This window comes from Pseudomonas cerasi (assembly GCF_027983475.1).
Classification (GTDB): domain Bacteria; phylum Pseudomonadota; class Gammaproteobacteria; order Pseudomonadales; family Pseudomonadaceae; genus Aquipseudomonas; species Aquipseudomonas cerasi.
On the sequence record NZ_JAQJVM010000001.1, the window covers coordinates 802,355 to 860,025 of the forward strand.

The window sequence follows — 57,671 nt, forward strand, 5'->3', positions numbered from 1 at the left end:
ATCACAGCCCTGGTCTGCCTGCATCACCCGGTCTACGTACAGTTGACGATAGCCACCGAGCAACAGCTGCTGCGGTGCCTGCCAATCGGCGAGGCGCGCCGCCAGTTCGGCTTCCGGGATGTCCAGATGCAGACGTCCGCCAGCGCAGTCCAGCTCGATCCAGTCGCCTTCCTTGACCACCGCCAGCGGACCGCCGGCTGCGGCTTCCGGCGCCACATGCAGAACCACTGTGCCGTAAGCCGTGCCGCTCATGCGCGCATCGGAAATACGCACCATATCAGTCACGCCCTGTGCCAGCAGCTTGGCTGGCAAGCCCATGTTGCCGACCTCGGCCATGCCCGGATAACCTTTGGGGCCGCAGTTCTTGAGCACCATGACCGAGTTGGCATCGATGTCCAGATCCGGATCGTTGATCCGTGACTTGTACATCTCGAAATTCTCGAACACTACTGCGCGGCCACGGTGCTGCATCAGTGCCGGTGTCGCGGCCGAGGGCTTGAGCACCGCACCCAGCGGCGCGAGGTTGCCGCGCAGCACGCAAATCCCGCCGTCGGCGCGGATCGGGTTATCCAGCGCGCGGATCACCTGATCTTCACCATAGATCGGTGAGTTGCAGGTGTTTTCGCCGATGCTCTTGCCATTGACGGTCAGGGCATCCGGGTTGGGCAGCAGCTTGGCCTCGTTCATGCGGCGCAACACGGCGGGCAGGCCGCCAGCGTAATAGAATTCTTCCATCAGGAAACGCCCCGACGGTTGCAGGTCGACGATGGTCGGCATGCCACGGCCCATGCGCGACCAGTCATCCAGGTCCAGATCGACGCCGATGCGTCCGGCGATGGCTTTCAAGTGGATGACGGCGTTGGTCGAGCCACCGATGGCCGCGTTGACCCGGATGGCGTTTTCGAACGCAGCCTTGGTGAGAATCTTCGACAGGCGCAGGTCTTCGCGGACCATGTCGACGGCACGCATGCCGGACATGTGCGCCAGCACGTAACGCCGCGAATCCACCGCCGGAATGGCCGCGTTGTGCGGCAGCGAAGTGCCCAGCGCTTCGGCCATGCAGGCCATGGTCGACGCCGTGCCCATGGTGTTGCAGGTGCCAGCCGAACGCGACATGCCGGCTTCGGCGGACAGGAATTCATCAAGGCTGATGGTCCCGGCCTTGTAGGACTCGTGCATCTGCCAGACGATGGTTCCGGCGCCGATGTCCTTGCCTTCATGCTTGCCGTTGAGCATCGGTCCGCCGGTGACAACGATGGCGGGGATGTCGCAACTGGCAGCGCCCATCAACAGGGCAGGGGTGGTCTTGTCACAACCGGTCAACAGCACGACCCCGTCGATGGGGTTGCCGCGAATCGCTTCCTCAACGTCCATGCTCGCCAGGTTGCGGGTGAACATTGCGGTAGGGCGCAGGTTGGATTCGCCGTTGGAAAACACCGGAAACTCCACCGGCCAGCCGCCTGCTTCGATCACGCCACGTTTGACATGCTCGGCGATCTGCCGGAAATGCGCGTTGCAGGGGGTCAACTCCGACCAGGTATTGCAGATGCCGATGATCGGCTTGCCCTGAAACTGGTGGTCGGCAATGCCCTGATTCTTCATCCAGCTGCGGTACATGAAGCCATTCTTGTCGGCGGTGCCAAACCACTGGGCAGAACGGAGGGTCGGTTTTTTATCGGAGTCAGACATGATCGGCTCTCTTATTGTAAGACTTAATGGCGATACTGCTGGCTAAGGTAAGCCTAAAAAACGCGTATTGGAAGAGTTGTCAGTTTAAATAGTATTACTATATAGTCGGTTGTAGACGAGGGATCATCCTGGCGCATGTGCTGCGTTATTCAGCCCCCAGGCACAGAGGCGATCCCCGCAGGTTCCATAACAAAAACAATGGGAGACCGCCTACATGAGCCAGGAACTGCGGCTTATACGCCGCATTACGTTCAAACTGATTCCTTTCCTTATCCTGCTGTACCTGATCGCTTATGTAGATCGCTCTGCCGTGGGCTTTGCCAAGCTGCACATGGGCGCGGACATCGGTATCGGCGACGCCGCCTACGGGCTGGGTGCCGGACTGTTCTTCATCGGTTACTTCCTGCTGGAGATCCCCAGCAACCTGATGCTTGAGCGCTTCGGCGCACGCCGCTGGTTCGCGCGGATCATGATCACCTGGGGCGCGATCACCATCGGCATGGCCTTCGTCAAGGGGCCGCACAGCTTCTACGTGATGCGGTTTCTGCTGGGCGCTGCCGAGGCGGGCTTCTTTCCCGGTGTGCTGTACTACATCACCCAGTGGTTTCCGGTGCGCCATCGCGGCAAGATCCTTGGCCTTTTCATCCTCTCGCAACCCATCGCCATGATGATCACCGGGCCCGTTTCCGGCGGTTTGCTGGGCATGGACGGCATACTCGGTCTGCATGGCTGGCAATGGCTGTTCATCGTCATCGGCACGCCAGCGATTCTGCTGACCTGGCCGGTGCTGCGCTGGTTGCCGGATGGTCCGCAGCAGGTCAAATGGATGGACCAGGCCGAGAAGGACTGGCTGACCGGTGAGCTGAAAAAGGACTTGGAAGAATACGGCCAGACCCGCCACGGCAATCCGTTGCACGCCTTGAAAGACAAGCGTGTGTTGCTTCTCGCGCTGTTCTATCTGCCGGTGACCTTGAGCATCTACGGTCTGGGCCTGTGGCTGCCGACGCTGATCAAACAGTTCGGTGGCAGTGACCTGACCACCGGCTTCGTGTCATCGGTGCCTTACATTTTCGGCATCATTGGCCTGCTGATCGTGCCGCGCAGTTCCGACCGCCTCAATGACCGTTACGGGCATCTGGCCGTGCTCTATGTGCTGGGTGCCATCGGCCTGTTCTGCAGCGCCTGGCTGACCATGCCGGTGGCGCAGCTGGCTGCATTGTGCGTCGTGGCGTTCGCGCTGTTTTCCTGCACTGCGGTGTTCTGGACCTTGCCGGGGCGGTTCTTCGCGGGTGCCAGTGCCGCAGCCGGTATCGCGCTGATCAATTCGGTCGGCAACCTGGGCGGTTACATCGGGCCGTTCGTGATCGGTGCGTTGAAGGAAATCACCGGCAGCCTGGCATCGGGCCTCTATTTTCTGTCGGGTGTCATGGTCTTCGGGCTGCTGCTGACCGGCATCGTCTATCACGTGCTGGAGCGCAAGCATGTGCTGCCAGTGTCCGACTTCGCGGCGAGTGCCAAGGCGAGATAGGTTTTCAGCGGCCCATTATCTGGAAGGAGAATTTCATGCGGTTAGTACAGTTTGAATTGAGCGACGGTCAGCGCCGGGTCGGTCTGGTCGACGGTGATCAGGTACGTGAGGTCCAGGGTGTCGAAAGTGTTCGCGAGCTGGCGCTGGCGGCAATCGAGGCGGGTTCGGCTCTGGCGCACCAGGTCGAGCAGCGTGGCGTTGGCGAGACGCACGACTATTCGCAGTTGCTTGAGGCGTTGCGGATCCTGCCGCCGCTCGACCATCCTGATCCGGCGCACCTGCTGGTCAGCGGCACCGGGCTGACCCATCTGGGCAGTGCGTCGGCACGCGACAAGATGCACCAGCAGTCCGGCGACGAAGCCTCGATGACCGACACCATGCGTATCTTCAAATGGGGCGTCGAAGGCGGCAAGCCGGCAGCGGGGCAGGCCGGTGTTCAGCCAGAGTGGTTCTACAAGGGGGATGGCAGCATTGTCGTGCGCCCCGGACATTCGTTTTCGCTGCCGCCCTTTGCCGAAGATGGCGGGGAAGAGCCCGAGCTGAGCGGCCTGTATGTGATCGGTCATGACCGCAAGCCTTATCGCCTGGGCTTCGCCATCGGTAACGAATACTCCGATCACGTCATGGAGCGTCGCAACTACCTGTATCTGGCGCATTCGAAACTGCGCGCCTGTTCGTTCGGTCCGGAGTTGCGCGTGGGCGACTTGCCGCAAAGCTTGTCGGGCACCAGCCGGGTCTGGCGCGACGGCAAGGTGCTGTGGGAAAAAGAGTTCCTCAGTGGCGAAGCGAACATGTGCCACAGCCTGGAAAACCTTGAATACCATCACTTCAAGTACGCACAGTTCCTCAGGCCCGGTGACGTGCATGTGCATTTCTTCGGCACCGCGACCCTGTCGTTTGCCGATGGCGTGCGCACCCAGCCGGGCGATCGTTTCGAGATCAGTCAGGCCGAGTTCGGCAAGCCGCTGGTCAACGGTTTGGCACCGAGCGAGTCGGTGTTTCAGCCGGGCGGCATCGGCAAGCTGTAAGCGCAGTCCCTGTTTGATTGCTCACCGTGCCAGCGCTCGGCGCTGGTACGGCTCTACTTGCGCTCCGACTGTATCTACGCCTGCCTTTTGCCCTATCATTCGCGCTTTTGCTGGCCGGATGAATTTCATGACTACCACACCCACCACACTGCTCGCCGCACTCGAAGCCACCACCATGCTGGAAATCGACGGTCTGCACGCCTGGGACTTCTCTCTGGGCGAGGAACTGAACGTCGAATGCATGGACGGCCGCGAGCGCAAGGTATGGCGCTTCACCAAGGCGCAAGTCGATGCTGCGACCTTCGATGAATCCCTGCAAAGCTGGGTGATCAACGACGGCAACGCCGATCACCGGATCATCTGCCTGGATGCCTTCACCCCTTCCGATGAAGATGATTCTGCGCAGGATTGAGTAAATGCGGGCTGGCGCTGTCATAGACCCCGACAGTGCCGTAACAGGCATCAATAACTTCGATAACAAGGGATGCCCCCATGCCCCATAAACTTCTGCCGTGGCTGGCGATTGCCAGTGCCATGAGCGCATTTACCCTGCAGGCCCAAGCCATGCCCGATACTGAATTGCTGATAGGTTCCTACACGCAAGGCAAGAGTGAAGGGATCTATCGTTTTGCCTTCGACAGCAAAACCGGGATGATCGGCGCCAAGCCGCTGCAAGTGGTCAAAGCCGAAAACCCGTCGTGGTTGACCGTCTCCAGAGACCAGCGCTACCTGTTCGCGGTCAATGAAAATGGCCCCGGACAAAAAGACGTGGTCGGTAAGGTCAGCAGCTTTGCGATCGACCCGAAAACCCGTCAGATCACGCCGATCAATCAGGTTCAAAGCCGTGGTGAAGAACCGACGCACTCCAGCCTGAGCTACGATGGCCGTTACCTGTTCGTGGCCAACTACGCCGTAAACCCCGACCCGGGCGGTGCGCTGACCGTGGTACCGGTGGGCAAGGACGGTAAGTTGAGCGAAGCCGTTCAGGTGCTGCCGCTGGGTCCTGGAAGCAAGGTCAACAGTGAGCGGCAGATGTCGTCGCATGTGCACCTGGCCGTGCCGACCCCGGATGACAAGTACGTGGTGACCGCCGACCTGGGCGCTGACAAGCTGTTTGTCTATCAGTACGACGCCAGCCAGGCCAAGCCATTGCAGCCAGCCAAGGTGCCGTTCGTGCAGTTGCCGGGCGGCTCCGGACCCCGGCATACCCTTTTCAGTGGGGATGGCAAGCATGCCTGGCTGGTGCTGGAAATGACCGCCCAGGTCGCAGTGTTCGACTACCATGACGGCGGCTTCAAGCAGACCCAACTGGTCGACATGAAGAACAAGGGCGTGGAAGAGAAAAACGGTGGTGGCGCCTTGCACACTTCACCGGATGGCAAGTTTCTGTACGTGACCAATCGGGGTGACGCGAATCAGGTCGTGGTGTTCCGCATCGATCAGGCCAGCGGCAAGCTTGAAGAAATTCAGCGTCGCTCCCTGGAAGGCAAGGAGCCACGTGAGTTCGCTTTCGATCCGACCGGCAAGTTCATGCTGTTCGCCAATCAGAAAAGCAACCAGATCGTGACCGTACGCCGTGATCCGCAGAGCGGGAAGATCGGTGAAACGGTGCAGAAATTCGATGCCGATGCACCTTCGTACCTGCGTTTTCTGAACGACAAGTAAGCTGCCCCCGGCTCCAGCCCCCAAGATACAAGGGCTGGAGCCGTTATCATTCTTGATGATATGGGTTAGTGCTACAAAAGATTTCTGCTGAACCACCCTCGGGCGTAAGTTTGAGTCACGGCCATAACGGTCAGGACTTCAAACCAGCGTACAGACAGACAAGAGGGGTGACCGACATGAATTTCAATCTTTTCTCCATCATCGCTGCATCTGCTATCTCGGCAAGCGTCGCTCTTCCGGCCAGCGCCAGTGTCGAAGTGAACGACAAGAAAGCCCATGCGACTCAGACGTACACAACCAAATACCTGCAGCAGAGCGCTAATTTCTACGCAGCGCTGGACCACAAATCTGCCCAGTGATTGATCAGCCGTCACGCTTTCGCGAGCATGTTTGCCCACACAGGTCCCTGCGACTTACTGCCCAATGCGTGGCAGACCATGCACGGAATGTCAGGCGAGCCTGTTCGCGAAAGCGCTGGTGGCACAACATTCAGGAGGCGGACGCAGAGCGTCCAGAACGGCATTCCCACGCGCAGCGTGAGGAACGATAGTCAACTGCCGTGCCTCACGTTCCGCGTCGCAGGTCCCTCAGTTGCCCACCTCGATTGTGCTCAATCCATTGCCCTGACGACGTACCTTGATCTGCACCGGGATTCGTTCGTGCATTTCCTGGACGTGGGAAATCACGCCGACCTTGCGGCCCTGCGCCTGCAAGCCGTCGAGGGCGTCCATCGCCAGTTGCAGCGATTCCGGATCGAGGCTGCCGAAACCTTCATCGATGAACAGTGACTCGATGCGCAAGGTGCTGGATGCCATCGAGGCGAGGCCCAGCGCCAGTGCCAGCGAGACGAGGAAGGTTTCCCCGCCGGACAGCGAATGAACCGAGCGTAGTTCGTCGCCCATTTCCGTGTCCATGACCAGCAGACCGAGCATGCTGCCGCCGCGTTTCAGGCGGTAGCGGCGCACCAGTTGCCTGAGCTGCGCATTGGCATGGTGGACCAGCAGGTCAAGGTTGTAGGCCTGGGCGATTTTGCGAAACCTGTCGCCTTCTGCCGAGCCGATCAACGAAGCCAGACGTGCCCAGCGCAGGTATTCGCTGTTGGCGTCGGCGATGCGCGTCTGCAGTTCGCTGCTGGCGTTGCGGCGGCGCTGATCTTCACTGAGCTCGGCACGCAGGTCGGCGCAGTGCTGCTCACTGAGCGCCGACTGTTCATGGGCCTGTTGCAGCGATGCTTCCAGTTGCGCACTGTCGGTCAGATCACTGTGTTGCGCCTGATGCTGTTGCAGGCGCTGATCGCGTTCCTGCAGCAATACTTTTGCCTGCTCCAGCGCCTTGTCGGTGCTACTCAATTGCACACGCAGTTGCTCGATATGTGCGTCGTCGTAGGTCAGCAGGGTGTCCAGCGCGCTATCGTCCAGTTGCGGATGCTGAGCGCGCCATTCGCTGATCTGCACATCAAGTTCAGCCAGTTCCTGTTGCAGGGCCTGCTGCTGTTGCTGTTCGGACTTTAGCTCGGCAGCCAGTTGAATCAGTTGATTGTGGATATCCTGCAGCGCCTGCGCCGCCAGACTTTCTGCCTGTCTGGCCTGTTCGATAGTCTGCTCCAGCGCCTGTTGCCATTGCTCTGCGCTGGCGTGGTCGCCCAGCAGACCGGCAAGTGTCTGCTGACTGTTATGCCGTTGCTCGCCGAGCCGGGTGACGTCCTGCGCCAGTTCGGTCTGGCGGTGCACGCGAGTCTGCTGCTCGACCTGCTGCTTCTCGATCTTCTGCTGACGCTCGGTTTGCTCCTGCTGCTCTTCGTGTTGCTGCTCCAGCTGATCGAGACGCTGTGTCACCTGCTGTTCTAGCTGCAGCACGGTCGCCGATGCATCGCTGCGCAGACCTTCAAGCACCTGGGGCGATACCAGCGGCGTGAATGCCGTCAGTTCTTCTTCCAGCCGCTGCCCGTCGACCTCCAGTTGCTTGAGCTGCTCGGCAACATGGCCCGCAGCGCTCTGGCTGGCTTCGCTCGCCGCCTGCAGCTGCTGCTGCAGGCGTGCAGCGTCTTTTTGCAGGGTCAGCAAGGCTTGCTGACGTTGCTCGTCACGGCTGATGACTTCGCTCAGTTGACTCAATTGCTGGCTCAACCAGCTGTCGCGCTTCTCGGCGTCGCGGTCGAGTAACTGGGCGGCGAGGGGATGTGACTCCAGGTCCGGTGCCAGGGCCTGATGGCGCGCGTTGAGCTGTTCGTGCTGACGCAGCAGCTCTTTCTGCCGGGCGATCACGCCACCGACCTGCTCACGCAATTGATTGCGTTGCTCGGTCAGCAGGTCCACGGCTTTCTGCGCGCTGGCCTGCTCGTTGTCGTCGTGTTGCGTGAGGCTTTCGAGCAGCGCCTCCGGCTGATGCCAAGGGTGTTCGATGCTGCCGCAGACCGGGCAGGGCTGGTCGTCCTGCAACTGCACGCGCAACTCCTCGACACTGGCGCTGCGGGCGAGGCGCTGGCGCTCCAGCAGTTGCCGGGTAACGGTCAGGGTCTGCTCGGCGACGGTCAGTTCATCACGAACGCGAAGGCCTTCGCTGTTGAGCTGTTCGCGTTGCTGCTGGGCGCTCTGCTGTTGCTGGGTCAGCTCGGCAAGTTGCCGGTCGACGTCCTGCTGACTGGCCCACAGACGGGCCAGCTCCTCGAAGGCACGCTGCTGTTTGCGGTTGTCCTGCAACAGGCTGCCGAGGATCTGCACCTGTTCGGTCACTGCCTCCACTTCGCAATCGGCTTCGCGGTACAGCAACTCCAGCGCGCTGCGTTGCTCGGTCAGCTGCTGATCGGCAGTGTTGGCACGTTGCTGCAGGGCAGGCAGCTCGCTGTGCCCGTGCTTGAGGCGATTGGCGATCAGCGTGAGGGATTTCAGGCGGTCACGCCACGCGTTCCAGGCCTGAGCCAGTGGCGCCAGTTCGCTGCTGTGCTGCAGTTGCCCGGCAATGCGCTCCAGACGTTGAGCCACCTGCTGTTGCTGATCGAGCAGGGTTTGCAGGCTGGTCTGGCCCTGGATGCAGAGCTGCTCGCTCTGCTGGTGCAGGTCGGACGCCTTGGCCATTTCCTGGGCCAGGTGATTCAGGGTGTTCTGGGCTTCGAAAGCCTGCAGCAACAGCGGTTTGGCGCTGCTGTGGGCTCGCTGGGCTTCCAGCAAACTGGCCTGCGCCTGAGTACGGTGGCTTTCCAGCTGTTGCTGCTGGTCGTGCAGCGAGGTCTGCTGTTGCTGATGCTGGCGAATCTGTTCAGCCAGCGGATCAAGCTGAGCATTCAGCGTGATCCGACGCGCGAAGCGATGACGCTGCGGGCCCAGACGTTCCAGCTGGCCGAGGGTCTGGCGTGCTCCGCTGTGGTCGTCCCAGACCTGTTGCGCACTGTGCAGGGCTTCCTGGGCAGCGAGCTGTTCGTCACGCAGACGGTGCAGCTCGGTGAGCCACTGCTGTTTGATTTCCAGTTGCCGTTGCTGTGTCTGATGGGCCTTGAGCTGCTGCTGCGCGTCGCTCAGGCGTTGTTCCAGTTCAGCCAGCAGTTCCGGGGCCAGCGGGATGATGTTGCTGGCCTGCGCAGTCAGGGTTTTCAGGGCGTCTTCGGCTTCCTTGCTTTTGCTGTACGCGCGCCGACCGAGCTGGCTGTAGATCGCAGTGTTGGTGAGCTTTTCCAGCAGCTCGCTGCGTTCCTTGTCATCCGCCTTGAGGAACGCGCTGAACTCGCTCTGGGCAAGCATCACGGCGCGGGTGAACTGCTCGAAGTTCAGGCCCAGGCGATTTTCGATCAATTGCTCGAATTCGCGTTTGCTCTGGTTGCTGAGGATTTGCTCGCTGTCCAGATCGGTGAGGGTCTGGCGGCTGGCCTGCAGTTTTTTGGTCGCATTGTCGCGCGCGCGATTGGTTTCCCAGCGCGCGCGATAACGCCGCTGATCGATGCCGATGAAGTCCACCTCGGCGTAACCGCTGCCCGTGCCGCGGCGCAGCAGGGTACGTGGGTCGCTGGTGGTGATGTCGCCATCGATGTCCGGGACTTTGGACTGGCCGATATTGCTCAGCCGCGGAATCGCCCCGAACAGCGCCAAACACAAGGCATCGAGCAGGGTGCTTTTGCCCGCGCCGGTAGGACCGGTGATGGCAAACAGTCCGGCGCTGGCCAGCGGCTCGGCAGTGAAGTCGATTTCAAAGGGGCCGGCCAGCGAGGCCAGGTTTTTCAGGCGAATGGCGAGGATTTTCATGGCAGCTCGCTCTCCTGCTGGACTTCGCGCAGCAGCGTGGCGAAATCGGTCAGCGTCTGCTCGTCGACCTCGCTGCCGAAGTTGTCCTGCCAGGCACGGCTGAACAGTTCCTGAGGCGTGAGCTGGTCCAGTTCGATCAGCGTGGCGTCACCCTCGCTGCCGTCCGCGCTGCCTTTGCCGGCATATTCGGCACCGATACGTACCAGCCGCACGGCCTTGCCCTGTAGGGCGTTTTCGATCTGGTTGCGCAGGTCCGGCTGGGGTTCATCCAGGCGCACGCGTACTTCCAGCCACGGCTGGCGGTCCGGATCGGCGAGCAGGTCGATGTCCGGCAGCGCCTTGAGCTGTACCCGCAGATCGGCCAGTGGCGCAGGCCCGAGGCGTTGCAGGTTGACGGCGCGAGGGATGAGCAACGGCTCGACACTGGTCAGCGTCTCGCCGTCGCAATTGATCTCCAGAATCTGGTGCTGATAGCTGATTTCCGAAAAGGACAGCGGGATCGGCGAGCCGCTGTAGCGAATGCGCTCCTCGCCGTTGACCCGCTGCGGTTTGTGCAGATGGCCCAACGCAACATAGGTGATGCTCGGCCCGAACAGGCTGGCCGGCAGGGCTTCGGCGTTGCCGATGATCAGGCTGCGTTCGGAGTCTTCCGAGACCGAGCCGCCTGCCATGTGGGCGTGGCTGATGGCTATCAATGCCTGACCGGGCTGGCGCTTGAGGTCAGCCGCCGCGATCAGCAGCTCATGCACCCGGCCGATGCCACGCAGGTAGTCATCGCCCAGGGTCGGACCGGTGACTTCGGCGGGACGCAGGAACGGCAGCGCCAGGCACCAGGCCTTGATGTCGCCATTGGCGTCCGGCAACGGCAACAGCAGGCGTTCGGCATCCAGCACGCCATCGTCCAGCCACATTACCCTGCCCAGCGCGTGGGTACGCAAGCGGCGCATCAGCGGGGCGGGAAGTTCGATACGCGAGCCGGAGTCGTGGTTACCGGCGATCATCACGATGGTCAGCAGCGGCTGCTGCTCGTGGGCGTTGACGATGAAGTCGTACAGGCGTTCCTGCGCTTTGACCGGCGGGTTGACGGTGTCGAAGATGTCGCCCGCGATCAACAGTACATCCGGTTTACGGTCGGCCAGACGGGCCAGTAGCCAGTTCAGGAAGCAGGCGTGTTCGAAATCCCGCTCCTGGCCGTGCAGGTTCTGACCCAGGTGCCAGTCAGAGGTGTGAAACAGACGCATTGGTTTACCTTGTCGTATAGGGGTGTTGCCTGAGCTGCATCCTTATTTGGGATACAGCGGCGGCAACCCGGCATCACCTGCCGGGTCCTGAATATGTTCGGCGGCGGGCAGCTTGCGCACCGCGCGCCAGAGGTCCCCGCCCAGCCACAATTTGCCGGTTTCGCTGTACAGCGCACCGTTGAGACCGTCCAGGGCATCGGACAGCGGCACGAAACGCGCGGCCATTTCGGCCAGGGTTTCCGGTTGCTGGCGTGCCCAGGCGTCGAGCGCCTGACGGGTGCCCTGCGGATCATTGGCCAGGCAGGCGCGTTTGAGGTCATCGAGTACGGTACGCGGGCTGGGCCCGGTCTGCACGGCCCGGGCGATTGCCGGCTGTCCACGGGCGCGCCACCACAGGCCGAAACCGAGCAGTGTGGTGCAAAGCAGCAGCAATGTGCTCATCTGCCACGGCCAGACTGGCGGACCGATCACGGTCACGCCGCTCATGTCGTTGTTCACCGGGGTGTCCACCGCCAGACCGGGGTTGCTGCTGATCTGCAGGGTGCGCGCGGGCAGGCTGGTGTGCTCCAGATGATCTTCGCGGGTATTCCACCAGGTCACTTCAACCGCAGGCAGGTCGATTGCCCCGGCGCGGGCTGGCACCAGGGCCTCGCGTTCTTCGCGCGTGCCGATCAGGCCGCGTTCGCTGGGCAGGTTGCGCAGTTGTGGCTGATCCGGGTAACGCCGCAGGCCAGGTACTTCTGTGGGCGGCAGAGGTGGCAGCTGCGCGCCGGCCAGCCCTTCGGCCTTGAGCGTCAGGGTGCGGGTCAGCGAATCGCCGACCTGCGTAGTGCCGGGCTCCGGGCTCCAGCTTTCTTCCAGGTTGATACTGCGTGCCGGCAACCAGGCGACATCGGCCGGGTAGTCGGCAGGCTTGGGCTTGACGGTCAACGGCACTTCGGCGGACTTGACCCGCACCGATCGGCCCGGCTGCGGACCGAACGGATTGCTGTCCTGGGCTTGCGAACCCTCGGCAGGCGTCTGCACCAGCGTGGCGCTGAACACTTGCGCCGGTATCTTCAGCACGCCGCTCTGCTGCGGGTAGATCGCGTAGCGTGTCTCGATGACCCCGTGGCGCACACCGTTGATCAGCTTTTCGTAAGTGCGCGAGTCACCGAGTTTTTCGACCCGTGCGTCCGGCACTTGCAAGGGGCTCAGGCTGCTGTCGTCGAACAGCGAAACCGAGTGGTAGACGCGCAGGGTCAGCACGGCCTGGGCCTGAACATACACGCTGTCCTGATCCAGGCTCGCTTCAATAAAGATCGATGCCAGATGGTTGCCTTGCTCCTGGGGCTCGCTCTGCAGGACCTGCAAGGTCAGCGGCTGGCTTTTCAGCTCGCCCAGTTGCAGCGACGGAATCAACACGCTTCCCGTCTCGCGAGGCAGCAGGGTGACGATCCAGCGCGTCGTTGCCTGGCTGCTGCCATCCAGGGTTTTCAGGCTGTTGAGCTGGCGCGTGTCGCGCACCTCGAAACTGCTTTCCAAGGCGCTCATGTCCGGCTTGCCGAACTGCGTCACATCGTCGGTTTCCAGCGTCAACTCGACGGTTTCTCCGGCGTTTAGGCGCGTGCGGTCAACGCTGGCGGTCAGTTGCGCAGCCTGCAGCGACAAGGTGATCAGGCTCAGCAGCAGGCCGATCAATAAGGTGTAAACGCGACTCATCGGGTCTTTTCCTGATGTTGCTGTTCGTAGCGAAATTTGCGCCGCAACAGTTCGCCCGGATCATCCGGAATCTGCCTCAGCCACTGCTCCAGCTCCTGACGCCGCTCGCCGGTCATGGGGCTGTCGGCGGACTGAAGCGGCGGGCGGGTGGTCTGTTCGTCGTCTGCCGACTCGCCCGAGGTGGCCTGGCCGCTGCTGTCCGGCGGCAGGCTTTCGCTGGTGCCGGGTTGATCCGATCGGGACGGGTTCTGCTCGGCGGGTGAAGCGCTGCTATTGGGATCTTGCGACGCCTGCTGACCTTCTTCGCCTTGATCGGCCTTGTTCTGTTCGTCCTGGGCAGGCTTCTGCTCTTCGGTCTGATCCAGCAGACTTTGCACCAGTGCCCGATTGGTTTGTGCCGCAGGGAAGTCGGGCTGCCGGTCCAGGGCCTGCTCGTAGGCATCCAGTGCCGCTGCCAGCTCGCCGTTACGGGCCAGCGCATTGCCACGATTGTAGTGGTCGGCGGCGCTGTTGCCTTCGGCAAACTGCCGGGCGGCGCTGGCGTAGTCTTGCGCCTGGTAAAACGCCACGCCTTTCCAGCGCGAGTCTTCGAAGCGTTGCGCAGCTTCGGCTGGCCGGTGCTGTTCCAGCAACCGCTGGCCCTGTTGATCGGGACGCAGCCACAGGTCCTGAAACTCGAACGCCTGGCTGTTCTGCGGAAACATGAATATCAGCGGCAGGCAGAACAGCCAGCCGCGCCGACCGGCCAGTGCCGCGATAAGCAGCAGGGGCAGCAGCAACCAGTGGCCCTGGTCAGCCCAGGTGTCGAGTTGCACGAACTGGCCGTCGCGGCTCATGTGTCGAGGGCTGGCCAACAGACCAAGGCTGCGCAAGTCCTCTTCATCGCCGCGTGCCTGGCGATAGCTGCCACCGACCTGATCGGCGAATTCGTTGAGGCTGGTGCTGTCCAGGCGCGGGACCAGAATCGCACCCTGATCGTCCTTGAGCAGGCTGCCGTTTTCCTGTGTGACCGGCGCGCCTTCGGGCGTGCCGACCCCGAGGATGAGCAGTGGCGGCGATTGCCCGCGCAACGCGGCACGGATGCCCTGACGTTCCTGTTCGCTCAGCGACGAGGTGATCAACAGAATCCGCCCCTGACCCAATGCGCCCTGTTTGAGCAGGTGCAGCGCTTTCTGCACGGCCAGATCGGCGCGCTGGCCGGTCACCGGCATGATCGACGGTCTGATGGCTTCCAGCAGGTTGTGGCTGGTGACCAGATCATCGGACAGCGGCACCAGGGTGTGTGCGCTGCCTGCGTAGACAACGACGGCGGTCTGCGCATCGCTGCGCTTTTGCAACAGGTCCAGCAGCTTGCGTCTTGCCTGTTCCAGACGGGTAGGGGGCGTGTCGGTGGCGAGCATCTGTGGGGTGAGTTCGAGAATCACCACCAATGGATCGACCGGCTTCTGGCTGATCTGTTCGACGCGCTGCCAACTGGGGCCCAGCAAGGCGAAAAGGGCCAGCAACCAGGCGAGCCCCAGCGCGACCCATGGCAGTTTGCTGTTGCTGCCGCGCCCACCGTTGAGCAACACCTCGTGAAAGTGAGTGGGCAGCAGCATTTGCCAGCGTCCGGCGCGTTTCTGCCGGTGCCAGAGCCGCCAGATCAGCAGCGCCAGCAGTGGCGTGATCAGCAGCCATTCCGGGCGAAACCAGTGCGGCCAGAGCCCGCTGATCATCGCGACCTCCACAGGCTTTTGCAGCGCTCACGCCAGTTGATGGAACGCACCGCCGTCAGTAGGCGTTGCAGGGCGTTGTTCGGCCACAACTCACGCAGCACCAGCAGCACACTCAGCAGCAGGGCTGTCGCCAGTGGCCATTGATAAAGCGCTTGCGCCGGACGCGCCTGGGTGGGCTGCTGTGTCACCGGCTCCAGGGCATCGAGGGTGGCGCGGATTTTTTCCAGTTGGTCGCCATCGCGCGCGCGGAAATACTGGCCACCGCTTAGGCTGGCGATTTCCTTGAGTGTCGGTTCGTCCAGATCAAGACTGGGGTTGAGGCCAAGTACGCTCTGCAGCGCGTCCTTGTCAGGGTCCGAGCCGATGCCGATCGGGTAGATTTTCACCCCTTCTTCGGCAGCCAGGCGTGCGGCGGTGATCGGATCGATCTGACCGGCGTTGTTGGCGCCGTCGGTGACCAGCACCAGCGCACGACTGGTGGCCGGACGCATACGCAGACGTTTCAGGGCCAGCCCGATGGCATCGCCCAGTGCGGTGTTCTTGCCTGCAATGCCTATCCTCGCCTCGTCGAGCCAGACCCGCACAGTGCGGCGGTCATAGGTCAGTGGCGCCTGAACAAACGCCTGGGTGCCGAACAGGATCAGGCCGACCCTGTCGCCCTTGCGGCCTTCGAGAAAGTCACCGAGCAGTTGTTGCACCAGCACCAGCCGGCTGACTTCATCGCTTTTCCATTGCATGTCCGGGTAGTCCATCGAGCCAGACACGTCGACCGCCACCAGCAGATCGCGGCCGCTGGCAGCCACCGGCAGCGGCTCGCCCAGCCACTGCGGTCGCGCCGTGGCGATCAGCAGCAACAGCCAGATCAGCAAGAACGGCGCACGCTGTCTCCACACCGGCAGATTGGCTTTGGCGCGGCGACCGCTCAGGCCTTCGAGTTCACTGAGAAAGCTGACCTTGAGCGCGGGCTCGCCGCTGTCGGCCATGGGCAGCAGGGCGCGCATCAGCCACGGCAATGGCAGCAGGGCGAAGACCCACGGCCAGGCGAACTCAAACATGTTTGCGGATCCAGGTATCGACTGCCTGAGTCAGGCCGGTGATGGCCTTGTCGTCCAGTTTGCACTCGGGCTTGTAAGCGCCTTCAACCAGAATCATCCAGCGCGTCAGGCCGGCCGCCGGGCAGCGATTGTCGAGGAACGCCAGCCATTTGCGGCCGTTAAGGGTATGGCTCTGGCTGTGTGGGTAGTGGTTACGGCACAGGCGCTTGAGCAGGCCGTTGATCTGCTGCAGCCAGGCACCGGCCGGCGCGCCGTCGTAGGGTTTCGGCAGGCTGGCCAGTTCCGCCAGCGCGGCGAGGCGAACCGGGTCCAGCGGCTGTTCGCTGCGCACGTTGCGGGCCTTGGCCGGCAGCAGTTTGCGCAAGCGCCACAGACCCCAGCCCGCCACGGGGATCAGCAACAGCAGCAGCCACCAGCCCGGCGCAAGCGGCCAGAAGCCGACGGCTTCGGGCGCAATCAGCGGCTCCAGCTGATCGAGGGGATTCATTTGCGCTTCACCGGACGTCGCGCGTTGAGGTATTCGCGCAGTTGTTCGACGAGCTCCGCCTGGGTACTCAATGGCATGAGCAATACCCGCAGCTTCTGCGCCAGCAACTCCCAGCGCGCCGTGCGCTCCTCGCCCTGTTGTCGGTAGGCGCGGCGCAGTTCGGGGTTGAGGGTGTCGATTTCGAGTTGCGCGCCGCGTTCGGCAAAGCGCAGCAAACCGGCAGCGGGCAGGGCGCGGTCCAGTGGGTCGGAAAGCGGCAGCAACAGCAGGTCGCTGTGCCGTGACAGCAGGCTCAGTTGTTGTTCGGCGGCATCGGACAGGGCGCGCTCGTCGCAGAGGACGATGACCAGACTGCCGGGGCGCAGCACTTCCCGTGCGCGACGCAGCGCAGTGCCGAACGCATCGCGGTCTGGCGGAATCTCGGTATGCAGCGACTGATTGACCCGCACCAGCCGGTTGAGCAACTGCAGCAGGCTTTGTTTGCTGCGTCGCGGCTTGATCTCGTAGTGTTCGTTATCGCCGAACACCAACCCGCCGACTCGGTCGTTGTGTTCCAGCGCCGCCCAGCCGATCAGCGCGGCCGCCTGAGCCGCGAGTACCGACTTGAACATCAGGCCGGAGCCGAAGAACAGCCGTCGGCTCTGTTCCACCAGAATGAAAATGGGCCGCTCGCGTTCCTCATGGAACAGCTTGGTGTGCGGCTCCTGCGTGCGTGCCGTGACGCGCCAGTCGATGCTGCGCACATCGTCACCGGCCTGATAGACCCGCACCTGATCGAAATCCACACCACGCCCGCGCAACTTGGAATGGTGCAGGCCGATCAGCGGGCTGCGTTGGCTCGGGGTGGAAAACAGCTGCACTTCCCGCACCCGATGACGCATCTCGATCAGCTCGCTGAGGCTGACGCGGATGCCCGGCTGGGGGATCAGGTAGGGTTGCATGGGGTCAGGCGACGGCCACGACGTCGAGGATGCGCTGAATCACGCGATCCTGATCGATACCGGCCGCTTCGGCCTCGAACGACAGGATGACCCGGTGGCGCAAGACATCGAACAGCACCGCCTGAATGTCTTCGGGGCTGACGAAGTCGCGTCCGGCCAGCCAGGCATGTGCACGGGCACAGCGGTCCAGCGAGATGGAACCCCGCGGGCTGGCACCGTAGGCAATCCATTCGGCCAGTTCCGGGTCGAACTTGGCCGGGGTACGGGTGGCCATGACCAGTTGTACCAGGTATTCCTCGACCGCATCGGCCATGTACAGGCCAAGGATTTCCTTGCGTGCGGCAAAGATCGCCTGCTGGCTGACGCGACGCTCCGGCTTGGTTTCGCCGTTCAGGGCTTCGCCACGCGCCTGTTGAAGGATCTTGCGTTCGACGGCGGCATCCGGGAAGCCGATCTTGACGTGCATCAGAAAACGGTCGAGCTGGGCTTCGGGCAGCGGGTAGGTGCCTTCCTGCTCGATGGGGTTCTGGGTCGCCATGACCAGAAACAGCGGCGACAGGTCGTAGGTGCTGCGCCCGACACTGACCTGCCGTTCGGCCATGGCTTCGAGCAACGCCGACTGGACCTTGGCCGGCGCACGGTTGATTTCGTCGGCCAGCACCAGGTTGTGGAAGATCGGCCCTTGCTGGAACACGAAGCTGCCGGTTTCCGGGCGATAGATCTCCGTACCGGTGATGTCGGCAGGCAGCAGGTCGGGGGTGAATTGAATGCGGTGAAACTGGGCTTCGATGCCTTCTGCCAGCTCCTTGATGGCTTTGGTCTTGGCCAGGCCGGGAGCGCCTTCGACCAGCATGTGGCCGTCGGCAAGCAGAGCGATGAGCAGGCGTTCGATCAGCTTTTCCTGGCCAAGGATCTGCGTTGAAAGAAAAGTTCGCAGCGCAATCAGCGCTTCACGATGTTCCATCGGTGACGGTTCCTGGCAGGGCGAACAGCGGTGTCTGGTGACTGCTGAGCTGGGGGCGATACTTTAATCCATCCAGGCAGGTATCGACTAACGACTACCGCGTTTTTTATTGCATTTAGAGAAGTGCCTGTCATTTATGCAGGTATTGTCCTACATGATACATAGGTATCCATGTAGGAAGGCTGGCTATGGCTCTCGGAACCACGGCGTCAGAGTCGATAGAAGTCCGCCGCGTTTTCCCACAGCGCCTGACGGGCGCCGCTTTCGCCCAGTGCGTCGATCAACAGTTCGATATCGTCAGGCCTGAAGCGGCGGGGTGCGCGGGTCGACGGCAGGTCGGTGCCGAACATCAGGGCATTCGGGTTGGCGGCGTGGATATCCCTGAGCGCCTCGCGCACCGGAAAGTCAACACGCCCGAAACCACAGGCCTTGACCCGAACACCGTGCTCGGCAAGGCGCAGGAGCACGGGCAGCCCTTCGGCACTCAACCCCAGGTGATCGATGCTGATGGCAGGTAGTTTGCGCAGGCGTGTTTCGATGGGCGCCAGTTCTCGCGAGTCGATATACAGCTCGGAGTGCCAGCCTGCGTGTTCATGGACACGCAAGGCCAGTGCCTCCAGCTGGTCGAGCTGCTCCGAGCCGCCGCGCTTGAGGTTGAAGCGCAAGGCGCGCACGCCTGCCGCGTTCAGGTTGTCCAGCTCTGCATCGGTGACGCTGGCGGGCAATTGCGTGACACCGACGAAACCCGGTCCCAGCAGGCGCAGGGCCTGAAGAAGATATCCCTGATCAAAGCCCTGAAAGGAACCGGACACCACCGCGCCGCCCTGAACGCCCAGCTGCTGGACCGTCGCAAGGTAGTCAGCGACACCGAACGGCTCCGGTAGATAGCCGTTATTGGCGATCAGCGGGAAATGCGGGTCGATGATGTGGCAGTGGGCGTCGAAAATGCGGTTCATGACACACTCCTGTTCGGCGAAGTACTCACTCTAGCGCTTTTTTGATCATCAGCTGATTGTGCTGGTGTACTCACCGACGTTTTCGAGAATGACCTGTAACGTTTGGTGAACGTCCTGCAACTCGCCTGCATCGGTGGCGTGGAGAATTTCGTACTGATGGTGGCCATCGAGCTGCTTGGCGTCCTGCGTGTCGATTTCCACCAGCAGGCGCTCGGCACTGAAGGTGACTTTCAGGCTGGACACACTCAGGGACTTGTCGTCGCTGACGGTGATTTCCACTTCGTTCTCGTCCGGGAAGCGGGTCAGGGAAAACAGCATGCCGTTTTCTGCGTGGCAGCAGAGCAGCGCCATATCGTCATATTCGTCGTCGCACGGGTTGGCGATGAGGCTGGCGGTCTTGATTTGCATGGGTGGCTCCGGGTCTGTCCAGGTAAGGCGTGAGTGAATTTTGCCAGTCCCGGGCAAATAATGTCGGGCGATATTGGCACCATCGTGCGCAGTGTATCGCGACCTGATGACCGAATATGTCGCAGCCTCGTAAGCAGTGTGCGCTCAGCTCTCGTTAAGCTGCGTGACGGACAAGTGGTGTACGGTGTCGGGTGCGCGTAGCGTTTTTTCACTCCAATGTACAAATGTGACTACCCTGACACGGCGCGCGTTACTACTTTAGCTTTACACTCGATCAGGTGATGCCCACGCGATTGGATGCAAGGGCACCCCGGTTTCAACACCTTCTTCAAGCCTCCCCAATAAAAGCCAAAGCGGAGTACCACAGATGGCGTTCTTCACCGCAGCCAGCAAGGCCGACTTCCAGCATCAACTGCAAGCGGCACTGGCTCAGCACATCAGCGAACAGGCACTGCCACAAGTGGCGCTGTTCGCCGAGCAATTCTTCGGCATTATTTCCCTCGACGAACTCACCCAGCGGCGGCTTTCCGACCTGGCAGGCTGCACCTTGTCCGCATGGCGCCTGCTGGAGCGTTTCGAACATGCTCACCCGCAGGTCCGGGTCTACAACCCCGATTACGAGCGCCACGGCTGGCAATCGACTCACACTGCCGTTGAAGTGCTGCATCATGACCTGCCGTTTCTGGTCGACTCCGTCCGCACCGAGCTGAACCGCCGCGGCTACAGCATCCACACCCTGCAGACCACCGTGCTGAGCGTGCGTCGCGGCGCTGCTGGCGAATTGCTCGAGCTGCTGCCCAAAGGCACCGCCGGCGACGACGTGCTGCAGGAATCGCTGATGTACCTGGAGATCGACCGCTGCGCCAACGTCAGCGAGTTGAACGTGCTGGCGCGCGAGCTGGAGCAGGTGCTGGGCGAAGTACGCGCTGCCGTCGAAGATTTCGGGCCGATGAAAGCGCGTCTGCACGAGCTGCTGGCCAGTATCGATGCCAACGAGTCCAACACCGACGTCGAGGAAAAAGCCGAGATCAAGGTCTTCTTGCAATGGCTGGTGGACAACCACTTCACCTTCCTAGGCTACGAAGAGTTCGAAGTGCGTAACGACGCCGAAGGCGGCCAGTTGGTCTACGACGAGTCGTCCTTCCTGGGGCTGACCCGACTGCTGCGCCCTGGTCTGACCCGCGAAGAGCTGCACATCGAAGACTACGCGGTGAAATACCTGCAGGAACCGGTGCTGCTGTCGTTTGCCAAGGCGGCGCATCCAAGCCGCGTGCACCGTCCGGCGTACCCGGATTACGTTTCGATCCGGCAGATCGACGCGTCGGGCAAGGTCATCAAGGAATGTCGTTTCATGGGCCTGTACACCTCGTCGGTGTATGGCGAGAGCGTGCGACAGATTCCGTACATCCGTCGCAAGGTCGCCGAGGTCGAGCGTCGCTCCGGTTTCGACGCCAAGGCGCACCTGGGCAAGGAACTGGCGCAGGTGGTCGAAGTGCTGCCACGTGACGACCTGTTCCAGACGCCGGTGGACGAATTGTTCACCACGGTCATGTCGATCGTGCAGATTCAGGAGCGCAACAAGATTCGCGTGTTCCTGCGCAAGGACCCGTACGGGCGTTTCTGCTACTGCCTGGCCTATGTGCCGCGCGACGTGTACTCCACCGAAGTGCGCCAGAAGATCCAGCAGGTCTTGATGGATCGCCTCAAGGCCAGCGATTGCGAGTTCTGGACGTTCTTCTCTGAATCGGTGCTGGCGCGGGTGCAGTTGATTCTGCGCGTAGACCCGAAGATCAATCTGGAGATCGACGTCGCCCAGCTGGAAAACGAAGTCATTCAGGCGTGCCGTTCGTGGAAGGACGACTACGCCAGTCTGGTGGTTGAAAGCTTCGGTGAAGCGCACGGCACCAATGTGCTGGCAGACTTCCCGAAAGGCTTCCCGGCTGGCTACCGCGAGCGTTTTGCGGCGCATTCGGCAGTCGTCGACATGCAGCACGTACTGAGCCTCAGCGAAGCCAATCCGCTGGTGATGAGCTTCTACCAGCCACTGGCCGGTGGCCGCCAGCAATTGCATTGCAAGCTGTATCACGCCGATACACCGCTGGCCCTGTCCGACGTGTTGCCGATTCTGGAAAACCTCGGCCTGCGGGTGCTGGGCGAGTTCCCGTACCGCCTGCATCATGCCAACGGTCGCGAGTTCTGGATTCATGATTTCGCCTTTACTTACGGCGAAGGTCTGAACCTCGATATCCAGCAGCTCAACGACACCCTGCAGGATGCGTTCGTGCACATCGTGCGCGGCGATGCCGAAAACGATGCGTTCAACCGTCTGGTACTCACCGCCGGCCTGCCGTGGCGCGACGTGGCACTGCTGCGTGCCTATGCGCGCTATCTGAAGCAGATTCGTCTGGGCTTTGACCTGGGTTACATCGCCACCACGCTGAACAACCACACCGACATCGCCCGTGAGCTGACGCGTCTGTTCAAGACCCGGTTCTATCTGGCGCGCAAGCTGGGTTCCGACGATCTTGACGACAAGCAGCTGCGTCTCGAACAGGCGATTCTGACTGCGCTGGACGACGTGCAGGTGCTCAACGAAGACCGCATCCTGCGTCGTTATCTGGACCTGATCAAGGCAACCCTGCGGACCAACTTCTATCAGGCCGATGCCAACGGGCAGAGCAAGGGCTACTTCAGCTTCAAGTTCAACCCGCGCCTGATTCCCGAGTTGCCCAAGCCGGTGCCCAAGTTTGAAATCTTCGTTTATTCGCCGCGTGTCGAAGGCGTGCATCTGCGCTTCGGCAACGTGGCGCGTGGCGGCCTGCGCTGGTCGGACCGCGAGGAAGACTTCCGTACCGAAGTGCTGGGCCTGGTAAAAGCCCAGCAGGTGAAGAACTCGGTCATTGTGCCGGTAGGTGCCAAGGGCGGCTTCGTGCCGCGTCGCCTGCCGACCACCGGCAACCGCGACGAAGTGCAGGCCGAGGCAATCGCCTGCTACCGCATCTTCATCTCCGGGCTGCTGGACATTACCGACAACCTCAAGGAAGGCGCGCTGGTGCCGCCGGTCAACGTCGTGCGGCATGACGACGATGACCCGTATCTGGTGGTGGCCGCCGACAAGGGCACGGCGACGTTCTCCGACATCGCCAACGGCATTGCCATCGATTACGGCTTCTGGCTGGGTGACGCCTTCGCTTCCGGTGGTTCTGCCGGTTATGACCACAAGAAGATGGGCATCACCGCCAAGGGTGCCTGGGTGGGCGTACAGCGTCACTTCCGTGAACGTGACATCAATGTGCAGCAGGACAGCATCAGCGTGATCGGTATCGGCGACATGGCCGGTGACGTGTTCGGCAACGGCCTGCTGATGTCTGACAAGCTGCAACTGGTCGCAGCGTTCAACCACCTGCACATCTTCATCGATCCGAATCCGGACCCGGCCAGCAGCTTTGCAGAGCGTCAGCGCCTGTTCAATCTGCCGCGCTCGTCCTGGACCGACTACGACACCAGCATCATGTCCGCTGGCGGCGGGATCTTCCCGCGCAGCCTGAAGAGTATCGCCATAACCGAACAGATGAAGGCGCGCTTCGATATCAAGGCCGACAAGCTGACCCCGACCGAACTGCTGCATGCGCTGCTCAAGGCGCCGGTCGATCTGTTGTGGAACGGCGGTATCGGCACGTACGTGAAGTCCAGCGAAGAATCGCATGCCGATGTGGGCGACAAGGCCAACGATGCGCTGCGCGTCGACGGCAACGAGCTGCGCTGCAAGGTGGTGGGCGAGGGCGGCAACCTGGGCATGACCCAGCTGGGCCGTGTCGAGTTCGGCCTCAATGGCGGCGCGACCAACACCGACTTCATCGACAATGCGGGCGGTGTGGACTGCTCCGACCACGAAGTGAACATCAAGATCCTGCTCAACGAAGTGGTGCAGGCCGGTGACATGACCGAGAAGCAGCGCAATCAGTTGCTCGAAAGCATGACCGATGAAGTAGGCCACCTGGTGTTGGGCAACAACTACAAGCAGACCCAGGCGTTGTCGCTGGCAGCCCGTCGCGCTTACGAGCGGATTGCCGAATACAAGCGTCTGATGAGTGACCTGGAGGCGCGTGGCAAGCTTGATCGTGCCATCGAATTCCTGCCTGCCGAAGAGCAGATTGCCGAGCGGATTGCAGCCAAGCAGGGCTTGAGTCGTGCCGAGCTGTCGGTGTTGATCTCGTACAGCAAGATCGACCTCAAGGAAGCGTTGCTGGAATCCCGTGTGCCGGATGACGACTATCTGGCGCGTGATATGGAAACCGCGTTCCCGCCTTCGCTTGGCGCCAGGTTTTCCACAGCCATGCGCGGCCATCGTCTGAAGCGCGAAATCGTCAGCACGCAGATCGCCAACGATCTGGTCAACCACATGGGCATCACCTTCGTGCAGCGGCTCAAAGAGTCGACCGGCATGAGCGCTGCTGCGGTGGCCGGTGCCTACGTGATCGTGCGTGACATCTTCCACCTGCCGCACTGGTTCCGTCAGATCGAGGCGCTGGACTACAAGGTTTCGGCGGAAATCCAGCTGGCGCTGATGGATGAGCTGATGCGTCTGGGGCGTCGAGCCACGCGCTGGTTCCTGCGCAGTCGTCGCAATGAACTGGACGCTGGCCGTGACGTGGCGCACTTCGGTCCGCACCTCGCTGCACTGGGCCTCAAGCTTGACGAGCTGCTGGAAGGGCCTACCCGCGAGATGTGGCAGACCCGTTATCAGGCGTATGTCGAAGCCGGTGTGCCGGAACTGCTGGCGCGCATGGTCGCCGGTACGACACATCTGTACACGCTGTTGCCGATCATCGAAGCCTCCGACGTGACCGGGCAGAACGCTGCCGATGTCGCCAAGGCGTACTTTGCCGTTGGCAGCGCGCTGGACATAACCTGGTACTTGCAACAGATCAGCAGCCTGCCGGTGGAAAACAACTGGCAGGCGCTGGCGCGTGAAGCGTTCCGTGACGATGTCGACTGGCAACAGCGGGCAATCACCGTGTCTGTTCTGCAGATGGCCGACGGTCCTTCGGAAATCGACGCGCGTCTGGCCCTGTGGCTGGAACAGCATGCTCTGATGGTCGAGCGCTGGCGTGCCATGCTGGTCGAACTCCGTGCGGCAAGCGGTACGGATTACGCGATGTACGCGGTTGCCAACCGCGAGCTGCTGGACCTGGCCATGAGCGGGCAGGGCATCACCGTGTAATCGGGCTGTAAAAGTTGTACCCATAAAAAACCCGCATCGAAAGATGCGGGTTTTTTTGTCTGCTCGACGCGTTCTGTAAGTCGATTACAGCGCCGACAGATGCTCGTAAAGAATCGTTGCACCGACCACGATCAGTACGATACCGCCAACGATTTCAGCGCGTTTGCCGACCATGGTGCCCAGTACCCGGCCCAGCATCACGCCGATGGTGACCATGACGGTAGTCGCCAGGCCGATGGCCAGGGCGGCAACCACGATATTGACGTCGACAAATGCCAGGCCTACGCCGACCGCCAGTGCATCGATACTGGTGGCGAATGCGGTGACGGCAAGAATCCAGAAAGAATGCTGCCCCGGCTTTTCCTGCTCTTCGTCATCGTCTTGCTTGATGCCGTTGTAGATCATGTGCAGGCCGAGCACCAGCAGCAGAGTGAAAGCGATCCAATGGTCCCAGCTCTCGGCGAAGCGCGCAGCCACCTGGCCGATACCCCAGCCTATGACTGGCGTGATGGTTTCGATGGCGCCGAATATGAGGCCCGTGCGCAATGCTTCGAGAAAGCGCGGTTTATGCAGGCTTGCTCCTTTACCAAGGGCCGCAGCAAAGGCGTCCGTGGACATGGCAAGCGCGAGAAAGAGGAGGGAAATCGGATTCACGGTTATATCCAGTCGGGCTATGAGTCAACGACGCAACCACACGCCCGACTTTAGGCATGGATGCATCGTTGGTCTCGCCAACCAGAAGGTGTTCGCACCACGGCATGCTGCCGAGAATGTTGATGCGAACGCTCTGTGACCGGAGTCAAGAGCAGGCTACTCCCCAACAAGGGCCGCCACTATAGCCATGTGAATGTGAAAAATATATGTACGTGTTCGATTGAGGGCAAAAAAAACCCCATCGCGAGGATGGGGTTCTTATGGTGCCTGCTTTCGTGCTTACACTTGAACGGCCGGGATGTTGGCGTTCGCAGCGGCTTCACGGAACTCGGCGATCTGATCGAAGCTCAGGTAGCGGTACACGTCCGCTGCCATGGTATCGATCTGGTTGGCGTAGCTCATGTACTCTTCGACCGTCGGCAGACGACCCAGAATAGACGCAACGGACGCCAGCTCGGCCGAGGCCAGGTAGACGTTCGCGCCGTCACCCAGTCGGTTCGGGAAGTTACGGGTCGACGTCGACACTACGGTCGAGTTCGGTTCCACGCGCGCCTGGTTACCCATGCACAGCGAGCAGCCCGGCATTTCCATGCGCGCGCCAGCCTTGCCGTAGATGCCGTAGTAGCCTTCTTCGGTCAGCTGGTGAGCATCCATCTTGGTCGGCGGCGACAGCCACAGACGCGTCGGCAGCTGGCCCTTGACCTGATCCAGCAACTTGCCCGCAGCGCGGAAGTGGCCGATGTTGGTCATGCAGGAGCCGATGAACACTTCATCGATCTTCTCGCCCTGTACCGAAGACAGCAGGCGGGCATCGTCCGGGTCGTTCGGCGCGCAGAGCACAGGCTCCTTGACGTCGGCCAGATCGATTTCGATGATTTCGGCGTACTCGGCGTCCTTGTCGGCTTCCAGCAGCTCCGGGTTGGCAACCCAGGCTTCCATCGCCTGAGCACGACGCTCCAGAGTGCGCGGATCACCGTAGCCCTGTTCGATCATCCAGCGCAGCAGGGTGATGTTCGAATTCAGGTATTCGATGATCGGCTCTTTGGCCAGCTTGATGGTGCAACCGGCAGCCGAACGCTCGGCAGAGGCGTCGGACAGCTCGAAAGCCTGTTCGATGCTCAGGTTGTCGAGGCCTTCGATCTCCAGGATGCGACCGGAGAATGCGTTCTTCTTGCCTTTCTTCTCTACGGTCAGCAGGCCAGCCTGAATCGCGTAGTAAGGAATGGCGTGAACCAGGTCGCGCAGGGTGATGCCAGGTTGCATCTTGCCCTTGAAGCGAACCAGGATCGATTCAGGCATGTCCAGCGGCATGACGCCCGTTGCAGCGGCGAACGCCACCAGGCCGGAGCCGGCCGGGAAGGAGATACCGATCGGGAAGCGGGTGTGCGAGTCGCCACCGGTACCGACGGTGTCCGGCAGCAGCATGCGGTTCAGCCAGCTGTGGATGATGCCGTCGCCCGGACGCAGGGAAACGCCGCCGCGGGTCATGATGAAGTCAGGCAGCGTGTGGTGCGTCTTGACGTCGATCGGCTTCGGATAAGCTGCGGTGTGGCAGAACGACTGCATGACCAGGTCGGTCGAGAAGCCCAGGCACGCCAGGTCTTTCAGTTCGTCGCGGGTCATCGGGCCAGTGGTGTCCTGGGAGCCGACGGTGGTCATCTTCGGTTCGCAGTAGGTGCCCGGACGAACGCCCGCTACGCCGCATGCCTTGCCGACCATCTTCTGCGCCAGGGTGTAACCCTTGGTGCTTTCGGCTGGCTGGTCAGGGGTCTTGAACAGGTCGAACTCCGGCAGGCCCAGTTCGGCGCGCGCCTTGCTGGTCAGGCCGCGGCCGATGATCAGCGGAATACGGCCGCCAGCGCGGACTTCGTCGAGCAGCACCGGGGTCTTCATTTCGAAGGTGGTGATGACTTCGTCGCTGTCGTGCTTGCAGACCTTGCCAGCGTAGGGGTAGACGTCGATCACGTCACCCATGTTGATGTTCGAGACATCGAATTCGATTGGCAGAGCGCCAGCATCTTCCATGGTGTTGTAGAAGATCGGAGCAATTTTGCTGCCGAAGCAGAAACCGCCGGCACGCTTGTTCGGGACGTAAGGGACGTCGTCGCCGAAGAACCAAAGTACCGAGTTGGTTGCCGATTTACGCGAGGAACCGGTACCGACCACGTCACCGACGTAGGCAATCGGGAAGCCCTGACCGCGCATTTCTTCGATCTGCTTCATCGGGCCGATGGCGCCCTGGACGTCAGGGACGATCCCGTCACGGGCCATTTTCAGCATGGCCAGTGCGTGCAGCGGGATGTCTGGACGCGACCAGGCATCAGGGGCAGGGGACAGGTCATCGGTGTTGGTTTCGCCGGTGACCTTGAAGACGCGCAGGCTGATCTTGTCGGCCAGCGTCGGACGCTTCTTGAACCACTCGCCGTCGGCCCAGGACTGCAGGACAGCCTTGGCGTGGGCATTGCCGTTCTTGGCTTTTTCGGCCACGTCGTGGAAGGCGTCGAACATCAGCAGGGTGTGCTTGAGTTGTTCGGCAGCGACTGGCGCGAGGGTGGCGTCGTCGAGCAGTTCAACCAGGGTGACGATGTTGTAGCCACCTTGCATGGTGCCGAGCAGTTCGGTAGCGCGTTTTTTGTCGATCAGGGGAGAAGTGGCTTCGCCCTTGGCCAGGGCAGACAGGAAACCGGCCTTGACGTAGGCAGCTTCGTCAACGCCTGGCGGAACGCGATTGGTGATCAGGTCGACAAGGAAAGCTTCTTCGCCAGCCGGGGGATTCTTCAGCAGCTCGACCAGGCCTGCAGTTTGTTCGGCGTTAAGCGGCTGGGGCACGATGCCCTGGGCGGCACGCTCTTCGATATGTTTACGGTAGGCTTCAAGCACAGTATTAACCCTCATCAGTGGTCCCAAATGGGTGTCCGGGACGCTCATCCAGAAATCGCCCGTACCCACGCAAGGCTTATTGAGCCTTGTTGGCAGGGTAGCGGTGATTCCTAACAGAAGCTGTTTTCAAAGTTTTACGCCTGCAGGGCGGGGGGGAGTGGCGGTCGACACGGCCATTCGTGATGAGGGAATGGCCTGTCGACGCCGCACTGCGGGATTAACTTGACTGTGCTCGTGACGCTTTGAAAACAGCTTCCAACGGACATTGGCGCCTTAAAAGGCTCGCTGATTCTACGCCAAAACTTTGCCGAAGGTAAGTTAGCCCCTACATCTTCGGGGGTGAACTTGCTTAGACAAAGGGCTAACATGAGCCCCTGTTTCGCCTTCCCCAGTCCTGCCTGACATGCCCGATTACATTATCAAAACCCCCTGCGTCGGCCTTTGCTCCACTGTTTACGGGGATCTGGTGTGCCGTGGCTGCAAGCGCTTCCACCACGAGGTCATCCACTGGAACGGCTATAACGAGGATGAAAAAAGAGCGGTCTGGCTGCGTCTGGAGCAACTGCTGGTCCAGGTGATGACTGCCAAGCTCGAAGTCTTCGATGCCGACAAGCTGCGTGCGCAGCTGACCCAGCGCAAGATCCGCTTTGTGCCACACCAGTCCGAATACTGCTGGGCTTACCAGTTGATCGCCCGTGGCGCACGGGTCATCAGCCAGGTCGAGGCCTACGGTTTCGTGTTGTTGCCGGAGTTTCGCGACTGGACGCTGCCGGAACTGCGCGATGCCATCGACCGCGAGTTTTTCCTGCTCTCCGAGGCGCACTATCAGCGCTATATCGCGCCGGGCTTTCTGCGCGACGCATTCGGCGCCTGACAAAACCGGCATGCTTTTGTGTCGCGAGGTACCGTGGCTCCTCGTATAATGCGCGGCCGTGCCTCTCCGTCATTCTGTGAGCCTATGTACCCGATCCCTGAAATCGAAGCCTTTCTGCTTTGCCGCACCCCCGACAGCTGGGTCCAGGCCGCGCTGCGCAATCTGGACATCCTGCTGATCGACCATGCGAACAACGAGAAGAAGGCCGCCGGGGCTGCGTTCCAGTTCATGTTTCAGTACAACGACAAGTTCGACCTGTTGAGCAAGATGTCGCGTCTGGCCCGGGAAGAGCTGCGCCACTTCGAGCAAGTCATCAGCATTATCAGAAAGCGCCAGATCCCCATGGCCAACATCAGCTCGGCCCGTTATGCCGGAGCGCTGCGCAAGCTGGTGCGTAATCACAACCCCTACCGGCTGACCGATGCGCTGATCGTCGGTGCCATCGTCGAGGCTCGTTCCTGTGAGCGATTCGCCGCGCTGGTGCCGCATCTTGACGAAGAGCTGGCCAAATTCTATGGCGGTCTGCTGAAGTCCGAAGCGCGGCACTTTCAGGACTACCTCAAGCTGGCTTACAGCTATGGCGACAAGGCTGATGTCGATGCCAAGATCGAGGAGATCCGTCTGGCCGAGCGTGAGCTGATCGAAAGTCCTGACGAAGAGTTCCGCTTTCACAGTGGCGTCCCTGTCGCCGCCTGATTCCTCTCGCACGTCCGCCCCCCAAAACGACCGCCTTGCCAGCGGTCGTTTTTTTATGGGGATTTAGTAAGCACGCTAATAAATGCTTTGACAACGGCTGCCTAGGCAGTAATATTTTGCAATCACTGCCTAGGCAGCTATCTGGGTCAATCCGTGAAACATTTCAGCCCCGACAATTTCGAATCCAGCCTCATCGGGCTGCTGGTCGGTCGTACCAATGCGCTCAAAGACCGCATGCTCGACAAGTACCTGCTGCCCTATGACGTGACGTTCGCGCAGTTCAAGGTGCTGATCATCATTGCCCAGTTTTCTACCGATACCCCCGTGGAATTGTGTCGGCACCTGTCACTGGACAGCGGTTCGATGACCCGCATGCTCGATCGTCTGGAACAGAAAGGGCTGGTGGTGCGCAAGCGCTCCGCGACCGATCGTCGTCAGGTGCGTCTGGCGCTGACCGAGCAGGGACAGGCGCTTTCCGATCTGTTGCCGCAGATTGGCGCCGACGCGATGAATGACACGTTCGCCGCGCTCGACAGTGAAGAGGTCGAGAGCCTGAAAAGAATTCTCACCAAGGTGCTGGTGGCTGCCGATGACCACATCACCCTGACTCGTTTGAGCTTCAACCCCAAAGCTAAAAGCTGAGCAGCCGACGTGTTGGCAGGCGTGAGCCTGATCGCCGTCGTTCCGTCGCTTCGCTGATTAAAGGTAACTGCCATGGCCACTGCTGCCGCTGAAAACACATCTGCCCAGGCTCCTCAACAGGAGCCGAAGTCTGGCAAGCGCAAGTTCCTGCTGATCGGGCTTGCCATTGTCGTGGTGATCCTCGCACTGGGCATCTGGGCCTGGTACGAGATCTACGGCCAATGGAGCGAAGAGACCGACGACGCCTATGTCAATGGCAACGTGGTCGAAATCACCCCGCTGGTCACCGGAACCGTCATCAGTATTGGTGCCGACGATGGTGATCTGGTGCACGAAGGGCAGGTCCTGCTCAAGTTTGACCCGAGCGATGCCGAAGTCTCGTTGCAGAGCGCCGAGGCCAATCTGGGCAAGGTTGTGCGCCAGGTGCGCGGCCTTTACAGCAACGTCGATGGCATGAAAGCGCAACTGGCCGCGCAGCGTGCTGCGGTGCAGACCGCTCAGGACAACTATAACCGTCGTCGCAGCCTCGCAGCCGGCGGGGCGATTTCCCAGGAAGAGCTGTCGCACGCAAGAGACAGCCTGACCAGCGCGCAGAGCGCCCTGAACAATATTCAGCAGCAACTCAGCACCAGCGTGGCGTTGGTCGATGACACCGTGGTGTCATCACACCCGGACGTCAAGGCTGCGGCCGCACAGTTGCGTCAGGCCTACCTGGCCAATGCACGTTCGACGCTGGTGGCACCGGTCACCGGCTACGTCGCCAAGCGCACCGTGCAACTGGGGCAACGCATTCAGCCGGGCACTGCAACCATGGCGGTCATTCCGCTGGATCAGTTGTGGATCGATGCCAACTTCAAGGAAACCCAACTGGGCAAGATGCGCATCGGTCAGCCAGTGGAGATCAGCTCCGACCTGTATGGCAGCGATGTGAAGTACAGCGGCACCATCGACAGCCTGGGGGCCGGTACCGGCAGTGCCTTTGCGTTGTTGCCTGCGCAGAATGCCACTGGCAACTGGATCAAGATTGTCCAGCGTGTGCCGGTGCGGGTGCACATCAACCCTGAAGAACTGGCGAAGTCCCCGTTGCGTATCGGCCTGTCGACCACGGTTGAAGTCAATCTGCATGACCAGAGCGGTCCGGTCCTGGCGCAACAGCCGCGCAAACAGGCGGCCTTCAGCACTCAGGTGTACACCGAGCAACTGGCTGACGCCGACGCGCTGATCGCCCGCCTGATTCACGAGAACAGTGCGCCCGGTGGCAAGACTGCCGTTCAGCGCTGAACCGCCAATCCGTGAGCCCCGGCCTGCTGGCCGGGGTGTCGCATTCGTCTTCAGGGATTCGCGATGAGCAACAACGCCCCCGCTTCTTTTACCCCGCCAAGCCTGTTGCTGTGCACCATCGGTCTGTCGCTGGCGACCTTCATGCAGGTGCTCGATACCACGATTGCCAACGTGGCGCTGCCGACCATCGCCGGCAATCTGGGTGTCAGCTCGGAGCAGAGCACCTGGGTGATCACCTCGTTTGCGGTCAGCAACGCGATTGCCTTGCCACTGACCGGCTGGCTCAGTCGCCGCTTCGGTGAGGTCAAGCTGTTCCTGTGGGCCACCATTCTGTTCGTGATGGCTTCGTTCCTGTGCGGTATTTCCCAGTCCATGCCGGAACTGGTGGGCTTTCGCGCGCTGCAGGGCATGGTCGCCGGTCCGCTGTATCCGATGAGTCAGACCCTGCTGATTGCGGTGTACCCACCCGCCAAAAGAGGCATGGCCCTGGCATTGCTGGCGATGGTGACGGTGGTGGCGCCCATTGCCGGTCCGATCCTCGGTGGTTGGATCACCGACAGCTATAGCTGGCCCTGGATCTTCTTCATCAACATTCCCATCGGCTTGTTCGCCGTGCTGGTGGTGCGTACCCAGATGGCCAAAAGGCCGGTCACGACTGCTCGTCAGCCGTTGGACTATATTGGCCTGATAGCGCTGATCGTCGGTGTGGGCGCGCTGCAGATAGTGCTCGACAAGGGTAATGATCTGGATTGGTTCGAGTCGAACTTCATCATCTTTGGCTCGCTGATTTCGCTGGTCGCGTTGACCTTCTTCGTGATCTGGGAAATGACCGACAAGCATCCGATCGTCAACCTGCGCCTGTTTGCCTACCGCAATTTCCGCATCGGCACACTGGTCATGATCGGCGGCTATTCCGGCTTCTTCGGCATCAACCTGATATTGCCGCAGTGGTTGCAGACCCAGATGGGCTACACCGCGACCTGGGCTGGGCTGGCCGTCGCGCCGATTGGCATCCTGCCGGTACTGATGTCGCCCTTTGTCGGCAAGTACGCGCACAAATTCGATCTGCGTCTATTGGCCGGGCTGGCATTCCTGGCGATGGGGTTGAGTTGCTTCATGCGTGCAGGCTTCAACACCGACGTGGATTTCGAGCATGTGGCGATGGTGCAGTTGTTCATGGGCATTGGCGTGGCACTGTTCTTCATGCCGACTCTGAGTATTCTGCTGTCTGACCTGCCGCCCAATCAGATCGCCGATGGTTCAGGGCTGGCAACCTTCCTGCGCACCCTGGGTGGCAGCTTCGCAGCCTCGCTCACCACCTGGATCTGGATTCGCCGCGCCAACCAGCATCATGCCTACCTGAGTGAAAACATCAGCACCTTCGACCCAGCCACCCGCCACGCCCTTGACAGCCTGGGCGGCGCCAGCCCGCAGGCCTACGCGCAACTGGAGCAGACCCTCAACGCCCAGGCCTACATGATGTCCACCGTGGATTACTTCTACCTGCTGGGCTGGATATTCGCAGGACTGATCCTGCTCGTCTGGCTGGCCAAACCTCCATTCGCCGCCAAGGCCGGGCCTGCGGCAGGGGGCGGGCACTAGTTTCTTATGCGCCTATCTGAACCGTGCCTTTGGCCAAACTGCTCTAAAGTGCTTTTTCAACCGCGATGGCACAGACGACGCAGAGTGCGACGTTAGTGACAGGGCGAAGGAACCCGACGAAGTCGGGCCGGAAACAGGAGCGGGGACTTTGCTCACTTTGGCCCCTCAAAGTGAGTCGTCGAGGGGCGAAAAGGTGACCTGAGCCGAACGGCAATCCAGCTGAAGGCGCAGAACCGCTATGTGACGCGGAGCGTCACGAACTGCATTACCACGCGGAGCGTGGGAACGAGAGTCTGAGTCGGACTTCAATCCACCTGAAGTCGCAGAGCCGCTGTGCTCTCAGCCGTTACCGCGCAATCAATTCAACAGCGCAGTCGTTTCAGGCACAAAGTCGAACGGGTTCAGGCTGAAACCCTGATCATCCACCTGCAACACCCAGCCCTGACGATCCCAGTCACCCAGCACAATGCGCCTGGCCGCCTGATCGCCAATCTGCAACTTATGAATCGCCGGACGATGAGTGTGACCGTGGACCAACGTACGCACGCCGAACTGCTGCATGATCCGCGGCACCTCGTCCGGCGTCACATCGACAATATCGTTGGCCTTCATACGGGTTTGCGCACGGCTCTCATTACGCAACTTGCGCGCCAGCTTATGGCGGGTGCCCAGCGGCAAATGGCGCAGAATGAAAAGCGTCAGCGGATGGCGCAGATAGCGACGCATCCGGATATAACCTTCATCGCGGGTGCACAGACTGTCGCCGTGCATCAGCAGCACCGGCTCACCGTTCAACTGCACGACGCTCGGGTCACTCAGCAGCGTGCAGCCTGCTGCCTTGCAGAAACCCTTGCCGAGCATGAAATCACGGTTGCCGTGCATCAGAAAAATTCGTGTGCCGCTGTCGCTCAACTCGCGCAGGGCCTTGCAGATCGAAAGCTGGAACGGCGACATCGCGTCGTCACCGATCCAGACTTCAAAAAAATCCCCGAGGATATACAGCGACTCGGCGTCGCGAGCGCGTCCTGCGAGCAGATCCAGAAACGCCCGGGTAATGTCCGGGCGCTCCTGTTCAAGGTGCAGATCGGAGATCAGCAGTATCACTCAACGATCTCGGCTTTCTCGATGATCACGTCTTCTACCGGGACGTCCTGATGGCCGGCCTTGCTGGAAGTTGCCACGCCTTTGATCTTGTCGACGACGTCAGTGCCTTCGATCACTTCACCGAATACAGCGTAACCCCAGCCTTGAACGGTCTTGGCGCTGTGGTTCAGGAAGGCGTTGTCAGCGACGTTGATGAAGAACTGCGCAGAGGCCGAATGCGGCTCCATGGTGCGGGCCATGGCGACGCTGTACTTCTTGTTCGGCAGACCGTTGTCGGCTTCGTTCTGGATGCTCGGGCGCTTGTCTTTCTTTTCTTTCATGCCAGGCTCGAAACCGCCGCCCTGAACCATGAAGTTGCCGATCACACGGTGGAAAACCGTGTTTTCGTAATGACCGGCTTTAACGTATTCGATGAAGTTGGCAACGGTCAGCGGCGCCTTTTCTTCGTTCAGTTGCAGCACGATGTCGCCGTGGTTGGTAGTCAGCTTTACATTAGGCATTTGGGAAGTCGCTCTCTAGTCATGCATGAATGGGCAGATTATGACCCTGACGCGCAGTTTACAGACGAGGTTACATTTTTCAGCGCTTTTGCAGCTTTTATGCCTTCAAATACGCAGTCTGTTGTCAGGGACTTGACAGCTTCGGCTATGATAAGCGCTTTGATTTAGTCGGCCTACCCTGGCCGCGCACGTATGTCCAAGGATCCTATGAGCAAGCCCACTCCAGAACCCGCTGCCCATTCAAAGGCAGGTCCAGCCGTACCGACCAATTTCCTGCGTCCTATCGTGCAGGCAGACCTGGACTCGGGCAAGCACAGCAAAATCGTGACCCGCTTTCCGCCGGAGCCCAACGGCTACCTGCACATCGGTCACGCCAAGTCGATCTGCGTGAACTTCGGTCTGGCCAAGGAGTTCGGTGGCGATACGCACCTGCGTTTCGATGACACCAACCCGGCCAAGGAAGACCAGGAATACATCGACGCCATCATGAGTGACGTCAAGTGGCTGGGCTTCGAATGGGCGGGCGAAGTGCGCTACGCCTCGCAGTATTTCGACCAGTTGCACGACTGGGCGGTCGAGCTGATCAAGGCGGGCAAGGCTTACGTTGACGATCTGACCCCCGAACAGGCGCGCGAATATCGCGGCACCCTGACCGAGCCGGGCAAGAACAGTCCGTTCCGCGAGCGCGGCGTCGAGGAAAACCTCGACCTGTTCGCGCGCATGAAAGCCGGCGAGTTCGAGGATGGCGCTCGTGTACTGCGCGCCAAAATCGACATGGCCTCGCCGAACATGAACCTGCGTGACCCGATCATCTACCGCATTCGTCATGCGCATCACCATCAGACCGGCGACAAGTGGTGCATCTACCCGATCTATGACTTCACCCACGGTCAGTCGGATGCCCTCGAAGGCATCACCCACTCGATCTGCACCCTGGAGTTCGAAAGCCATCGTCCGCTGTACGACTGGTTCCTCGACAACCTGCAGGTGCCGTGCAAGCCGCGCCAGTATGAGTTCTCGCGCCTGAACCTGAACTACACCATCACCAGCAAGCGCAAGCTCAAGCAACTGGTTGACGAGAAACACGTCAGTGGCTGGGATGACCCGCGTATGTCGACGCTGTCGGGCTTCCGTCGTCGTGGCTACACGCCGAAATCGATTCGCAATTTCTGCGAAATGATCGGCACCAACCGCTCTGACGGCGTGGTCGATTTCGGCATGCTCGAATTCAGCATCCGCGACGACCTGGACCACAGCGCGCCGCGCGCCATGTGCGTGCTGCGCCCGCTGAAAGTGGTCATCACCAACTACCCGGAAGGTCAGGTCGAGAAGCTGGAACTGCCGCGCCACCCGAAAGAGGACCTGGGCATGCGCGAGCTGCCGTTCTCGCGTGAGCTGTACATCGACCGCGACGATTACATGGAAGAGCCGCCAAAGGGCTACAAGCGTCTTGAGCCCAATGGCGAAGTGCGTTTGCGTGGCAGCTATGTGATCCGCGCCGATGAAGCGATCAAGGATGCCGACGGCAACATCGTCGAGCTGCGTTGCTCCTACGATCCGGACACCCTGGGCAAGAATCCTGAAGGCCGCAAGGTCAAGGGCGTCGTGCACTGGGTGCCGGCAGCCGAGAGCATAGAGTGCGAAGTGCGTCTGTACGATCGTCTGTTCCGTTCGCCAAACCCTGAAAAAGCCGAAGAGGGCGCAAGCTTTCTGGACAATATCAACCCGGACTCCCTGCAAGTACTGACCGGTTGTCGCGCCGAGCCCTCGTTGGGCCAAGCGCAGCCGGAAGACCGTTTCCAGTTCGAACGCGAAGGTTATTTCTGCGCGGACATCAAGGACTCCAAACCTGGTCGACCTGTCTTCAACCGCACCGTGACGTTGCGGGATTCCTGGACCTGATGCTGTACGTTTGAGGGGGAGCACGTGCTTTCTATCTACAACACGCTCACCAAGAGCAAAGAAGTTTTCAAGCCGCTGGATGGCAACAAGGTGCGCATGTACGTCTGCGGGATGACCGTGTACGACTACTGCCACCTGGGCCATGGCCGCAGCATGGTTGCGTTCGATCTGGTGACGCGCTGGCTGCGCTTCAGCGGTTATGAACTGACCTATGTGCGCAACATCACCGATATCGACGACAAGATCATCAACCGGGCGCGGGAAAACGGTGAGTCGTTCGATGCACTGACCGCGCGCATGATCGGTGCCATGCACGAGGACGAGGCGCGCCTCAACATCCTCAAGCCAGACATGGAACCGCGTGCCACCGATCATATCCCCGGCATGCACGCCATGATCCAGACCCTGATCGACAAGGGCTATGCCTATGCGCCGGGTAACGGCGATGTGTATTACCGGGTCGGCAAGTTTCAGGGTTACGGCAAGCTGTCGCGCAAGAAGATCGAAGACCTGCGCATCGGCGCGCGCATCGAAGTGGACGAGTCCAAGGAGGATCCGCTGGACTTCGTGCTCTGGAAAGGTGTCAAGCCGGGCGAGCCGAGCTGGGAATCGCCCTGGGGTGCAGGACGTCCCGGCTGGCATATCGAGTGCTCGGTGATGTCGACCTGCTGCCTGGGCGAGACCTTCGATATTCATGGCGGCGGCAGCGACCTCGAGTTTCCGCACCATGAAAACGAAATCGCCCAGAGCGAAGCGGCCACCGGCAAGACCTACGCCAATGCCTGGTTACACTGCGGCATGATTCGCATCAATGGCGAGAAGATGTCCAAGTCCTTGAACAACTTCTTCACCATCCGCGACGTGCTGGAGAAATACCACCCGGAAGTGGTGCGTTACCTGCTGGTGTCGAGCCACTACCGCAGCGCGATCAACTATTCCGAAGACAGCCTGCGTGAGTCGAAGGCGGCACTTGAGCGTTTCTATCACGCGCTCAAGGGCCTGCCGCTTGCCGAGCCTGCGGGTGGCGAGGCGTTCGTCGAGCGTTTCAGCGCGGCGATGAACGATGACTTCGGTACACCTGAAGCCTGCGCGGTGCTGTTCGAGATGGTTCGCGAGATCAATCGTCTTCGTGAGTCCGATGTCGCAGCGGCGGCGGGTCTGGCGGCGCGCTTGAAGCAACTGGCCAGCGTGCTGGGTGTCCTGCAACTCGAAGCCGACGACTTTTTGCGCGCTGGCGCGGAAGGGCGGGTTAATGCGGCTGAAGTGGAGGCGCTGATTCAGGCGCGTCTGGCTGCGCGTGCCGCGAAAGACTGGGCCGAGTCCGACCGTATCCGCGACCAGATCACCGCCATGGGTGTGCTTCTGGAAGACGGCAAGGGCGGCACCACCTGGCGTCTGGCGGACTGATCAAGTAAGGCGGCTGGGTGACGCGAAGCGTCATGAAGTGCATTCCCACGCGGAGCATGGGAACGATAATGACGCGGAAGACTATCGTGCCCACGCTCAGCGTGGGCATGCTGTTCTGGACGCTCCGCGTCCTGTCCTCGATGCTCGGCCTGCCGAGCGTCGAACACTAAACGATCCGCTGTTCCCGCAACCGCTTGTACAGTGTGTTGCGGCTGACGCCCAGACGTTTGGCCAACTGTGAAATATTCCCGCCTGCCGCTTGAAACAATTGGCCGAGGTCTTCGGTCGCGTGAAGGCGCGTGGCCGATTCCTGAGTTCTGACCGGGATAGGGCATTCCTCATTCACCTGTGCATCGAGCAGAAAGTCCTCGGGCAGATGGTCAGTGCCGATCGGCTGTTCGTCGGCCAGTGCCAGCGCCACCTGAATCACACTGTTGAGCTGGCGCAGATTACCCGGCCAAGGGTGATGCTCGAATAACTCAAGTACCTCTCTGGAGAAGCCTGCACGCTGATGGGCATCACGGTGCCGCTCCCAGATTCGCTGGATAAGCGCATGCTTGTCAGTCCGCTCGCGCAGGGGAGGAAGTTCGATGCTCAGGCCGCTGATCCGGTAATAAAGATCCTGGCGGAAAAGCCCCGCTTGGACCTGATCGCGCAGGCTTCGGTTGGTGGCTGAAATCAGGCGTATGTCGACCGGATACAACTCGCTGCTGCCCAGTGGCTGAACGCAGCGCTCTTGAAGCACGCGCAGCAGCCGCGCCTGTACCGGCATCGGCATGTCGCCCACCTCGTCGAGAAACAGCGTGCCTTTGTCGGCCTTGCGGATCAGGCCGATGCTGCCCTTCTGATTGGCCCCGGTGAAGGCGCCTCTTTCATAGCCAAACAGCTCGGCCTCGACCAGTTCGGCCGGGATCGCTGCGCAGTTGACGGCGATCAGAGGCTGGCCGGCGCGCGCACTGGCCTGATGCAGGGCTTTGACAAACACTTCCTTGCCGACCCCGGTTTCCCCGTGGATCAGCAGCGGAATGTCCTTTTCCAGCAGCCGCTGCGCCTGACGCACGGCTTTTTCGATTTTTGCATCACCCAGGCTGATCGCCTCCAGGTCAAGACTCTGCGGCGCCACGGGTGCCTGAACTGGCTGTACGCTGTGCAGCTTGAGCGGCTTGCGGGTCGGCCGCTTGAGCAGGCACTGAAAGCGATTGTTGCCAAATGCATGCAATGCAAACGGACGCGCTTCGGTCTCGCTGAGCAATTGCAGGATCGGACATTTGAACAGCGTCTCGATGCTGGCGCCGGCCGGAGTCTTCCCCAGCAGGGCGTCGGCACGCCGATTGGCGCACAGGATCTGGCCGCTTTCGTCAAAAATCAGCAGGCCAGCCCATTGGCTATCGAGGTTGTTCAGACCGGTATTGAAGATCAGCTGGAAGTGGGAATCGCGGAACTGGTCGAGGATCAGGCGGTTTTCCACCGACTGGCTCATCATTTTGACCATGCCCAGCGTGTGCGAGGGTGGCAGGAAGCTGTCACTGGACACATCCAGCACGGCAATGATGCGCCTGTCGGCGTCGAAGATCGGTGAGGCCGAACCGGTCATGAAGCGATTGGCCTTGAGGAAATGCTCGTCCGGTTCGATATGGATGGCCTGTTCGCAGGCCAGCGCCGTGCCGATGGCGTTGGTGCCCGTGCCGCGTTCGCTCCAGCTGGCACCGGGCATGAAGCCCTGAGCCTGGGACGATTCGACGAAGCGTTGCGCACCCCAGGACTTGAGCAACTGACCTTGAGGGTCGGCCAGAAGAATCAGGCAGCTGGAGTTGCTGAGAATGTTTTCGTAGACCGGCAGCACCTCCTGATGGGTGGTCTGTACCAGTCCGCGATGGCGCTCCAGCAGCCTGGAAACCTCCGCCCCCGGCAGTTGGCCGAATGAGGGGCGCGTCTGATGACTGAGGCCGAAGTCCCGGCAGCGGGTCCATGAATCCTGAATGATGATGTCGTGAGCAAGCGAAGCGCTGGTTTGAGACATGAGGATGCCTGCGAATATGACGTATTGTTTTTGTTTTTAGGTCCCGTCGGCGTGACCATCCTTGCCCGCAACGTCCGTCCAGTGTCGTTCAGTTTTGTTCAAAGTCAATGTTCATTTTGTTCAAGTGTTCAGTATTTTCTGTTCATTATTGTTCAGCTGTGAAAGGTGTTTCGTCCCCTGAATACGGGCGAACGCTCTGTTTCGGGCCTCACCGGCGATCCGCCTGAGCTGGCACGAATGTCGCTATCTGCAAACAGTCACGCATTCACCCTTAAGAAAAAAACAACAAAGGGCACGCCATGTCACTCACGCTGGAGCATGTCAGTCGCGCCGTCGATGGCCAGGTCTGGATCGACGACGCCTCCCTGAGCTTTGAGCCGGGATCATTCAACGTTCTGCTGGGGCGCACCCTGTCCGGCAAAACCAGCCTGATGCGCTTGATGGCCGGGCTGGACAAGCCGGACAGCGGGCGAGTGCTGATGAACGGGGTCGATGTCACCCATCGTCCGGTTCGTCTGCGCAACGTCTCGATGGTTTATCAGCAGTTCATCAATTACCCGAGCATGACGGTGTTCGAAAACATCGCCTCGCCGCTGCGTCAGGCCGGTCTGTCCAAAGATGTGATCCACAGCCGGGTGCAGGAAACCGCGAAGATGTTGCGCATCGAAAAATTCCTGCAACGCCATCCCCTCGAACTGTCCGGTGGGCAGCAGCAGCGCACCGCGATGGCCAGAGCGCTGGTCAAGGACGCCGAGCTGATCCTCTTCGATGAACCGCTGGTCAACCTCGATTACAAGCTGCGCGAAGAGCTGCGCCAGGAAATGCGTGAGCTGTTCGCCGCTCGCCATACCATCGCCATCTACGCCACTACCGAGCCCAATGAAGCGCTGGCGCTGGGCGGCACCACCACCATCCTGCATGAAGGGCGGGTGGTGCAGAGCGGCAAGACCCCTGAGGTCTATCATCGACCCGCGACTGTGCTGGCCGCCGAGCTGTTCTCCGAACCGCCGATCAACCTCATGCCGGGCCGTATAGACGGCAATGAAGTCAGCTTCGCCAACTTCGTGCATTTCCCGCTCAACGTCGACCTGCGGGCTGTCGGCGACGGCGAATATCGTTTCGGCGTGCGCCCCAGCCATTTGAGCCTGGTGCCGTCCAACGATGACGATCTGGAACTGGCGGTCACCGTCGAGCTGGCGGAAATCAGTGGTTCGGAAACCTTCCTGCATGTGCGCAACGAGCTGTTCTCGCTGGTCCTGCATCTGCCAGGCGTGCATGCCTACGACGTCGATGCGGCGATTCGGGTGTACATCCCGACCCACAAACTGTTTGTATTCGATCAGCAGGGCGGCCTGATTCAGGCGCCGGGCCTGCGTATGGCGAGGGTTGCCTGATGGCCGAGATCCGCTTGCAGAACCTTGCGCACAGCTACAGTGCCAAGCCCGGTCCTGACGACTATGCAATTCGCGAGATGAGCCACGTCTGGGAGCAGGGTGGTGCTTACGCGCTGCTCGGGCCTTCCGGGTGTGGCAAGTCAACCCTGCTCAACATCATTTCCGGTCTGCTCAGTCCGTCGCAGGGCCAGGTGCTGTTCGACTCGAAAGTAGTCAATGAGCTGCCCCCGGAGCGTCGCAACATCGCTCAGGTTTTCCAGTTTCCAGTGATCTACGACACCATGACGGTGTTCGATAATCTGGCCTTTCCGTTGCGCAATCAGGGCCTGGACGAGGCGCGGATTCTCATCAAGGTCAACGAAATTGCCGATGTCCTGGACCTGCAGCCGCTGCTGAAAAAGAAAGCGCGCAACCTCAGCGCGGACGAAAAGCAGAAAGTCTCCATGGGTCGCGGGCTGGTGCGCGATGACGTGTCGGCGATCCTCTTCGACGAACCGTTGACTGTGATCGACCCACACCTGAAGTGGAAGCTGCGGCGCAAGCTCAAGCAGATCCACGAGCAGTTCAATATCACCATGGTCTACGTCACTCACGATCAACTGGAGGCGTCGACTTTCGCCGACAAGATCGCCGTGATGTATGGCGGTCAGATCGTCCAGTTCGGCACGCCGCGGGAGCTGTTCGAGAAGCCGTCGCACACCTTTGTCGGCTATTTCATCGGCAGCCCGGGGATGAATCTGATTGACGTTACGCCGCAGCCGGGCGGCGTCGGTTTTGCGGATATTCACCTGCCGCTGCCTGAGTCGTTGCAGCAACGGCTCGCCAATACACCGTGGAAAAGTCTGAAAGCAGGCATTCGTCCCGAGTTCGTTCATGTCTGGGACGGACCTTACGACGATGCGATGTGTGCCGACGTGACCTATGTGGAAGACCTCGGCACCTACAAGATCATCACCCTGAAACTGGGTGGGCAACTGCTGAAGGTGCGGCTGCAGGAAGACAAACCGGTGCCGCAAGGCCAGGCCTGGATCAGCTTTCCGGGGCAATGGCTGATGCTCTATGCAGATGATTACCTGATCGAAGCCGGCCCTGCCAGTGAGGTGTCCCATGCGTAAGGTTCAGAACAACAAGGCCTGGTGGCTGGTGATGCCGGTGTTTCTGCTGGTGGCATTCAGCGCGATTATCCCGATGATGACTGTGGTCAACTATTCAGTGCAGGACATCTTCGACCAGTCCAGCCGCTATTTCGTAGGCACTGACTGGTTCCGGCAGGTCCTGCAGGACCCGCGTCTGCATGACTCGCTGCTGCGTCAGTTCATTTATTCGGGCTGTGTACTGCTGATCGAGATCCCGCTGGGTATCGCGATTGCCCTGACCATGCCGACCAAAGGGCGCTGGTCGTCGTTGTGCCTGATCGTGATGACCATTCCACTGCTGATCCCGTGGAACGTGGTCGGCACGATCTGGCAGATCTTCGGCCGTGGTGATATCGGTTTGCTGGGGTACACGCTGAACAACGTGCTGGGCATCAACTACAACTACGCCGCCAATGCCTCGGATGCCTGGGTGACGGTGCTGGTCATCGATGTCTGGCACTGGACCTCGCTGGTGGCCTTGCTTTGCTATTCAGGGTTGCGGGCAATTCCGGATGTGTATTACCAGGCGGCACGCATCGATCGTGCGTCCGGTTGGGCGATCTTCCGGCACATCCAGTTGCCGAAGATGAAAAGCGTGCTGCTGATCGCGGTGATGTTGCGCTTCATGGACAGCTTCATGATCTACACCGAGCCGTTCGTGCTGACCGGTGGCGGGCCGGGCAACTCCACTACTTTCCTCAGTCAGACCCTGACCACCATGGCGCTCGGGCAGTTCGACCTGGGGCCTGCGGCCTCGTTCTCGCTGGTGTATTTCCTGATCATTCTGTTGGTGTCATGGGTGTTCTACACCGCCATGACTCACAGCGAAAAGAATTGAGGGGCTGGTCATGAGTCTGCGCAAAACCATACCGCTGTGGATTTACCTGTTGTTTCTGCTGGTGCCGATCTACTGGCTGATCAACATGTCGTTCAAGACCAATACCGAGATCCTGGGTGGCCTGACCCTGTGGCCGCAGGATTTCACCCTGGCCAACTACAAGGTGATCTTCACTGACGAGAGCTGGTACAGCGGCTACCTCAACTCGCTGTACTACGTGTGCCTCAATACCGTGATATCGCTGAGCGTCGCACTGCCGGCAGCCTATGCGTTTTCACGCTATCGTTTTCTCGGCGACAAGCACCTGTTCTTCTGGCTGCTGACCAACCGCATGGCACCACCGGCAGTCTTCCTGCTGCCATTTTTCCAACTGTATTCGTCCATCGGCCTGTTTGACACGCACATCGCCGTTGCACTGGCGCACTGTCTGTTCAACGTTCCGCTGGCCGTATGGATTCTGGAGGGTTTCATGTCAGGTGTTCCCAAGGAAATCGATGAAACGGCCTACATAGACGGTTACAGCTTTCCCAAGTTTTTCGTGAAGATTTTCATTCCACTGATTGGCTCGGGTATCGGGGTCACCGCGTTTTTCTGCTTCATGTTCTCCTGGGTCGAGCTGTTGCTGGCGCGCACCCTGACATCGGTGAACGCCAAGCCGATCGCTGCGGTGATGACCCGCACCGTCTCGGCATCGGGTATCGATTGGGGGGTGCTGGCGGCGGCAGGGGTGTTGACCATTCTGCCGGGCATGCTGGTGATCTGGTTCGTTCGCAACCATGTGGTCAAGGGCTTTGCTCTTGGTCGTGTCTGAGGAGTCGAAAAAATGGAGTGGATGTCCTGGACACTGCCCACTGCGGCCTTCTTTATCAGTATTGCGCTTCTGCTGGCAGGAATGACCGTATGGGAATTGCGCTCGGCAAGTATCGAGCGCCGCGGTTTTCTGCCGATTGCCACCACGCGTGGCGACCGTCTTTTCATTGGGCTTTTAGGTAGCGCTTATCTGCATTTGCTGGTGATCGGCGCGACGGACTGGAGCATCTGGATCGCTTCTGGGGCTTCCCTGGTGTGGCTGTTGGTGGTGATGCGTTGGGGTTAGAGGGCGGCCGGGCGTGGTTGCCGGGGTGATCCGGTCGGCAGTATTGAAAAAAGCGGGACTACATGAAAGCAACCTGGAGATGACTATGTTCAATAAGAAAAACAAGCTGCAACATAGCGTGACGCTGGCAACCATGATCATGCTCAGTGGGTTGAGCGTGTCGGCGTGGGCGGATCAGTACGAAGATGCGGCGAAGAAGTGGGCGGCGAGCGAGTTCAAGCCGAGCACGCTTTCCGATGCCGAGCAGTTGAAAGAGCTGGAGTGGTTCATCGAAGCTGCCAAGCCGTTTCGTGGCATGGACATCAAGGTGGTGTCGGAAACCCTGACCACCCATGAATACGAGTCCAAGACCCTGGCCAAGGCGTTCACCGAAATCACCGGTATCAAAGTCACCCATGACTTGCTGCAGGAAGGTGATGTCATCGAAAAGCTGCAGACCGCCATGCAGTCGGACAAGAGTATCTACGACGGCTGGGTCAACGACTCGGACCTGATCGGTACGCACTTTCGCTACGGCAAGGCCCTGTCTCTGACGGATCTGATGGCCAGTCCGGAAGGCAGCAAAGTCACGTCGCCGACGCTGGACCTGAAAGACTTCATCGGCACCTCGTTTACCACTGCTCCGGATGGCAAGCTTTATCAACTGCCTGACCAGCAGTTCGCCAACCTGTACTGGTTCCGTGCCGACTGGTTCGAACGTCCCGACCTGAAAAAGAAATTCAAGGACAAGTACGGCTATGAGTTGGGCGTTCCGGTCAACTGGTCGGCTTACGAGGACATCGCCAAATTCTTCAGCGAAGACGTCAAGGAGATCGACGGCAAGAAAGTCTTCGGGCACATGGACTATGGCAAGAAAGACCCGTCACTGGGCTGGCGTTTCACCGATGCCTGGTTCTCCATGGCCGGCAGCGGCGACAAGGGTTTGCCTAACGGTCTGCCGGTGGATGAGTGGGGTATTCGCGTCGAAGACTGCCATCCGGTCGGCTCCAGCATTACCCGCGGTGGCGACACCAACGGCCCGGCGGCAGTGTTCGCTACGCAGAAATACATCGACTGGCTGAAAGCCTATGCGCCGCCGGAAGCGGCGGGCATGACCTTCTCCGAATCCGGGCCGGTGCCGTCGCAGGGTAACGTCGCGCAACAGATTTTCTGGTACACCGCCTTTACCGCCGACATGACCAAGCCGGGCCTGCCGGTAATGAATGCTGACGGCACGCCGAAGTGGCGCATGGCGCCTTCGCCAAAAGGCCCTTACTGGAAGGAAGGCATGAAGCTTGGCTACCAGGATGTGGGTTCATGGACGTTCCTGAAGTCGTCCGACGAGAAAAAGCGTCTGGCCGCCTGGCTGTATGCGCAGTTCGTGACCTCGAAAAGCGTTTCGCTGAAGAAAACCATCGTCGGCCTGACGCCGATTCGCGAGTCGGACATCAACTCCAAGGAAATGACCGCGCTGGCGCCCAAGCTGGGAGGTCTGGTGGAGTTCTATCGCAGCCCGGCCCGCGTTCAATGGTCGCCTACCGGCACCAACGTGCCTGACTATCCGAAGCTGGCACAGCTGTGGTGGAGCCATGTGGCCGAGGCGGTCACTGGCGAGAAGACTGCGCAGGAGGCCCTCGACGGTCTGGCCAAGGACCAGGATGCAATCATGACGCGCATTGAGCGCTCCAAGGTTCAGGAAGCCAGCAAGTGTGCGCCGAAGATGAATCCGGAAACCACCGCGGAAGCCTGGTACAAGAAGGCCGAAGAGAGCAACGGCAAGTTCCTCGCGCCACAGCGCAAACTGGCCAACGAGAAACCCAAGGGTGAAACCATCGCCTACGCTGACCTGCTGAAAAGCTGGGAGGCTGGCAAGAAGTAAGGTTTTGTCGAGGTAAAAAAAACGGCACCTTGAAGGTGCCGTTTTTTATTGCTGCAGGCTGATCAGTCGTGCAGGGTTTCTGCGGCGTACAGCGTGTTTTCCAGCAGGCAGGCGCGGGTCATGGGGCCAACGCCGCCCGGAACCGGAGTGATCCAGCCGGCGCGGGGCAGGGCGGTCTCGTAAACCACGTCGCCTACCAGCTTGCCGTCTTCCTGGCGATTGATGCCGACATCGATGACGATGGCACCTGGCTTGATCCATTCGCCTTTGACAAGGCCTGGCTTGCCGGCGGCAACCACCACCAGATCGGCACGACCTACATGGCCTGCCAGATCCTTGGTGAAACGGTGGGTCACCGTGACGGTGCAGCCCGCCAGCAGCAGTTCCATTGCCATTGGGCGACCGACGATGTTGGACGCACCGACGACGACGGCATCCAGCCCGTACAGGTCGACACCGGTGCTTTCCAGCAGGGTGATGATGCCTTTTGGGGTGCACGGGCGCAGCAGCGGGATGCGCTGGGCGAGACGGCCCACGTTATAAGGATGGAAACCGTCCACGTCCTTGTCCGGGCGAATGCGCTCCAGCAGCAGCGAAGCATCGAGGTGCGCAGGCAAGGGCAGTTGCAGCAGGATGCCGTCGACAGCGGCATCCTCGTTGAGGCGGTCGATCAGATCGGTCAGTGCGGTCTGAGTGGTCTCAGCGGGCAAGTCGTAGGCCTGGGAGATAAAGCCTACTTCCTCGCAGTCCTTGCGCTTGTGAGAGACATAGACCTGGGACGCGGGGTCGCTGCCGACCAGAATCACCGCGAGGCCCGGCGTACGCAGACCTTGCTGGCCACGTTCGGCGACACGTTTGGCGATCTGCTGGCGCAGGCTGGCGGCGATCGCCTTGCCGTCGATTAGTTTTGCAGTCATGACGCGTGATTAACCATCGAGAGGAAATAAAATGAGCGCGCATTCTCGCATGACATGGCGCGAGGGCAAAGGCGATTGCTTTGTATATTCAGCTAACTCCTTTATCTAGCTGAATTTTTTTCAAAAAAAGGTTGACGACCCCAGGGGCCGTCTATAAGATTCGTCGCACTTGCCGGGCAGAGCCCAGCACTGGTTAAGCTAGCACTGGTTGATTCGGTCAGGCAGAGTTGCAAATCAGCTCGGTGTGATTGAAAGCCTTTTAGTTTGTTATCGCAAGAATACAAATTATATAAGTGCCCGTAGCTCAGCTGGATAGAGCATCCGCCTTCTAAGCGGATGGTCGCAGGTTCGAGTCCTGCCGGGTGCGCCATTTAAGGCAGCTTTGGCACAGCAAGTAAGTTTTATCGTCACGCGCAATATGGTGGGCGTAGCTCAGTTGGTAGAGCACAGGATTGTGACTCCTGCGGTCGTGGGTTCGAACCCCATCGTCCACCCCATATTAAGAAGGGCGCCAGATTCATAGTCTGGCGCCTTTGCTTTAAAAGTCTGAAATGCGGATGTGGTGGAATTGGTAGACACACTGGATTTAGGTTCCAGCGCCGCAAGGTGTGAGAGTTCGAGTCTCTCCGTCCGCACCAGGATAAATGTAGCCGACTATCAGTGTTTCGGTTGCAAAAAGGTACAAAAAGAAAGCCGCCTAGTGCGGCTTTTTTTGTTTTGGCGTATTCGTTCCATCGCCTCGCTGGTCCGTCGGCCCTGTCGCCGTCGGTCGATCGAGGCTTGCTATGCAGATGGATTCGGTCATCGTCCGGTGCAGATGCTTCCTTATATAGGGGCCGTGCCAGACACGTCGCGAGTGATGCGAGGTGTTTTCCTTTCTCCTCCGGCTGCAGGCCGATTCCTTCTTGTTAACCCGCCCTTTTTCAGTAGGGTGACTTCTTGAGTTTGACCCACTAGAATGCATGCCCTTGATTCTGGGGTCGGAAACGGCCGGCTAACGTCTGTGCAACGAGGAATATCCATGCAAGTTTCTGTTGAAAATACTTCCGCTCTTGAGCGCCGCATGACCATTGGCGTGCCTGCCGAGCGCATCGAGACCGAAGTCAACAAGCGTCTGCAACAGACCGCGCGCAAAGCCAAGATCCCGGGCTTCCGCCCTGGCAAGGTGCCTATGAGCGTGATTCGTCAGCGTTACGAGGACGGCGCACGTCAGGAAGCACTGGGCGATCTGATTCAGGCTACTTTTTATGAAGCTGTGGTTGAGCAGAAGCTGAACCCGGCTGGTGCTCCTGCTGTAGAGCCCAAGTCGTTCGAAAAAGGCAAAGATCTGGAATACGTGGCTACTTTCGAAGTATTCCCGGAATTCACCGTTGCCGGCTTCGATAGCATCTCCGTAGAGCGCCTGTCTGCCGACGTGGCCGACAGCGATCTGGACAACATGCTTGAAGTGCTGCGCAAGCAGAACGTTCGTTTCGAAGTGGCTGATCGTGCTGCCCAGAACGAAGACCAGTTGAACATCGATTTCGTCGGCAAGGTCGACGGCGAAGTGTTCGCTGGCGGTTCCGCTACCGGTACCCAGCTGGTTCTGGGTTCGGGCCGCATGATTCCTGGTTTCGAAGACGGTCTGGTTGGCGCCAAGGCCGGTGAAGAGCGCGTTCTGAACGTGACCTTCCCAGAGGACTATCAGAACCTCGAGCTGGCCGGCAAGGCTGCCGAGTTCACCGTGACCGTCAACACCGTTTCCGAGCCAAAGCTGCCTGAGCTGAACGAAGAGTTCTTCAAGCAGTTCGGTATCAAGGAAACCGGTATCGAAGGCTTCCGCACCGAAGTTCGCAAGAACATGGAGCGCGAGCTGCGTCAGGCGATCAAGTCCAAGGTCAAGAATCAGGTCATGGACGGTCTGCTGGCCGCCAACCCGATCGAAGTGCCCAAGGCGCTGCTGGAAAACGAAGTCAACCGTCTGCGTGTGCAGGCCGTTCAGCAGTTCGGTGGCAACATCAAGCCTGACCAGCTGCCGGCAGAGCTGTTCGAAGAGCAGGCCAAGCGCCGCGTCGAGCTGGGTCTGATCGTTGCCGAGGTCGTCAAGCAGTTCGACCTCAAGCCTGATGATGCTCGCGTTCGCGAAATGATTCAGGAAATGGCCTCTGCCTATCAGGAGCCTGAGCAGGTCGTTGCCTGGTACTACAAGAACGAGCAGCAAATGAACGAGGTACGTTCTGTTGTGCTTGAAGAGCAAGTTGTAGATACTGTTTTGCAGAAAGCTAGCGTGACCGACAAATCGGTCTCCTACGAAGAAGCTGTCAAGCCGGTGGAAGCTCCAAAAGCCGACTGATTTCTCTTTTCGTGCGAAAACACCCACAAGCCAGCCTTCGCGCTGGCTTGTGCGTATTCAAGACTCGACTATTTGGGAGTGAATGCAGGACATGTCCCGCAATTCTTATATTCAGCAGAACTCTGACATCCAGGCCGCTGGCGGCCTGGTCCCGATGGTTATCGAGCAGTCCGCCCGTGGCGAACGCGCCTATGACATCTATTCGCGCCTTCTCAAGGAGCGAGTCATCTTTATGGTGGGTCCGGTAGAGGACTACATGGCCAACCTTATCGCGGCGCAACTGCTTTTCCTTGAAGCGGAAAACCCGGACAAGGATATCCATCTCTACATCAACTCGCCGGGCGGTTCGGTGACTGCAGGCATGTCGATCTACGACACCATGCAGTTCATCAAGCCGGACGTTTCGACCATCTGTATCGGTCAGGCTTGCAGCATGGGTGCATTCCTGCTGGCCGGCGGTGCAGAAGGCAAGCGTCACTGCCTGCCCAACTCGCGAATGATGATTCACCAGCCGCTGGGCGGTTTCCAGGGGCAGGCGTCGGACATCGACATCCATGCCAAGGAAATCCTGCACATTCGTCACCGTCTCAACTCGCTGCTGGCTCATCACACCGGCCAGAGCCTCGAAACCATCGAGCGCGATACCGAGCGTGATAACTTCATGAGCGCAGAGCGTGCAGCCGAATATGGCCTGATCGACTCGGTGATCAACAAGCGTCAAATGCCTGCCTAAGCGGCTCAAAATGTAGGGGGTCGGGACAACCGACCGCCTGCGGACTTGAAAAAGCCCGCAATAGCCTTCATCTTGTGTTGCAAGCCTACCGGATTGGATCGATCGAATGACTGACACCCGCAACGGCGAGGACAACGGCAAATTGCTCTATTGCTCCTTCTGTGGCAAAAGCCAGCATGAAGTGCGCAAATTGATTGCCGGCCCCTCGGTCTTTATCTGCGACGAGTGCGTCGACCTGTGCAACGACATCATCCGTGAGGAGGTGCAGGAAGCCCAGGCCGAAAGCAGCGCGCATAAATTGCCTTCGCCAAAAGAAATCAGCGGCATCCTTGACCAGTATGTAATCGGTCAGGAGCGTGCCAAAAAGGTTCTCGCAGTAGCGGTGTACAACCACTACAAGCGTCTGAATCAGCGTGACAAGAAGAACGACGACGTCGAACTGGGCAAGAGTAACATCCTGCTGATCGGACCTACGGGTTCCGGCAAGACGTTGCTGGCCGAAACTCTGGCTCGCCTGCTCAACGTACCGTTCACCATCGCTGACGCCACCACCCTGACCGAAGCCGGTTATGTGGGTGAGGACGTCGAAAACATTATCCAGAAGCTGTTGCAGAAATGTGATTACGATGTCGAGAAGGCCCAGATGGGTATTGTCTACATCGACGAAATCGACAAGATTTCGCGCAAATCCGACAACCCTTCGATCACTCGTGACGTGTCCGGTGAAGGCGTGCAGCAAGCCTTGCTGAAACTGATCGAGGGCACCGTGGCTTCCGTTCCGCCTCAAGGTGGTCGCAAGCACCCGCAGCAGGAATTCCTGCAGGTGGACACGCGTAATATCCTCTTTATCTGCGGTGGCGCCTTCTCGGGCCTGGAAAAGGTCATTCAGAACCGTTCCACCCGTGGCGGCATCGGCTTCAACGCCGAGGTTCGCAGCAAGGAGGAGGGCAAGAAGGTCGGCGAGTCGCTGCGTGAAGTCGAACCTGACGATCTGGTCAAGTTCGGTCTGATCCCCGAGTTCGTGGGCCGTCTGCCGGTGCTTGCAACGCTGGACGAGCTGGATGAGGCTGCTTTGATACAGATCCTCACCGAGCCGAAGAACGCACTGACCAAGCAGTATGCCAAGCTGTTCGAGATGGAAGGTGTGGACCTCGAGTTCCGTACCGATGCGCTGAAATCGGTTGCCCGTCGCGCGCTGGAGCGCAAGACCGGTGCCCGTGGCCTGCGTTCGATTCTCGAGGGCGTGCTGCTCGACACCATGTACGAAATCCCGTCGCAAAGCGATGTGAGCAAGGTGGTGATCGACGAAAGCGTTATCGATGGCACGTCCAAGCCGTTGTTGATCTACGAAAACAACGAGCCGCCTGCCAAGGTTGCTCCCGACGCATAAACGCATGTTCATATGCGTGTGAAGTAATACTGAAGGGGGCCTTTTTGGTCCCCTTTTGCATTTTTAGGCTGTTCATTCGTTTTGTATGAAGAAACTGATCTTGGCGGGTCGCGCCTCTAGAGCTTGTTTTTTTCTGACGCTACCCCCATCTTGGCTTCAAGCTAATTCCATCTGTCCCGGCCAATTGGCCGCCGTAGAGGCGAAATCATGAAGACCACTATTGAATTGCCTCTCTTGCCATTGCGTGATGTCGTGGTTTATCCGCACATGGTTATCCCGCTGTTCGTGGGGCGCGAGAAGTCTATCGAAGCCCTTGAAGCGGCAATGACAGGCGACAAGCAGATCCTGCTGCTCGCGCAAAGAAACCCGGCTGACGACGATCCTGATGAAAAGGCTCTGTACAGCGTCGGCACCATTGCAACCGTATTGCAATTGCTCAAGCTGCCCGATGGCACCGTCAAGGTGCTGGTCGAAGGTGAGCAGCGTGGTTCGGTAGAGCGTTTTATCGAAGTCGATGGCCACTACCGCGCAGACGTCTCGCTGATCGACGAAGTCGATGCACCGGACCGTGAATCCGAAGTGTTCGTGCGCAGCCTGCTGGCTCAATTCGAGCAGTATGTGCAACTGGGCAAGAAGGTCCCCGCAGAGGTCCTGTCGTCGCTTAACAGCATCGATGAGCCTGGTCGCCTGGTTGACACCATGGCCGCGCACATGGCGCTCAAAATCGAGCAGAAGCAGGAAATACTCGAGATTATCGACCTGTCAGCCCGTGTCGAGCATGTGCTGGCCTTGCTGGATGCCGAAATCGACCTGCTGCAGGTCGAAAAGCGCATTCGCGGTCGCGTTAAGAAGCAAATGGAGCGCAGCCAGCGCGAGTACTACCTGAATGAGCAGATGAAGGCCATTCAGAAGGAACTGGGCGATGGCGACGAAGGCCACAACGAAATCGAAGAGCTGAAAAAGCGCATCGATGCCGCAGGTCTGCCCAAGGACGCTCTGACCAAGGCGAATGCCGAGCTGAACAAGCTCAAGCAGATGTCGCCGATGTCCGCCGAAGCGACCGTGGTGCGTTCCTACATCGACTGGCTGGTTCAGGTGCCGTGGAAGGCGCAGAGCAAGGTACGTCTGGACCTTGCGCGTGCCGAAGCGATTCTCGATGCCGACCATTACGGTCTGGACGAGGTCAAGGAACGCATCCTCGAATACCTCGCCGTGCAAAAGCGCGTGAAGAAGATTCGTGGCCCTGTGCTGTGTCTGGTAGGTCCACCGGGTGTGGGTAAAACCTCCCTGGCCGAGTCCATCGCCAACGCAACCAACCGTAAATTCGTGCGGATGGCACTCGGCGGCGTGCGTGACGAGGCTGAAATTCGTGGTCATCGCCGGACTTACATTGGTTCGATGCCAGGAAGATTGATACAAAAGATGACAAAGGTGGGCGTTCGCAACCCGCTGTTCCTGCTTGACGAAATCGACAAGATGGGCAGCGACATGCGTGGCGATCCGGCGTCGGCATTGCTCGAGGTGCTTGATCCCGAGCAGAACCACAATTTCAACGATCACTACCTTGAGGTCGACTACGATCTTTCGGACGTGATGTTCCTTTGCACGTCGAACTCGATGAACATTCCGCCAGCCTTGCTGGACCGGATGGAAGTCATTCGCCTGCCGGGCTACACCGAAGACGAAAAGATCAACATCGCCGTCAAGTACCTCTCGCCCAAGCAGATTCAGGCCAACGGCTTGAAGAAAGGTGAGATCAGTTTTGATGAGGATGCGATCCGCGACATCATCCGTTACTACACCCGTGAAGCGGGCGTGCGCGGGCTTGAGCGTCAGATTGCCAAGGTCTGCCGCAAGGCGGTCAAAGAGCACGCGATGGAAAAACGTTTCGCGGTTCAGGTCACAGCCGACATGCTCGAGCACTTCCTGGGCGTGCGCAAGTTCCGCTACGGGCTGGCAGAGCAGCAGGATCAGATCGGTCAGGTCACCGGCCTGGCGTGGACGCAGGTGGGTGGTGAATTGCTGACCATCGAGGCTGCCGTGGTATCGGGCAAGGGCCAGTTGATCAAGACCGGTTCGCTCGGGGATGTGATGGTCGAATCCATTACCGCAGCCCAGACCGTGGTTCGCAGCCGGGCTCGTAGCCTGGGCATTCCAGCTGATTTCCACGAGAAACACGACACGCATATCCACATGCCGGAAGGCGCCACGCCGAAGGATGGACCGAGCGCTGGTGTGGGCATGTGCACCGCCCTTGTTTCGGCGCTTACGCAGATCCCTGTGCGTGCGGATGTGGCAATGACGGGCGAAATTACTTTGCGTGGTCAAGTGCTGGCGATTGGTGGTTTGAAGGAAAAACTGCTGGCTGCACACCGTGGCGGAATCAAGACGGTGATCATTCCAGAAGAAAACGTGCGTGATTTGAAGGAGATTCCTGACAATATCAAGCAGGATCTGCAGATCAAGCCCGTTAAATGGATTGACGAAGTCCTGCAAATTGCGCTGCAATACGCGCCGGAGCCTTTGCCGGACGTGGCTACAGATCTGGTCGCCAAGGAAGAGAAGCGCGAGTCTGACTCTAAGGACAGAATTAGCACGCATTAAGTCTGGGCAGGCTTCCTTGACAGCTTTTTAGAGCCCTTGTTATAAAGCGGCTCTTTAAAGCAATCACTGGCAAGCCTTCCAGCGCTCGTTTTGCTTAACACCTAAAACTTAGAAACATACTCAATATAGAGATAAGGGGACTTAGAGTGAACAAGTCGGAACTGATTGATGCTATCGCTGCATCTGCTGATATCCCGAAAGCTGCTGCTGGCCGCGCGCTGGACGCAGTGATCGAATCCGTCACTGGCGCTCTGAAGGCTGGCGACTCGGTTGTTTTGGTTGGCTTTGGTACGTTCTCCGTGACTGATCGTCCTGCTCGCATCGGTCGCAACCCTCAGACTGGCAAGACGCTGGAAATCGCTGCTGCCAAGAAACCAGGTTTCAAAGCCGGTAAAGCTCTTAAAGAAGCTGTCAACTAAGCCTCTCTATGCCTTTGCCCGCTGGATCGGGCCTGTCCTGATCCAGTAGCGGAGCGGTGGTGCACTCGGTTGCGACACCGAGGGGTTCGAGCCCTACCGCTTCGTCAGTTACGAGAAGGCGCATCCTCGGATGCGCCTTTCTTCTATCCGCTTTCTACCCACGCTCCGCGGTTGGTTAGTCAGTACAACCGTTTTGGGGGACGCAATGCTGCAGAACATCAGGGACAATTCACAAGGCTGGATTGCCAAGACAATTATCGGACTCATCATCGCCTTGATGGCCTTCACCGGCATCGAAGCGATGTTTACCGCTACCAGCAACAAGCAGAACGCGGCTGAAGTCAACGGCGAGGACATCTCTCAGAATGAGTTGAGCCAGGCTGTCGACATGCAGCGCCGCCAGTTGGCTCAGCAGCTTTCGCAACAGCTGGGCAAGGATTTCGATCCTGCCATGCTGGATGAAAAGCTGCTGCGCGAATCAGCGCTCAAGGGCCTGATCGACCGCAAGCTGCTGCTGCAAGGCGCGGCGGATGCCAAGTTCTCGTTTTCCGACGCGGCACTGGATCAGCAGCTTTTGCAGACGCCTGAATTTCAGGTAGACGGCAAATTCAGCGCTGACCGTTTCGATCAGGTGATTCGCCAGTTGGGTTACAGCCGTCTGCAGTTCCGCCAGATGCTGGGTCAGGAAATGCTCATCGGTCAGGTGCGTGCAGGTGTTGCCGGCAGTGCCTTTGTAACCGACGCACAGGTTGAAGCCTTCGCACGCCTCGAAAAGCAGACCCGTGATTTCGCGTCGCTGACCCTGCCTGCCGATACCTCGGCGGTCAAGGTGACCGATGACGAAGTCAAGGCGCATTACGACGAGCATGCCAAGGAGTTCATGAGCCCTGAGCAGGTCGTACTCGACTACATCGAATTGAAGAAGTCGTCCTTCTTCGACAAGGTGCAGGTCAAGGACGAGGACCTGCAGGCGGCTTATCAGAAGGAAATCGCCAATCTGTCCGAACAGCGTCGTGCGGCACACATCCTGATCGAAGTGAACGACAAGCTGAATGACGAGCAGGCCAAGGCGAAGATTGAAGAAATTCAGCAGCGTCTGGCCAAGGGTGAGGATTTCGCGGCATTGGCCAAGGAATACTCGCAGGACCCTGGTTCGTCCAACAAGGGCGGTGATCTGGGCTACGCAGGCAAGGGTGTCTATGACCCGGCTTTCGAAGAGGCACTGTATGCCTTGAACAAGGATCAGGTTTCGCAGCCGGTGCGTACCGATTTCGGCTGGCACCTGATCAAGCTGCTGGGCGTTGAAGCACCTTCGGTGCCGACCTTTGCCAGTCTGAAAGGCAAGCTGACCAACGATTTGAAATCGCAGCTGGTTGAGCAGAAGTTTGTCGAAGTGACCAAGCAACTGGAAGACTCGGCGTTCGAATCGTCCGACCTGTCCCAGCCGGCACAGGACCTGGGCCTGAAGGTTCAGACCACTGCACCGTTCGGTCGTGAGGGCGGCGAAGGCCTGACGGCCAACCGTGCGGTCATCCAGGCGGCATTCAGCCCTGAAGTGCTGGAAGAAGGCGCCAACAGCAACACGCTGGAGCTGGATCCGGAAACCGTTGTGGTGGTGCGCTCCAAAGAGCACCTGCAACCGCAGCAGTTGCCACTTGAGAGCGTTGCCAGCTCGATTCGCGCTCAACTGGTCAAGGAACATGCTTCGGCAGCTGCCAAGGCCAAGGGCGAGGCGCTGCTGGCCGGTCTGCGTGAGGGCAAGATTCCTTTGGCTGCCAAGCAGGACGGTCGTGACTGGAAGATGATGGAAGCGGTCACTCGCAGTCAGGAAGGGGTTGACCCTCAAGTGCTGCAGACGCTGTTCCGCATGCCCAAGCCGACAGGCAAGGACAAGCCGGAATTCGCCAGCATCACTGCTTCGGATGGCAGCTTCGTGATCGTCCGTCTCAATGGCGTCAATCAGGCTGCTGCGCCGACTGACGCCGAGAAGGCACAATACCGTCGCTTCCTCGCCTCCCGCGAGGGACAGCAGGATTTCGCGGCGTACCGTGCACAGCTGGAAAGCAAGGCGAAGATCGAGAAGTTCTAGGCTCGAAACGCGTAAACAAAGAAGGCCGCTCATTGAGCGGCCTTCTTTTTGAGTCCGGAAAAGTGCCGCTCGCAAGGAGCGGCGTTTACCGTATCACTCGTCCATGCTGCCCATCGCGGTGGTGTTGAAGCCGCCGTCGACGTACATGATTTCACCGCTGATGCCCGACGCCAGGTCGGAGCACAGGAACGCGCCGGCGTTGCCGACTTCGTCGATGGTGACGTTGCGGCGCAGAGGGGTCTGCGCTTCGTTGGCCGCCAGCATCTTGCGGAAGTTCTTGATGCCTGACGCGGCCAGGGTGCGGATCGGGCCGGCCGATACAGCATTGACGCGAGTACCTTCCGGGCCGAGGCTGCCGGCCAGGTAACGAACGCCAGCTTCCAGGCTGGCCTTGGCCATGCCCATGACGTTGTAGTTGGGCATGGTGCGCTCTGCGCCCAGATAGGACAGGGTCAGCAGGCTGCCGTTG

Annotated in this window: 43 protein-coding genes, 3 tRNA genes and 1 riboswitch (2 of these 47 running past the window's edge); of the genes, 28 read left to right on the forward strand and 18 right to left on the reverse strand. The window is 59.9% G+C overall.

Going from position 1 to position 57,671, the window contains the following annotated elements; translation table 11 throughout:
* Positions 1-1,689, reverse strand: the 5' portion of a protein-coding gene (locus tag PI739_RS03645; protein WP_004414119.1) for an IlvD/Edd family dehydratase. The gene continues 54 nt to the left of window position 1, outside the view; only the first 1,689 of its 1,743 coding nucleotides appear in the window; it begins with the start codon at positions 1,687-1,689; its stop codon lies beyond the left edge, outside the window.
* Between the two features lie 214 nt (positions 1,690-1,903).
* Here PI739_RS03645 and PI739_RS03650 point away from each other — a divergent pair, with 214 nt between their 5' ends.
* The 5 genes from PI739_RS03650 (at position 1,904) to PI739_RS03670 (ending at position 6,269) form a co-directional block, all read left to right on the forward strand.
* Positions 1,904-3,217 (forward strand): MFS transporter, encoded by a 1,314-nt coding sequence (locus PI739_RS03650; protein WP_054081171.1) that lies wholly within the window; start codon positions 1,904-1,906, stop codon positions 3,215-3,217.
* Between the two features lie 35 nt (positions 3,218-3,252).
* A complete protein-coding gene (gene araD1, locus PI739_RS03655) occupies positions 3,253-4,245 on the forward strand; it encodes an AraD1 family protein (RefSeq protein WP_003368504.1) in 993 nt (330 codons plus the stop codon).
* A gap of 127 nt (positions 4,246-4,372) precedes the next feature.
* Positions 4,373-4,657 (forward strand): DUF5629 family protein, encoded by a 285-nt coding sequence (locus tag PI739_RS03660; protein WP_003368505.1) that lies wholly within the window; start codon positions 4,373-4,375, stop codon positions 4,655-4,657.
* 80 nt (positions 4,658-4,737) lie between these two features.
* On the forward strand, positions 4,738-5,910 hold the full coding sequence (locus PI739_RS03665) for a lactonase family protein (protein WP_054081170.1): 1,173 nt from the start codon (positions 4,738-4,740) through the stop codon (positions 5,908-5,910).
* Between the two features lie 176 nt (positions 5,911-6,086).
* Positions 6,087-6,269: a hypothetical protein gene (locus tag PI739_RS03670; protein ID WP_003305416.1), complete on the forward strand. Its 183-nt coding sequence runs from the start codon at positions 6,087-6,089 to the stop codon at positions 6,267-6,269.
* Positions 6,270-6,497: 228 nt separating this feature from the next.
* On the opposite strand, the gene PI739_RS03675 is transcribed toward PI739_RS03670, so the two are convergent.
* From PI739_RS03675 to PI739_RS03720, 10 genes are all read right to left on the reverse strand, one after another.
* Entirely contained in the window at positions 6,498-10,142 is a 3,645-nt protein-coding gene (locus tag PI739_RS03675) for an AAA family ATPase (protein ID WP_060708827.1), read from the reverse strand.
* On the reverse strand, positions 10,139-11,383 hold the full coding sequence (locus tag PI739_RS03680; protein WP_054081168.1) for an exonuclease SbcCD subunit D C-terminal domain-containing protein: 1,245 nt from the start codon (positions 11,381-11,383) through the stop codon (positions 10,139-10,141). Before PI739_RS03680 ends, PI739_RS03675 begins: the two co-directional genes overlap by 4 nt.
* Positions 11,384-11,425: 42 nt before the next feature.
* On the reverse strand, positions 11,426-13,084 hold the full coding sequence (locus PI739_RS03685; RefSeq protein ID WP_024661609.1) for a BatD family protein: 1,659 nt from the start codon (positions 13,082-13,084) through the stop codon (positions 11,426-11,428).
* Complete coding sequence (locus tag PI739_RS03690; protein WP_058415887.1) at positions 13,081-14,799, reverse strand: VWA domain-containing protein; 1,719 nt, start codon at positions 14,797-14,799, stop codon at positions 13,081-13,083. The genes PI739_RS03685 and PI739_RS03690 overlap by 4 nt, the downstream gene beginning before the upstream one ends.
* Positions 14,796-15,854: a vWA domain-containing protein gene (locus PI739_RS03695; protein WP_240879869.1), complete on the reverse strand. Its 1,059-nt coding sequence runs from the start codon at positions 15,852-15,854 to the stop codon at positions 14,796-14,798. Before PI739_RS03695 ends, PI739_RS03690 begins: the two co-directional genes overlap by 4 nt.
* Positions 15,847-16,341, reverse strand: coding sequence for a DUF4381 domain-containing protein (locus tag PI739_RS03700; RefSeq protein ID WP_004414100.1), 495 nt, complete (start codon positions 16,339-16,341; stop codon positions 15,847-15,849). Before PI739_RS03700 ends, PI739_RS03695 begins: the two co-directional genes overlap by 8 nt.
* Positions 16,338-17,282: a DUF58 domain-containing protein gene (locus PI739_RS03705; RefSeq protein ID WP_003318876.1), complete on the reverse strand. Its 945-nt coding sequence runs from the start codon at positions 17,280-17,282 to the stop codon at positions 16,338-16,340. The genes PI739_RS03700 and PI739_RS03705 overlap by 4 nt, the downstream gene beginning before the upstream one ends.
* A 4-nt stretch (positions 17,283-17,286) precedes the next feature.
* A complete protein-coding gene (locus PI739_RS03710; protein WP_003342804.1) occupies positions 17,287-18,246 on the reverse strand; it encodes an AAA family ATPase in 960 nt (319 codons plus the stop codon).
* A 209-nt stretch (positions 18,247-18,455) separates the two neighbouring features.
* Complete coding sequence (locus PI739_RS03715; RefSeq protein WP_248695963.1) at positions 18,456-19,202, reverse strand: amidohydrolase family protein; 747 nt, start codon at positions 19,200-19,202, stop codon at positions 18,456-18,458.
* Between the two features lie 48 nt (positions 19,203-19,250).
* The gene (locus PI739_RS03720) at positions 19,251-19,610 is read right to left on the reverse strand and encodes a hypothetical protein (RefSeq protein ID WP_004414094.1); all 360 of its coding nucleotides are present in this window, start codon (positions 19,608-19,610) and stop codon (positions 19,251-19,253) included.
* 367 nt (positions 19,611-19,977) lie between these two features.
* Here PI739_RS03720 and PI739_RS03725 point away from each other — a divergent pair, with 367 nt between their 5' ends.
* Entirely contained in the window at positions 19,978-24,834 is a 4,857-nt protein-coding gene (locus tag PI739_RS03725; RefSeq protein ID WP_004414092.1) for an NAD-glutamate dehydrogenase, read from the forward strand.
* Positions 24,835-24,918: 84 nt separating this feature from the next.
* Here the strand turns inward: PI739_RS03725 and mntP are convergent, their stop codons facing one another.
* Both mntP and acnB read right to left on the reverse strand, forming a co-directional pair.
* Positions 24,919-25,488, reverse strand: a complete 570-nt coding sequence (gene mntP / locus PI739_RS03730; RefSeq protein WP_004414091.1) for a manganese efflux pump MntP — start codon at positions 25,486-25,488, stop codon at positions 24,919-24,921.
* 6 nt (positions 25,489-25,494) lie between these two features.
* Positions 25,495-25,660, reverse strand: a riboswitch (yybP-ykoY riboswitch).
* A 107-nt stretch (positions 25,661-25,767) separates the two neighbouring features.
* Positions 25,768-28,368: a bifunctional aconitate hydratase 2/2-methylisocitrate dehydratase gene (acnB, locus tag PI739_RS03735; RefSeq protein ID WP_004414089.1), complete on the reverse strand. Its 2,601-nt coding sequence runs from the start codon at positions 28,366-28,368 to the stop codon at positions 25,768-25,770.
* Positions 28,369-28,771: 403 nt separating this feature from the next.
* On the opposite strand from acnB, the gene PI739_RS03740 reads away from it, so the two are divergent.
* From PI739_RS03740 to PI739_RS03760, 5 genes are all read left to right on the forward strand, one after another.
* Positions 28,772-29,242 (forward strand): DUF1289 domain-containing protein, encoded by a 471-nt coding sequence (locus PI739_RS03740; RefSeq protein ID WP_002554470.1) that lies wholly within the window; start codon positions 28,772-28,774, stop codon positions 29,240-29,242.
* Between the two features lie 84 nt (positions 29,243-29,326).
* Entirely contained in the window at positions 29,327-29,938 is a 612-nt protein-coding gene (miaE, locus tag PI739_RS03745; RefSeq protein WP_003368536.1) for a MiaE family protein, read from the forward strand.
* Between the two features lie 153 nt (positions 29,939-30,091).
* Complete coding sequence (locus PI739_RS03750) at positions 30,092-30,580, forward strand: MarR family winged helix-turn-helix transcriptional regulator (RefSeq protein ID WP_003368537.1); 489 nt, start codon at positions 30,092-30,094, stop codon at positions 30,578-30,580.
* A 72-nt stretch (positions 30,581-30,652) separates the two neighbouring features.
* Positions 30,653-31,861: an HlyD family secretion protein gene (locus PI739_RS03755; RefSeq protein WP_004414082.1), complete on the forward strand. Its 1,209-nt coding sequence runs from the start codon at positions 30,653-30,655 to the stop codon at positions 31,859-31,861.
* A gap of 42 nt (positions 31,862-31,903) precedes the next feature.
* Positions 31,904-33,463 carry a DHA2 family efflux MFS transporter permease subunit gene (locus PI739_RS03760; protein ID WP_223272521.1) on the forward strand — a complete coding sequence of 520 codons (1,560 nt, stop codon included), beginning with the start codon at positions 31,904-31,906 and terminating at the stop codon, positions 33,461-33,463.
* Positions 33,464-33,820: 357 nt separating this feature from the next.
* On the opposite strand, the gene lpxH is transcribed toward PI739_RS03760, so the two are convergent.
* Together lpxH and PI739_RS03770 are read right to left on the reverse strand one after the other, a co-directional pair.
* Positions 33,821-34,567: a UDP-2,3-diacylglucosamine diphosphatase gene (lpxH, locus tag PI739_RS03765; RefSeq protein WP_058396639.1), complete on the reverse strand. Its 747-nt coding sequence runs from the start codon at positions 34,565-34,567 to the stop codon at positions 33,821-33,823.
* The gene (locus PI739_RS03770; protein ID WP_003404493.1) at positions 34,564-35,067 is read right to left on the reverse strand and encodes a peptidylprolyl isomerase; all 504 of its coding nucleotides are present in this window, start codon (positions 35,065-35,067) and stop codon (positions 34,564-34,566) included. The genes lpxH and PI739_RS03770 overlap by 4 nt, the downstream gene beginning before the upstream one ends.
* A gap of 207 nt (positions 35,068-35,274) precedes the next feature.
* Here PI739_RS03770 and PI739_RS03775 point away from each other — a divergent pair, with 207 nt between their 5' ends.
* Complete coding sequence (locus PI739_RS03775; protein WP_054081165.1) at positions 35,275-36,969, forward strand: glutamine--tRNA ligase/YqeY domain fusion protein; 1,695 nt, start codon at positions 35,275-35,277, stop codon at positions 36,967-36,969.
* Positions 36,970-36,993: 24 nt separating this feature from the next.
* Positions 36,994-38,376 (forward strand): cysteine--tRNA ligase, encoded by a 1,383-nt coding sequence (cysS, locus tag PI739_RS03780; RefSeq protein ID WP_003368543.1) that lies wholly within the window; start codon positions 36,994-36,996, stop codon positions 38,374-38,376.
* Positions 38,377-38,542: 166 nt separating this feature from the next.
* Here cysS and PI739_RS03785 read toward each other — a convergent pair whose 3' ends face one another.
* Positions 38,543-40,396 carry a sigma-54-dependent Fis family transcriptional regulator gene (locus PI739_RS03785; RefSeq protein ID WP_004414071.1) on the reverse strand — a complete coding sequence of 618 codons (1,854 nt, stop codon included), beginning with the start codon at positions 40,394-40,396 and terminating at the stop codon, positions 38,543-38,545.
* Positions 40,397-40,695: 299 nt separating this feature from the next.
* Here PI739_RS03785 and PI739_RS03790 point away from each other — a divergent pair, with 299 nt between their 5' ends.
* From PI739_RS03790 to PI739_RS03815, 6 genes are all read left to right on the forward strand, one after another.
* Positions 40,696-41,790, forward strand: a complete 1,095-nt coding sequence (locus PI739_RS03790; protein ID WP_004414069.1) for an ABC transporter ATP-binding protein — start codon at positions 40,696-40,698, stop codon at positions 41,788-41,790.
* Positions 41,790-42,905, forward strand: coding sequence for an ABC transporter ATP-binding protein (locus PI739_RS03795; protein ID WP_004414067.1), 1,116 nt, complete (start codon positions 41,790-41,792; stop codon positions 42,903-42,905). Before PI739_RS03790 ends, PI739_RS03795 begins: the two co-directional genes overlap by 1 nt.
* On the forward strand, positions 42,898-43,764 hold the full coding sequence (locus PI739_RS03800) for a carbohydrate ABC transporter permease (protein ID WP_271351488.1): 867 nt from the start codon (positions 42,898-42,900) through the stop codon (positions 43,762-43,764). Before PI739_RS03795 ends, PI739_RS03800 begins: the two co-directional genes overlap by 8 nt.
* Positions 43,765-43,774: 10 nt before the next feature.
* Positions 43,775-44,575, forward strand: coding sequence for a carbohydrate ABC transporter permease (locus tag PI739_RS03805; protein WP_004414065.1), 801 nt, complete (start codon positions 43,775-43,777; stop codon positions 44,573-44,575).
* Positions 44,576-44,587: 12 nt separating this feature from the next.
* Positions 44,588-44,860, forward strand: coding sequence for a DUF2160 domain-containing protein (locus PI739_RS03810; RefSeq protein WP_003415748.1), 273 nt, complete (start codon positions 44,588-44,590; stop codon positions 44,858-44,860).
* Positions 44,861-44,945: 85 nt separating this feature from the next.
* Positions 44,946-46,718 carry an ABC transporter substrate-binding protein gene (locus PI739_RS03815; protein WP_004414063.1) on the forward strand — a complete coding sequence of 591 codons (1,773 nt, stop codon included), beginning with the start codon at positions 44,946-44,948 and terminating at the stop codon, positions 46,716-46,718.
* Positions 46,719-46,780: 62 nt separating this feature from the next.
* Here PI739_RS03815 and folD read toward each other — a convergent pair whose 3' ends face one another.
* Positions 46,781-47,635, reverse strand: coding sequence for a bifunctional methylenetetrahydrofolate dehydrogenase/methenyltetrahydrofolate cyclohydrolase FolD (folD, locus tag PI739_RS03820; RefSeq protein WP_054081164.1), 855 nt, complete (start codon positions 47,633-47,635; stop codon positions 46,781-46,783).
* 293 nt (positions 47,636-47,928) lie between these two features.
* Here folD and PI739_RS03825 point away from each other — a divergent pair.
* The 9 genes from PI739_RS03825 (at position 47,929) to PI739_RS03865 (ending at position 57,202) form a co-directional block, all read left to right on the forward strand.
* Positions 47,929-48,005 (forward strand) — tRNA-Arg (locus PI739_RS03825).
* A 51-nt stretch (positions 48,006-48,056) separates the two neighbouring features.
* Positions 48,057-48,132 (forward strand) — tRNA-His (locus PI739_RS03830).
* Positions 48,133-48,188: 56 nt separating this feature from the next.
* Positions 48,189-48,273: transfer RNA gene (locus PI739_RS03835), tRNA-Leu, on the forward strand.
* A gap of 383 nt (positions 48,274-48,656) precedes the next feature.
* Complete coding sequence (gene tig / locus PI739_RS03840; protein WP_003315274.1) at positions 48,657-49,967, forward strand: trigger factor; 1,311 nt, start codon at positions 48,657-48,659, stop codon at positions 49,965-49,967.
* A gap of 91 nt (positions 49,968-50,058) precedes the next feature.
* Positions 50,059-50,700 (forward strand): ATP-dependent Clp endopeptidase proteolytic subunit ClpP, encoded by a 642-nt coding sequence (gene clpP / locus PI739_RS03845; RefSeq protein WP_002552734.1) that lies wholly within the window; start codon positions 50,059-50,061, stop codon positions 50,698-50,700.
* Positions 50,701-50,806: 106 nt separating this feature from the next.
* A complete protein-coding gene (clpX, locus tag PI739_RS03850) occupies positions 50,807-52,090 on the forward strand; it encodes an ATP-dependent Clp protease ATP-binding subunit ClpX (RefSeq protein WP_003368559.1) in 1,284 nt (427 codons plus the stop codon).
* Positions 52,091-52,297: 207 nt separating this feature from the next.
* On the forward strand, positions 52,298-54,694 hold the full coding sequence (gene lon, locus PI739_RS03855; RefSeq protein WP_003368560.1) for an endopeptidase La: 2,397 nt from the start codon (positions 52,298-52,300) through the stop codon (positions 54,692-54,694).
* A 146-nt stretch (positions 54,695-54,840) separates the two neighbouring features.
* Entirely contained in the window at positions 54,841-55,113 is a 273-nt protein-coding gene (locus PI739_RS03860) for an HU family DNA-binding protein (protein ID WP_002552737.1), read from the forward strand.
* A gap of 205 nt (positions 55,114-55,318) precedes the next feature.
* Positions 55,319-57,202, forward strand: coding sequence for a SurA N-terminal domain-containing protein (locus PI739_RS03865; RefSeq protein ID WP_004414038.1), 1,884 nt, complete (start codon positions 55,319-55,321; stop codon positions 57,200-57,202).
* Positions 57,203-57,295: 93 nt separating this feature from the next.
* On the opposite strand, the gene fabI is transcribed toward PI739_RS03865, so the two are convergent.
* On the reverse strand, positions 57,296-57,671 hold the final stretch of the coding sequence (fabI, locus tag PI739_RS03870) for an enoyl-ACP reductase FabI (RefSeq protein WP_003368564.1). It continues 419 nt past the right edge of the window; only the last 376 of its 795 coding nucleotides appear in the window; its start codon lies off the right edge, out of view — the gene reads right to left on this strand; the stop codon is at positions 57,296-57,298.

What these genes read in the sequence shown, in the direction of transcription:
- PI739_RS03710 (WP_003342804.1), bottom strand. Translation starts at nt 18,246, where the DNA reads ATGGAACATCGTGAAGCGCTGATTGCGCTGCGAACTTTTCTTTCAACG.
- miaE (WP_003368536.1), top strand. Translation starts at nt 29,327, where the DNA reads ATGTACCCGATCCCTGAAATCGAAGCCTTTCTGCTTTGCCGCACCCCC.
- clpX (WP_003368559.1), top strand. Translation starts at nt 50,807, where the DNA reads ATGACTGACACCCGCAACGGCGAGGACAACGGCAAATTGCTCTATTGC.
- PI739_RS03785 (WP_004414071.1), bottom strand. Translation starts at nt 40,396, where the DNA reads ATGTCTCAAACCAGCGCTTCGCTTGCTCACGACATCATCATTCAGGAT.
- PI739_RS03795 (WP_004414067.1), top strand. Translation starts at nt 41,790, where the DNA reads ATGGCCGAGATCCGCTTGCAGAACCTTGCGCACAGCTACAGTGCCAAG.
- PI739_RS03705 (WP_003318876.1), bottom strand. Translation starts at nt 17,282, where the DNA reads ATGCAACCCTACCTGATCCCCCAGCCGGGCATCCGCGTCAGCCTCAGC.
- PI739_RS03815 (WP_004414063.1), top strand. Translation starts at nt 44,946, where the DNA reads ATGTTCAATAAGAAAAACAAGCTGCAACATAGCGTGACGCTGGCAACC.
- PI739_RS03680 (WP_054081168.1), bottom strand. Translation starts at nt 11,383, where the DNA reads ATGCGTCTGTTTCACACCTCTGACTGGCACCTGGGTCAGAACCTGCAC.
- lon (WP_003368560.1), top strand. Translation starts at nt 52,298, where the DNA reads ATGAAGACCACTATTGAATTGCCTCTCTTGCCATTGCGTGATGTCGTG.
- PI739_RS03675 (WP_060708827.1), bottom strand. Translation starts at nt 10,142, where the DNA reads ATGAAAATCCTCGCCATTCGCCTGAAAAACCTGGCCTCGCTGGCCGGC.
- clpP (WP_002552734.1), top strand. Translation starts at nt 50,059, where the DNA reads ATGTCCCGCAATTCTTATATTCAGCAGAACTCTGACATCCAGGCCGCT.
- PI739_RS03660 (WP_003368505.1), top strand. Translation starts at nt 4,373, where the DNA reads ATGACTACCACACCCACCACACTGCTCGCCGCACTCGAAGCCACCACC.
- PI739_RS03725 (WP_004414092.1), top strand. Translation starts at nt 19,978, where the DNA reads ATGGCGTTCTTCACCGCAGCCAGCAAGGCCGACTTCCAGCATCAACTG.
- PI739_RS03665 (WP_054081170.1), top strand. Translation starts at nt 4,738, where the DNA reads ATGCCCCATAAACTTCTGCCGTGGCTGGCGATTGCCAGTGCCATGAGC.
- PI739_RS03805 (WP_004414065.1), top strand. Translation starts at nt 43,775, where the DNA reads ATGAGTCTGCGCAAAACCATACCGCTGTGGATTTACCTGTTGTTTCTG.
- PI739_RS03770 (WP_003404493.1), bottom strand. Translation starts at nt 35,067, where the DNA reads ATGCCTAATGTAAAGCTGACTACCAACCACGGCGACATCGTGCTGCAA.
- PI739_RS03800 (WP_271351488.1), top strand. Translation starts at nt 42,898, where the DNA reads ATGCGTAAGGTTCAGAACAACAAGGCCTGGTGGCTGGTGATGCCGGTG.
- PI739_RS03790 (WP_004414069.1), top strand. Translation starts at nt 40,696, where the DNA reads ATGTCACTCACGCTGGAGCATGTCAGTCGCGCCGTCGATGGCCAGGTC.
- PI739_RS03670 (WP_003305416.1), top strand. Translation starts at nt 6,087, where the DNA reads ATGAATTTCAATCTTTTCTCCATCATCGCTGCATCTGCTATCTCGGCA.
- tig (WP_003315274.1), top strand. Translation starts at nt 48,657, where the DNA reads ATGCAAGTTTCTGTTGAAAATACTTCCGCTCTTGAGCGCCGCATGACC.
- PI739_RS03740 (WP_002554470.1), top strand. Translation starts at nt 28,772, where the DNA reads ATGCCCGATTACATTATCAAAACCCCCTGCGTCGGCCTTTGCTCCACT.
- PI739_RS03865 (WP_004414038.1), top strand. Translation starts at nt 55,319, where the DNA reads ATGCTGCAGAACATCAGGGACAATTCACAAGGCTGGATTGCCAAGACA.
- folD (WP_054081164.1), bottom strand. Translation starts at nt 47,635, where the DNA reads ATGACTGCAAAACTAATCGACGGCAAGGCGATCGCCGCCAGCCTGCGC.
- PI739_RS03810 (WP_003415748.1), top strand. Translation starts at nt 44,588, where the DNA reads ATGGAGTGGATGTCCTGGACACTGCCCACTGCGGCCTTCTTTATCAGT.
- PI739_RS03755 (WP_004414082.1), top strand. Translation starts at nt 30,653, where the DNA reads ATGGCCACTGCTGCCGCTGAAAACACATCTGCCCAGGCTCCTCAACAG.
- PI739_RS03650 (WP_054081171.1), top strand. Translation starts at nt 1,904, where the DNA reads ATGAGCCAGGAACTGCGGCTTATACGCCGCATTACGTTCAAACTGATT.
- araD1 (WP_003368504.1), top strand. Translation starts at nt 3,253, where the DNA reads ATGCGGTTAGTACAGTTTGAATTGAGCGACGGTCAGCGCCGGGTCGGT.
- PI739_RS03715 (WP_248695963.1), bottom strand. Translation starts at nt 19,202, where the DNA reads ATGAACCGCATTTTCGACGCCCACTGCCACATCATCGACCCGCATTTC.
- PI739_RS03720 (WP_004414094.1), bottom strand. Translation starts at nt 19,610, where the DNA reads ATGCAAATCAAGACCGCCAGCCTCATCGCCAACCCGTGCGACGACGAA.
- PI739_RS03685 (WP_024661609.1), bottom strand. Translation starts at nt 13,084, where the DNA reads ATGAGTCGCGTTTACACCTTATTGATCGGCCTGCTGCTGAGCCTGATC.
- PI739_RS03775 (WP_054081165.1), top strand. Translation starts at nt 35,275, where the DNA reads ATGAGCAAGCCCACTCCAGAACCCGCTGCCCATTCAAAGGCAGGTCCA.
- PI739_RS03690 (WP_058415887.1), bottom strand. Translation starts at nt 14,799, where the DNA reads ATGATCAGCGGGCTCTGGCCGCACTGGTTTCGCCCGGAATGGCTGCTG.
- PI739_RS03695 (WP_240879869.1), bottom strand. Translation starts at nt 15,854, where the DNA reads ATGTTTGAGTTCGCCTGGCCGTGGGTCTTCGCCCTGCTGCCATTGCCG.
- PI739_RS03700 (WP_004414100.1), bottom strand. Translation starts at nt 16,341, where the DNA reads ATGAATCCCCTCGATCAGCTGGAGCCGCTGATTGCGCCCGAAGCCGTC.